Genomic DNA, 57,671 nt, shown 5'->3' on the forward strand with positions numbered 1-57,671 from the left:
TTGACAGCTATTTTGGAAGAGGGAGACAAGGTGCTCTTGCCAGCTCCTGCTTATCCGGGTTATGAACCGATTGTCAATCTAGTTGGGGCAGAGATTGTCGAGATTGACACAACTGAAAATGGGTTTGTCTTGACTCCTGAGATGTTAGAGAAGGCCATTTTGGAGCAGGGTGACAAGCTCAAGGCGGTTATTCTCAACTATCCAGCTAATCCGACAGGAATTACCTATAGTCGGGAGCAGTTGGAAGCCTTGGCAGACGTTTTACGCAAGTATGAAATTTTCGTTGTCTGTGATGAGGTTTACTCAGAATTGACCTACACAGGGGAAGCCCATGTGTCTCTAGGGACTATGTTGAGAGACCAGACTATCATTATCAATGGTTTGTCTAAATCGCATGCCATGACAGGTTGGCGTTTGGGTCTGATTTTCGCTCCTGCGGTCTTCACAGCCCAGTTAATCAAGAGCCACCAGTACTTGGTCACTGCCGCAAATACCATGGCGCAACACGCTGCGGTGGAGGCCTTGACGGCTGGTAAAAACGATGCGGAACCGATGAAGAAGGAATATATCCAGCGTCGGGACTATATTATCGAGAAAATGACTGCTCTTGGTTTTGAGATTATCAAACCAGACGGTGCCTTCTATATCTTTGCTAAGATTCCAGCGGGCTACAATCAAGATTCCTTTGCCTTTCTCAAGGATTTTGCTCAGAAGAAGGCTGTTGCCTTTATCCCTGGAGCTGCCTTTGGGCGTTACGGGGAAGGTTATGTTCGCCTATCTTATGCAGCCAGCATGGAGACTATCAAAGAAGCCATGAAACGACTTGAGGAGTACATGAGAGAAGCATGATTCAGTCTATCACGAGTCAAGGCTTGGTGCTCTACAATCGCAACTTTCGTGAAGATGACAAGCTAGTCAAGATTTTTACAGAGCAGGCTGGCAAGCGCATGTTTTTCGTCAAACACGCTGGCCAGTCCAAACTGGCCCCTGTTATTCAGCCCTTGGTGCTGGCACGATTTCTCTTGCGAATCAATGATGATGGGCTTAGCTACATCGAGGACTATCATGAGGTGATGACCTTTCCCAAGATTAATAGCGATCTCTTTGTCATGTCTTATGCGATCTACGTAGCAGCTCTTGCAGATGCTAGTTTGCAGGATAATCAGCAGGATGCTCCCTTGTTTGCTTTTTTGCAAAAGACCTTGGAGTTGATGGAAGAGGGCTTGGATTATCAGGTTTTGACCAATATCTTTGAAATCCAAATCTTGACTCGATTTGGTATTAGCCTCAATTTTAATGAGTGTGTCTTTTGCCATCGGGTTGGTCAGGCTTTTGACTTTTCTTTCAAATATGGAGCCTGCCTCTGCCCAGAGCATTATCATGAGGATGAGAGACGTTGTCATCTCAATCCCAATATCCCTTATCTGCTCAATCAATTTCAAGCTATTGATTTTGAGACCTTGGAGACCATTTCGCTCAAGCCTGAAATCAAGCAAGAGCTACGCCAGTTTATGGATCAGCTCTACGAAGAGTACGTTGGGATTCACCTAAAATCAAAGAAATTTATTGATTCCCTAGCAGACTGGGGACAATTACTAAAAGAGGAAAAGAAATGAAAAAAATCGCAGTAGATGCCATGGGGGGCGATTACGCACCTCAAGCCATCGTTGAGGGTGTCAATCAAGCCCTAGCTGACTTTTCAGATATTGAGGTTCAACTCTACGGAGATGAAGCTAAAATCAAGCAATATCTGACAGCGACAGAGCGCGTCAGCATTATCCATACGGATGAAAAGATTGATTCAGACGATGAACCTACGAGAGCTATTCGGAAGAAGAAAAATGCCAGTATGGTATTGGCGGCCAAGGCTGTCAAAGAAGGAGAAGCAGACGCTGTTCTCTCGGCTGGGAATACAGGTGCCCTGTTGGCGGCAGGATTCTTCATCGTGGGTCGTATCAAGAACATCGATCGTCCTGGACTTATGTCGACTTTGCCGACTGTAGATGGGAAGGGGTTTGACATGCTGGACCTCGGTGCCAATGCAGAAAATACAGCCCAGCACCTCCATCAATATGCGGTTCTAGGTTCTTTCTATGCTAAAAATGTCCGTGGCATTGCGCAACCACGTGTTGGCTTACTTAACAATGGAACAGAGAGTAGCAAGGGTGACCCGCTTCGTAAGGAAACTTACGAATTACTAGCAGCTGATGAAAGTTTGGACTTTATCGGAAACGTGGAAGCACGTGATTTGATGAATGGCGTTGCGGATGTTGTCGTGGCAGATGGTTTCACGGGAAACGCTGTGCTCAAATCCATCGAAGGGACAGCCATGGGAATCATGGGATTGCTCAAGACAGCTATTACAGGTGGTGGTCTTCGAGCGAAACTAGGCGCACTCCTTCTCAAGGATAGCCTCAGAGGTTTGAAAAAACAGCTCAACTACTCAGATGTTGGTGGAGCGGTCTTGTTTGGTGTCAAGGCACCTGTTGTCAAGACTCATGGCTCAAGTGATGCCAAGGCTGTTTATAGTACAATCCGCCAGATTCGTACCATGCTAGAGACAGACGTAGTTGCCCAGACTGCGCGTGAATTTTCAGGAGAATAAAAGAGATGACAGAAAAAGAAATTTTTGACCGTATTGTGACCATTATCCAAGAGCGACAGGGAGAGGACTTTGTAGTGACCGAAGCTTTGAGTCTGAAAGATGACTTGGATGCTGACTCAGTTGACTTGATGGAGTTTATCTTGACACTGGAAGATGAATTTAGTATCGAAATCAGCGATGAGGAAATTGACCAACTCCAAAGTGTAGGAGATGTGGTTAAGATTATTCAAGCAAAATAGCAATAGGAGTTCCAAGGCATTTGCTTTGGAATTTTTTATTTGCTTTAAATGACCGTTTAGGAACAGATTTAGTCTTTCTAGGGACAGTAGAAATCTGAGGAGAAATAAGGGATATAATAGAGTCAGAAAAAATCAATCTCCAAAAAGGAGAAAAAAGAAAGGATTTTTGTCATGAAAAAATATATTACTTATGCAGCTTTATTACTTACTTCAGGAGCTTTGTTATCAACTACTTATGTAGTTAATGCAGAAACTACAACGTCTACCACTAAAGTGACTACATCACAAACAATTTCACAGTATACAAGCGAGAAAGAAGCAATTGATCAACTTGTTAAAGAAGGTAAAATTAAGGTGGAAGATGCAGAACAAGTTAAGTTGGTAGGATTTTCTCCTAGAGAATTAACTCAAGAAGAAAGTAATCAAGAAAAAATAGCATTTAATCAAAATAGAGATCCGAAAGGAACTTGGATGCAAACAGATGGTCGCTGGTGGTTTAAATATACTTCAGGTGGGTATGCTAAACATTGGGAATTGTTAGATAAGAAATGGTATTATTTTGATGATCAAGGTTGGATGAAATCAAATGAGTGGATTAACCCAGATGGTAATTGGTACTATCTTTCAAATGATGGTTCCATACTAACTGATTACAATAGAGTTAATGGGAAACCTTATTTCTTCAGACCTAACGGTGTTTGCGTAGAAAATCAGGGGCAGGCAATCGCTGAGTGTGCAGAAACCTTTGTAGGTAAAATCCCATATGTTTGGGGTGGGGCAGACTTGGATAAGGGTGTAGATTGCTCAGGATTTACGATGGCTATTCATGCTAAGTTCGATATTTATATTGGTAGAACAACTGGAGAACAAGCTGAAGGAGGGAAATTTATATATAGTGGCTCACAACTTCCTGGAGATTTAATATTGTACAATGGCGACCAAGGTTCAAATCAACATGTGGGTATTTATGTTGGTGGTGGAAATGTAGTTCATGCTCCACGTCCAGGTCAATATGTTTCTTATATGAATCAATATGGAATGGATCAAAATACAATTCGTAGATATTGGTAATATTGTCTAATCTTTCACAATATTATTGACTTTGATTATGAAAAGTATTAGAATATAGCTAAATAAAGAGGGGAAACCCTCCTATAGCTATTCAATAAAGGAGGAAATGGCTATGAAAAAATCTAAACTACTCACTCTTGGTCTGCTTGTAGGTGCTGGTCTGCTTTTGTCTATCAACCAAGCACAGGCTGCAGATACTTGGGTTAAAAATGGTGCTGACTGGAATCTTTCACAAGATGGCAGTCTAGCTAAGGATAAATGGGTACAAAATGCTGGCTCATGGTATCACTTCGACAGCACTGGTAAAATGCAGACAGGCTGGCTCAAAGACGGCAATACTTGGTATTCTCTAGCAGATAGTGGTGCTATGCGTACTGGCTGGTACAAGGAAGGCAATACCTGGTATTCACTAGCAGATAGTGGCGCCATGCGTACAGGTTGGTACAAAGAAGGGTCTACATGGTATTACCTCAAAGATAGTGGCGCTATGGCAACAGGATGGGCAACTGCAAATGGTCAATGGTCTTACTTTGAAAAATCAGGTGCTATGGTCGCAGATAGAGCTGTCCCAGCCAGTGATGGGGAAAGTTATGTTATTGGTAAGGATGGTTATATGTTGACCAAACTCCCTAGTCAGGTTGAACAATCTCAAGCGGATGATACAATTATCACAAATATTGTTACTTTGTCTGATGGGTATGATTATCATCTTATTTATAGAAAAAATGGGGTCGTTGTTGAAAAGAATGCCTGGTATATAAAACCTGAGTTTAAGAAGTTTTCTAATAAATATGGGGATGTGGTTTCAAATACAACCTTAGCTCTAGTGGATAATAAAGAAGAAGGACAAGATATTGATCCTAAGGCAGTTGTACAGAACTTCCAAAACTTACCAAATCGCTACTACTTTGATGAAAATGGACATCGTGTGGTTAATATACCAGCAATGACAACCTATTCAGAGATTAAAAAAGTTGGCAATGATGTCTATTTAGAAAATCCAGGTGCACGACTTCGTCTTGGAGCTACCCACTTTACAATCAATAACAATAAACTATACTATTTAGAAAATGAGCAAGGTAAGCTCAAAACAGGTTACTTTGTATTGATTGATGATGGAGCAACCACTACTCACCATCACATTCTAGCCTATGCGAACCAATCAGGTGAAATTCTTAAGATGAAACGCTTGCCATCAGGAGTTTCAGATTATCTTGATAAAGAAATTGATGGTTTATATGGTGAAAAAATTAAAATTGAATCTCCACACTCAAACGAATATTATAAAGTGGTTGTGGTTAAATAAAAATAACATCTTCACAACTAATTGTTAACACTCTAACCAATATACCATTTTCAGGAGGCTTTAGATTTCTTGTATTTTAAAAGGAAACTAAAGCCTTTTGTAGATGGAGCAGGGGATAGAGTTATCTATAAAATAATGAAAAGGAGTCTGTCATGGAAATGAAAAATACATTTGTAGAATTGGAACAATTTGAAGAGTTAACTCCAGAGGTTTTGGAAGAAGTGAATGGTGGAGGGATTTTTGAAGATACCGTAAAATGGTGCGATAAATTATTTAGTACGGGTAGACACTTTGCTTAAATTCACAGTATTCGTTAGAGATTAGATTTATTTATGCTTATTTTAGAATTCTTAGTTTCTGTGATATATCTATTGTTGGTAGTCGTTTCAACCATAGTGCCTACTATTTATTTGGGCGCTCAAATTTCCCCAGAATTTTATAAAAAACGTTATTGGGTTCTTATATTTTTAATTAGTTTATCTGCTCGTCAAACATTTGGAGAATTATTTCATATAGGAGTTCTTATCTACTTTTACTGTATTTTTTTACTAGTATTGCACAAGGGAAAAGGGGAATCTCTTTTTCTTTCTCTGTATCTTTTTCTCTTCTTTCAAAGTATTCGTTATTTATTTTTGACAATTTGGATTCGTGTATTATCTGGTGAGCATTGTTGTTTCGTAGATTCGTTTTCTACTTTATATATATCTATATTTGATTTATTATCAATCTTTCTATGTTGTAAAATTATGAAGCGTTGGTCTTTGGATTTGGATTTATTTTTTTCAGATGCTTTCAAAACCGACTATCATAAGAGTTTTTTCATTATCCTACCTCTGACTGTATTTAGAATATTCTCTTCGTTTATGACCAATATAAATAGTTCTTTTTACGTTCGTTTTGACACAACCATTTCTCTCCTGATTTTCATTCTCTTTTTCTCCTGGCTCTTTTATATCAGACACTTAGAGCAGGTTTATCGTGATGAGCAGACCATTCAGAGACAGGAAGAAGAAAATCGTTCCTTGCAAGGGATGGTGGATAAGTTGGGTCATCTCTATGATGAGGTTCGAGGTTTCCGTCATGATTTTGCAGGGATTGTCGCTAGCATGGAGCCTGCCATAGCGAATCAAGATATGGCTGAGGTGTCTACCATTTATCAAGATGTCTTTCTGAAGACCAATGAAAAGCTGAAAAAGGCAGATTACACGGCCTTTAATCTTCATAATATCCATGATATAGCCATTCGTAATACTTTGGCAAAAGCTATGATTGTGGCAGATAATCAGGGAATTCATTTTAGTTTGGAGACGGTGGGGGTTGTCGAAGAGCTGGCATTGCCGATGTTGGAGGCTATCCGTATCCTCTCTATCCTCACGACAAATGCCTTGGAGGCAGCCAGTGAGGCGGAAAATCCGCAGATTGGGGTTGCTTTGTTGGCAGGTGATAGGAGTGTTCGTTTTATCATTGAAAACACTCGTAAGAAAGAAGAACTGAATCCCAGCATTCTCAGTCAAAAGGGTTATTCGACCAAGGGTAACCACAGTGGACTGGGCTTAGCGACCTTGGAGGATATGGTTTTTCATTATGATTTAAACTTAGATACCCAGCTAGGAGAGACGACTTTTAGACAAGATTTAGAATTGCCGTTTAAGGATGAGAAACGAGGGGGAGAGGAATGAGAATTTTAGTTTTGGAAGACGATAGAGTCCAGCAAGGACGGATAGAGCAGACTTTACTAGATATTGGTCGCACTCGCAATTTGAGATTGGAAATTGATATTGCTAAAAACTATGGAGATGTTGAAAAGTATTCTCAGTATTTTGACCATTACCAGCTCTATTTATTGGATTTAGAGATTGATGGAGAGCGTGAACGGGGCTTTCAGGTTGCTCAACAGGTTCGGGAGCGGGATCCTTTTACAAGCATTGTCTTTGTGTCCACACACTCGGAGGCCTTGCCTCTAGCTTTTCGCTACCACTTGTCTGCCTTGGATTTTATTTCCAAGGATCAGCCAGAGGCGGACTACTGTCATCAGATGGAGCGCTGTCTGGACTATGTACTGGCAGTAGATAAGAGGGAAAATATGCGTCTCTTTACCTATAGTTTTGAAGGAAGACGGGGCTTCACTCTGCCCTACCATGAAATTTTAGCCTTTGAAACCTCAGTGGAATCCCATCGTATCAAGGTCTACTATGCCAATCATTCTATCAAAACCATTTATGGTAGTCTCAAGGATATCGCTGCTAAGGCTGAAAAAGATTACTTTGTCTATGCCAATCGCAATACGTTAGTCAGTTTACAGGCCATTGAAGAGATGACTGCGACAGAAGTGACTCTGTTAGAAGGCTTGCACTTCCCCGTATCGCGAACAGCCAGAAGAACCCTTAAAAAACATCTCAATGTCTAATATCTGTTAGATTTGAATGAGTTTATCAATAAGAATATCGGAAAATTTTCTGATATTCTTATTTTTTTGACTTTTTTTTCGAATAGATAAGTAAGAGGAAAAAGGAAGGAGTTTGGTTTATGTTTATATCAATGTTCTACCCATGGTTCACTGAGCTATTTTTTAAATAAAATTTAATTTAGTTGTACATTTTCGAAATTTTTTTCGAATAGATAAGTAAGAGGAAAAAGAAAGGAATAAAATAATGAAAGAACATTATTACGGATTTGTTGAGCTAACGTCGGAAGAATTGACCGATATTCAAGGTGGAGAAAATTGGGCGAAGACCCTTGCAGATTGGTACATTGGATTTCGTAGAGGTTTAGGTTTTTAGGAGGATAAGCGATGAATGAAATGAATGATAAGTATACTATTGAAGTATTAAAGGAGAGCGACTTAGCTTTGCTGGTGGGTGGTAGTGAGGCAAGTTACCAACATGGTTTAATGGTGGGGTTCATTTTACGTCGTGCATTATTTGGATTCTAAGATAATATTTAGAGAGTGAAGCTTACCTACAACAATGAACAGAATATATGAAAAAGGAAATACAAATAACTACCTTTTTCAATTGTTAAGAATCAAAAAAGGAGAATAAGATGGAACAAATTAAAAATATGGAAAATAATTTTCATGTAATGAGTCATGAGGAATTGGCCGATGTAGAAGGAGGCTTGCTATTTGGTCTGGTAGTAGTTGGAGGAGTCGCAATTGCAGGAACATTTTTATTGGGTGCGGTAGATGGTGCTTCAGGAGCACATGCTAAGCGTCGTGGACGTTAACAGGGAAGGATGAGCGCTAATGGAACGCATAATAGAAAGTTGGATTACTAGGGTAGAGAATTTTTACAGTTTGCAGTCAATTCCTGTAAAAGTATTCATTTTCATAGTTGGAGTAGTTGGGATTTATGCTTTAGGGACATTACTTTTAGGACCGGTTTATTGGGCGGGGCAGAAGTTTGGCGAAACAATTTACAATTATTTGTTTTAATAAAAAATTATAGATAAAGAGGAACAGACATAATGAATATGATAAAAATTGAAGAAAAATTTACAAGTCTTACAGAAAAAGATTTGGCAACAGTAGAGGGTGGTCGAGTGTCATGGAGAGGTAATATTAACATCGATGTCCACAAAGTGATTGATAGTACGGGAAGATTTTTCGGTGGTATCTATAATGCTGGTAGATCATTTGGGCGAAATGTTTACAATGCATTTTATTAATATAGTTTATTAAAATGAATATCATATATTATATTTTTGAATTCGTTTTCGAATAGATAAATAAGAGGAATACAGGGAATGATTATTTCAGTAATTCAAGATTTAGATGAAACAATTTAATAAACACTGCTATACCAAACTTATCAAGTTTGTAACAAGACAAATATTAAAAATAAAAAAGAGGTATTCGTTATAAATACAAAAACGATGTCACAATTTGAACTTATGGATACTGAGATGCTTGCTTGCCTTGAAGGTGGCGGATGCAATTGGGGAGATTTTGCCAAAGCAGGTGTTGGAGGAGGAGCAGCACGAGGTCTTCAGCTAGGAATTAAAACAGGAACATGGCAAGGTGCAGCAACTGGTGCTGCGGGAGGAGCTATACTTGGAGGTGTGGCCTATGCAGCGACATGTTGGTGGTAATTATGGATTTTAAAAGTTTTATTATTGGTTTAGTAGTTGGTATATTTGGTCCTTATATGGATGATTTAATTAGAAAAAAATTTTTAAAGTCTTCGGAGAAGAAAACAGAAAAATTTGTCAAAAAATAATCAAAACGATAAATGATGAATCTGATTCAAAATTATCTTGCACATGTAAAGAGTACCATCTCTCCTCTTATCAGGTAAATAGGAATCTTGCAGTAGCGAATCAAAAAAAGGAGTAACTATGAATCGTAATTTAGAACGGTGTTATCTATTCTGACTAGGAGTAGATCATACCAGAGGTGGCTTAGAAATAGCAGGGACATTAGAAATTGAAGTAACTTTAAATAGGATGTCGTAAAGGTTACTATCAATGATTTATTTGTCCCAAGCTTGCCTAGGGTGTCAGAAAAAAATCATTTTCCTTTCAATAGCATATTTTTAGTAGGTAGGACGTTTGTTCTGCCTATTTTTTATCCAAAAAGTGCAGTTGAGGTGTTTATTTATATCGTTTGGAGTTTATTTGGAGTTTTACATGTATTTTTGAAAAAAAATAGGTATAGAAATTAGGAAAGTTGAAGAAAAGGAATGAAGAAGGTCTTAGTTTGTGATTTTTTACATACTTTTAAGTCTTGATGAAGTAGCTTGAACTAATATATAATTGCTAGAAATTGAATACACTACTCCTTGAGGGCATTTTGCCCTCTTTTATATTTTACAATAAGTGTAAAAAGGATAGTTTTTATGCGTTACGGTTATGTTCGAGTATCTACAAAAGAACAAAATATTGATAGGCAATTTTCAGCCTTAGTAGAAAACAAATTATCAAAAGAGAATATTTTTATTGATTACGTTTCAGGAAAAGATTTTGACAGAATGGAATATCAAAAATTATTAACTACCTTGAAAGAAAATGATGAATTGGTTATTAAATCAATTGATAGGTTGGGAAGAAACTATGATGAAATTTTAGAACAATGGCAAGCAATTACTAAGAAAAAGAAAGTAAATATAACTGTTTTAGATTTCCCTTTATTAAATACAAAGAATAGCAATGATAATATCACAGGAAAACTAATCTCCGATATCGTTTTACAAGTCCTATCTTATGTGGCACAGTTTGAAAGAGAACAAATCAAACAAAGACAAATGGAAGGAATACGGGAAGCACAGAAAAAAGGGAAGAAATTCGGTAGACCAAAATTGGTTGTCCCGAATAATTTCCCTGATGTGATAGCTCAATATAAGAAAAAAGAAATAACCTTACGAGAAGGTGCAGACATCTTAGGAGTATCAAAAAGCACCTTTCATAATTGGATAAAAAATTCATAGTTCTTGTCAAAAAACCTAGGATTTTTTGGACAGAAAATACAGTCTATTTTAGAAGCGTTTTCGTTAGAAAAAAGGTTCTAAAATCCAGCATTTTGACCAATTATTATTACACTTTCATTTTATCAAGTTTGTCCAAAAAAGTCTAGATTTTAGGACAAACTGATTATTTTACAATAAATAAAAATAGGGGGACACGAAATGGACACCAAAGCTAAAAAGTTCACACTTGCAACGATTTCAGCTCTATCACTTCTTGGGGTAGGAATTGTTACATCACAATCAGTAGCTGCTAATGATAGGCTGGTTTCCACTCAAGCAATCAATGGTCAATCCTACAATATCTTAAACTCTGAGGTCACTAGTACTTCTTCTGGTACTACTCTAGTTGGGATTGAAGGGACTTTCTTAACGCCAGATAAACAGGCTATCTTAGATCGTATCAATGCTATTCGAAAAGAGGCAGCAGATGAAGGTCTAGTTACTAGCTATGTTCCGATCAAATGGTCAACTGAACTAGAAAAAACAGCCTTCGTTCGGGCAGCAGAAGCTTCTGTAACCAGGCATCATAAACGTTTATCTAATAAAGATATTTGGAGTGCCTGGTCTTCAGGAAATTTCTCCCTAGCAGAAAACTTGGCTTGGAACTATGACGGATTTATGACAGCTATTAATCAATGGTATGAGGAAAAAGCCGATTATGTTAAATCTCGTAGTGGGGCAAGTGTCTCTGGTCAAACTGGACACTACGAATCCTTAATCAATCCAGAATTAACTTATATGGGACTTGCAGCCTTTGAGAATCCTAAAAATAGTTGGATTACCATTGCACAAAGTTTCGGAACAGCATCTGGTGGCTCTGAAGAATTAGCTGGCGGTTATGGAAAAGCCATTCAATACACAGAAGTCGATTCTTCTCAAATTCAAACATTTGCGACCAAGGCGAATCTTTTTGACAAAGATTTGAAGGCTATCGGAACTCATACCAGTAAGAAAACAAAACAAGGTAAGTCTAACGGGACTAATAAACCAGGTTTCTTTTTTCAAATGCAAGATATTGGTAGGGGTATGGGTTTTTGGCGACAATCGGGCTCTCGTTGGTGGTTTATGCAACTTGATGGGTCTTACCCTTACAATCAGTGGGCAAAATTAGATAATATCTGGTATCACTTCGATAGTTCAGGTTGGATGCAAACTGGCTGGATAAAAGACAACGGCACGTGGTACTATCTCGACGGTTCAGGTGCTATGAAGACTGGTTGGTTCAAAGATAATGGTAGCTGGTATTATCTTGATAGCTCAGGGGCTATGAAAACAGGCTGGATGAAGGTATCTGGTAAATGGTACTATGCCTATAGCTCTGGTGCACTCGCAATCAATACAACTACACCTGACGGTTATCGTGTCAATTACAACGGTGAGTGGGTATAAAAACAATTTCAAATTGTAAGATTAAACATATGAAAAAATTATTTCTATTCAGTATCAGTATTTTAGCTATCTCCATTTTAACAGCTTGCCAACCTCAGAGTAAAAACACTTCCTCAGAAAGTTCTGAAACAACTACTTCTAGTAGCAGTTCGCCTACTTCCACATCAGAAGAGAAGAAAAATGATTACACCCTATATAATCCTGTCCTTAAAGAATATGCCAAAGTATTAGATGATTCATCAGCTTCACCTAAAGAGCTCAATTCAAAAGCAAACTTAAAAAATACTTATCCTAAAGAATACTCTGGACTACAATACAGCTTGTATGATTTAGACCAAAATGGTACGGACGAACTTTTGGTTGCCCTTAAAACGGATTCTAACTATTACGATTTATTAGATATTCGAACTCTTAAAAATGACGAAGTTATTCGACTGACCAATGCAGAAAACAATCTGGACTTTATTGGAGAGCGAGTACATTTTAATCCTTTAGAAAATGGCTATTTCCAATTATCTACCCGAGTATCTATTAATCAAATCCAACTTAAACTATACAAGTTCAATCAGGATGGAACACGATTAGACTTAGTTATCGAATCAGATACAGAAGAGGGACTGGGCACAAAACCACCTTCCCTTGACATAAGATCTTTCTCTTGGAAATCTGTCACAAGTCTCATAAGTGAAGAATCTTCCTTTCCGTCAGAAAGTAAAGGGATGGATATTTCTGCAATTCAAAATGGAGATTTTTCTAGTGTCTCAGGAACTTGGAGGAATCGTTCAGGTATTGAATTTACTTTCGACAAAAATGGTTTAGTAAGTGATAAGTCCAAAATTTCAATTGAACATGCTAAAGAAATTGACCACTATCTTAAGGCAAATTCTGTTTCTAAAGATGGAGGTGCTGGTGCAGCTATTGCCTTTTTACCAGCAGGAATCCCTATAACCATGTCTGTCACCTCTTCTTCAGATAATGGCTATACTGACTCGTCTGATATTACACAAGACCGCTTATGGTTTGGACACCAACTTATCAATGGTAGTACCGAGGGATTTTTTTACAAGGTAGAATAGTTTTAATAGACTTACAAATTTATCAATAAGAATGTCGGAAAATTTTCTGATATTCTTATTTTTTTGACTTCCTTTTCGAATAGATAAGTAAGAGGAAAAGGAAAGGAGCCTAGTTCATGTTTATATCAATGTTCTACCCATGGTTGACTGAGTTATTTTTTAAATAAATTTAATTTAGTTGTACATTTTCGAAAATTTTTTCGAATAGATAAGTAAGAGGAAAAAGAAAGGAGTCTGGTTTATGTATCTACCAATTTTCTATTCATGGTACATTAAATTATTTTTCAAATAAATTTTGATTTAGTTGTTTATTTTCGAATTCCTTTTCGAATAGATAAGTAAGAGGAAAAAGAAAGGAGTTTGCTTTATGTATCTGCCAATTTTCTATTCATGGTTCATTAAATTATTTTTTAAATAAAATTTAATTTAGTTGTACATTTTTGAAATTTTTTTCGAATAGATAAGTGAGAAGAAAAAGAAAGGAATAAAATAATGAAAGAACATTATTACGGATTTGTTGAGCTAACTTCGGAAGAATTGACCGATATTCAAGGTGGAGAAAGTTGGGTGAAGACCCTTGTAGATTGGTACATTGGATTTCGTAGAGGTTTTGGTTTTTAGGAGGATAAGAGATGAATGAAATGAATGATAAGTATACTATTGAAGTATTAAAGGAGAGCGACTTAGCTTTGCTGGTGGGTGGTAGCAAGGAAAGCTATCAACGGGGTCTAATTACAGGTCTATTGTTACGCGGTGTATTTATTGGAACCCCATTTTTTAGAAGATAAGATTTAGAAAAAATAGAACAAGAGGAGAAAAAAGATGACAAATTTTGACAAAATGGAACAGAACTTTGTAGCTCTTACAGAAGAAGAGTTGATGGATGTGGATGGGGGAGCATTGCCTCTTGTAATCGCCGGAGTGTCTATCTGGAAGATAGGTGCAGCAGTAGCAGGTGGAGCAGCAGCGCTTTTTGCTGGAGGAGCAGCTTTGGGGTATTATGCGAATAGACCATAATCTGATTGTAGTCAGAGAGGCATTTCTATGTTTTTAAAAAAAGAAGTGATATTATTAGGGGTATTGTTATCGCTACGTATTATTTTTACTATCGTTCAAATTTTAATTGACTATAAAATATTATCTGGACAGTATAGTATAAATTTTATGGATATTTCAGAAGTATTTACTTATCCAATACTCATTTTAATCATTTACATAGCAATAAAATATAATACAAAGGAGTAATGACGAATATGAACTTAGAACAATTTTATCAATTATCTGACGATGAATTAGTGGGAACAAAAGGTGGTTTTGGTCTTGCGGAAGCAGTTGGGATTGCAGGAGTACTGAATGCTGCTGTACAAATTTTTAATGCTGGTTACAAATTTGGTTCAGATTTTGCTCGTCGTGGGCGTTAGATAATGAACAGTCGCAACCTTAATCTCAATACATTGTTACCTAAACTAGCCACTATATTTCCTTTGTTGGGAATAATTCTTAATGTCGCGCTTCATGTGATTCGTACAGGTTCGTTAGTATCCTTTAATTGGCAAGGGACTTTAGTTGGGTTGCTTTTCTCAGCATATTTTGGTATTTTTCGCAAAGATTTGTCAAAAAATAATCAAAACTATAAATGAAGAACATGAATCAAAAGGATTTTGTGCATATGAATGGTAGCGTTTTTCCGCCATTCTTGTCAGGTAATTAGGAGTTTCTTATGAAAACATTTTTATTAGGCTTTGCTGAGGGTTATTTTACCGTATCGCTCATAATCTACATCGTAACGTATTTGATTTTGAAAAATCCAATCAATACCCTATTTTATCCAGAAATTTACCCCGTTTTATTTGGGCTCTTTTATCTAGGATATAAGGCCAATAAAAAGCAAGTAGAGTGAGCAGTTAAGAATGATTTGTTAGTCTGTGCTAAAATGACTAGGCTAGAATCTCAGAATGCATCACATTGGAGTTTAATATGAAATTTGTTAAATCAATACTGAAAGTTTGGCCTGAAATCATGGTATTACTTAGTTCAATGTCTTATATCATCATCAGATTAGTAGCTGACATAAATAAAGTATCTTTACCTACTTGGCTTGATAGTTTCAATATACCAACGATTGCATTATTTATGATGGTCTTCATTCTTTTATATAGAAGTAAAGAAAAAAAGAATAGATAAATTTGAAGCAGTAGACGCTCTATAGGGAATAGGTGTCTTATAGTAACGAATCAACAAAAGGAGTAACTATGAATCGTAATTTAGAACGGTATAATCTATTCTGACTATGAATAGATCATACCATAGGTGGCTTAGAAATAGCAGGGACATTAAAAATTGAAGTAACTTTAAATAGGATGTCGTAAAGGTTACTATCAATGATTTATTTGTCCCAAGCTTGCCTAGGGTGTCAGAAAAAAATCATTTTCCTTTCAATAGCATATTTTTAGTAGGTAGGACGTTTGTTCTGCCTATTTTTTGCCAAAAAAAGTGTAGTTGAGGTGTTTATTTGGAGTTTTATACTCTTCGAAAATCAAATTCAAACCACGTCAGCGTCGCCTTACCGTACTCAAGTACAGCTTGCGGCTAGCTTCCTAATTTGCTTTTTGATTTTCCTTGAGTATTACATGTATTTTTGATAAAATAGTTATAGAAATTAGGAGAGTTGAAGAAAAAAATGAATAAGATTTTAAAATATTTTTTAGTATTTGTTTTTCTATTTTTGATGAATATTTTCATCTTTAAGATACTAGCAACTCTGGGATTTCATCTGACAATGAGTGAAAAGAGTTATATTGTACCACCGCTGTTTTCGATTATCGTGTTGTATATGATTGACAAAAGAATTAGGAAGAAAAAGAAATAAATATATATTTTAGGCGTGACGTTTGTTCTGCCTATTTTTTTATCCTAAAAGTGCATTTGGGAGGGAGATAGGCGCATTTGGGAAGGAAGTCCAGTTTTTGTTTGAGGATTGGGGTAAGATAGTTGTTATCAGATGAGTTTATACTCTTCGAAAATCAAATTCAAACCACGTCAACGTCGCCTTGCCGTAGGTATGGTTACTGACTTCGTCAGTTCTATCCACAACCTCAAAACAGTGTTTTGAGCTGACTTCGTCAGTCCTATCTACAACCTCAAAACAGTGTTTTGAGCAGCTTGCGGCTAGTTTCCTAGTTTGCTCTTTGATTTTCATTGAGTATTAGGAAAAGGAGATGAATATGAAATTTGGGAAACGTCACTATCGTCCGCAGGTGGATCAGATGGACTGCGGTGTAGCTTCATTAGCCATGGTTTTTGGCTACTACGGTAGCTATTATTCTTTGGCTCACTTGCGAGAATTGGCCAAGACGACCATGGATGGGACTACGGCTTTGGGCTTGGTCAAGGTGGCAGAGGAGATTGGTTTTGAGACGCGAGCAATTAAGGCGGATATGACGCTTTTTGACTTGCCAGATTTGACTTTTCCTTTTGTTGCCCATGTGCTTAAGGAAGGGAAATTGCTCCACTACTATGTGGTGACTGGGCAGGATAAGGATAGCATTCATATTGCCGATCCAGATCCTGGGGTGAAATTGACCAAACTGCCACGTGAGCGTTTTGCGGAAGAATGGACAGGAGTGACTCTTTTTATGGCACCTAGTCCAGACTATAAGCCTCATAAGGATCAAAAGAATGGCCTGCTCTCTTTTATCCCTATATTAGTGAAGCAGCGTGGCTTGATTGCCAATATCGTTTTGGCAACACTCTTGGTAACCTTGATTAACATTGTGGGTTCTTATTATCTGCAGTCTATCATTGATACCTATGTGCCAGATCAGATGCGTTCGACGCTGGGGATTATTTCTATTGGGCTGGTCATCGTCTATATTCTTCAGCAGATTTTGTCTTACGCTCAGGAGTATCTCTTACTTGTTTTGGGGCAACGCTTGTCGATTGATGTGATTTTGTCCTATATCAAGCATGTTTTTCACCTGCCTATGTCCTTCTTTGCGACACGCAGGACAGGGGAAATCGTGTCTCGTTTCACAGATGCTAACAGTATCATCGATGCGCTGGCTTCGACCATTCTTTCGATTTTCCTAGATGTGTCAACGGTTGTCATTATTTCTCTTGTTTTATTTTCACAAAATACCAATCTCTTTTTCATGACCTTATTGGCACTTCCTATCTACACAGTGATTATCTTTGCCTTTATGAAGCCGTTTGAAAAGATGAATCGGGATACCATGGAAGCCAATGCGGTTCTGTCTTCTTCTATCATTGAGGACATCAACGGTATTGAGACTATTAAGTCCTTGACCAGTGAAAGTCAGCGTTACCAAAAAATTGACAAGGAATTTGTGGATTATCTGAAAAAATCCTTTACCTATAGTCGGGCAGAGAGTCAGCAAAAGGCTCTGAAAAAAGTTGCCCATCTCTTGCTCAATGTCGGCATTCTCTGGATGGGGGCTGTTTTGGTCATGGATGGCAAGATGAGTTTGGGGCAGTTGATTACCTATAATACCTTGCTTGTTTACTTTACCAATCCTTTGGAAAATATCATCAATCTGCAAACCAAACTTCAGACTGCGCAGGTCGCCAATAACCGTCTGAATGAGGTTTATCTGGTAGCTTCTGAGTTTGAGGAGAAGAAAACGGTTGAGGATTTGAGCTTGATGAAGGGAGATATGGACTTCAAGCAGGTTTACTACAAGTATGGTTATGGTCGAGACGTCTTGTCAGATATCAATTTGACTATTCCCCAAGGTTCTAAAGTAGCTTTTGTGGGGATTTCAGGGTCAGGTAAGACGACCTTGGCCAAGATGATGGTTAATTTTTACGACCCAAGTCAGGGAGAGATTAGTCTGGGTGGTGTCAATCTCAATCAGATTGATAAAAAGGCTCTGCGTCAGTATATCAACTATCTGCCTCAACAGCCCTATGTCTTTAACGGAACGATTTTGGAGAATCTTCTCCTTGGGGCCAAGGAAGGGACGACTCAAGAGGATATCTTACGGGCGGTCGAATTGGCAGAGATTCGGGAGGACATTGAGCGCATGCCTCTGAATTACCAGACAGAGTTGACTTCGGATGGGGCAGGAATCTCAGGTGGTCAACGTCAGAGAATTGCTCTGGCGCGTGCTCTCTTGACAGATGCGCCTGTCTTGATTTTGGATGAGGCGACCAGCAGTTTGGATATCTTGACTGAGAAGCGAATTGTCGATAATCTCATGGCTTTAGACAAGACCTTGATTTTCATTGCCCACCGCTTGACCATTGCTGAGCGGACAGAGAAGGTTGTTGTCTTGGATCAGGGCAAGATTGTCGAAGAAGGAAAGCATGCTGATTTGCTTGCACGGGGTGGCTTTTACGCCCATTTGGTGAATAGCTAGAAAGAGGAGAGGATGAAACCAGAATTTTTAGAAAGTGCGGAGTTTTATAACCGTCGTTATCATAATTTTTCCAGTCGGGTGATTGTACCCATGTCCCTTCTGCTCGTGTTTTTACTTGGCTTTGCAACATTTGCAGAGAAGGAGATGAGTTTGTCTACTAGAGCTACTGTTGAGCCTAGTCGAATCCTTGCAAATATCCAGTCAACTAGCAATAATCGTATTCTTGTCAATCATTTGGAAGAAAATAAGCTGGTTAAGAAGGGGGAACTGTTGGTTCAATACCAGGAAGGGGCAGAGGGTGTCCAAGCGGAGTCCTATGCCAGTCAGTTGGATATGCTCAAGGATCAAAAAAAGCAATTGGAGTATTTGCAAAAGAGTCTGCAAGAAGGGACGGATTACTTTCCAGAGGAGGATAAATTTGGCTACCAAGCCACCTTTCGCGACTACATCAGCCAAGCAGGTAGTCTTAGGGCTAGTACATCGCAACAAAATGAGACCATCGCGTCCCAGAATGCAGCAGCTAGCCAAACCCAATCCGAAATCGGCAACCTCATCAGCCAAACAGAGGCTAAAATTCGCGATTACCAAACAGCTAAGTCAGCTATTGAAACAGGTGCTTCCTTGGCCAGTCAGAATCTAGCCTACTCTCTCTACCAGTCCTACAAGTCTCAGAGTGAGGAAAATCCCCAAGCTAAATCCCAGGCAGTTGCGCAGGTTGAAGCACAGCTTTCTCAGTTAGAATCTAGTCTTGCTACTTACCGTGTCCAGTATGCAGGTTCAGGTACCCAGCAAGCCTATGCGTCAGGCTTAAGCAGTCAATTGGAGTCTCTCAAATCCCAACACTTGGCAAAGATTGGTCAGGAATTGACTATTTTAGACCAGAAAATCTTGGAGGCAGAGTCAGGTAAGAAGGTACAGGGAAATCTTTTAGACAAGGGGAAAATTATGGCGAGTGAGGATGGGGTGCTTCATCTTAATTCTGAGACCAGTGATTCTACCATGGTAGCAGAAGGCGCCCTACTAGCCCAACTCTATCCGTCCTTGGAAAAAGAAGGGAAAGCCAAACTCACAGCTTATCTAAGTTCAAAAGATGTAGCAAGGATCAAGGTCGGTGATTCTGTTCGTTATACGACGACTCATGATGCCAAGAATCAACTTTTCCTAGATTCTACTATTACAAGTATTGATGCGACAGCTACCAAGACTGAGAAAGGGAATTTCTTTAAAATCGAGGCGGAGACTAATCTAACTTCGGAGCAGGCTGAAAAACTTCGGTACGGGGTGGAAGGTCGCCTACAGATGATTACGGGCAAGAAAAGTTATCTACGTTATTATTTGGATCAATTTTTGAACAAAGAGTAATGTTCGTGTTTTTAGAGTTAAATGATTTTTAAACTGTGAGAAATCTTTTTCTTGCAGTTTTTTCTTTATGATTTTTGAGGTTACTACGTCATTTATTCGGTTAAATTCTTGTAATTTTGGGTTTTTTATGGTAGAATGTGCTCAAGTAATACGAAAGGCGAACTTTAAAATGTCAAAACAATTGATCTATTCGGGAAAAGCTAAAGATATCTATACAACTGAGGATGAAAATCTTATTATTTCAACTTACAAGGATCAGGCGACTGCTTTCAATGGTGTCAAGAAGGAGCAGATTGCGGGCAAAGGAGTGTTGAATAATCAGATTTCATCTTTTATTTTTGAGAAATTAAATGCGGCTGGTGTGGCGACTCACTTTGTGGAGAAACTTTCAGACACAGAACAACTCAATAAAAAGGTGGAAATCATTCCTTTGGAAGTCGTACTTCGCAACTACACGGCTGGTTCCTTTTCAAAACGTTTTGGTGTGGATGAGGGAATCGCATTTGAGACTCCGATTGTCGAATTTTACTACAAAAATGATGATTTGGATGATCCATTTATCAATGATGAGCATGTGAAATTTCTACAGATTGCGGATGACCAGCAGATTGTCTATTTGAAGGAAGAAACGCGTCGTATCAATGAACTCTTGAAGGCTTGGTTTGCTGAGATTGGGCTTAAGTTGATTGACTTTAAGCTAGAGTTCGGTTTTGACAAGGATGGTAAGATTATCTTAGCAGATGAATTTTCACCAGATAACTGCCGCTTGTGGGATGCGGATGGCAACCATATGGATAAGGATGTTTTCCGTAGAGAATTGGGAGAACTAACCGACGTTTACGAAATTGTTTGGGAAAAGTTGCAGGAATTGAAATAACAGTCTCAAGGCTGTTTAGGAACATTGCAAGAGCTGAAATAAAGGAATAAGGATTGATGGATAAACGTATTTTTGTTGAAAAAAAGGCTGATTTTCAGGTCAAGTCAGAGAGTTTGGTAAGAGAGCTCCAGCACAACTTGGGACTTTCAACTTTGAAAAGTATTCGTATTATGCAAGTGTATGATGTCTTTAACTTGGCTGAGGACTTGTTTGTGCCTGCAGAGAAACACATCTTCTCTGAGCAGGTGACAGACCATGTTTTGGACGAAGCAGCTGTGCAGGCGGATCTTGCCAACTATGCTTTCTTTGCGATTGAAAGCCTGCCTGGCCAATTTGACCAGCGTGCAGCATCTTCACAGGAAGCCTTGCTTTTACTAGGAAGTTCGAGTGATGTAACGGTTAATACTGCTCAACTTTACTTAGTCAATAAAGATATTGATGCGACTGAGTTAGAGGCGGTCAAGAACTACTTGCTTAATCCAGTTGATTCTCGTTTCAAGAACATCACAACAGGGATTGTCAAGCAGGAATTTTCAGAGTCAGACAAGACTATTCCTAAATTGGCTTTCTTTGAAAACTATACAGCAGAAGACTTTGCTCGCTACAAGGCCGAGCAAGGGATGGCTATGGAAGTGGATGATTTGCTCTTTATCCAGGACTACTTTAAGTCAATCGGGCGTGTGCCAACTGAGACTGAACTCAAGGTTTTGGACACTTACTGGTCTGACCACTGCCGTCACACGACGTTTGAGACTGAGTTGAAGCAGATTGATTTTTCAGCTTCTAAATTCCCAAAACAATTGCAGTCAACCTATGACAAGTATATTGCCATGCGTGATGAGTTGGGGCGTTCTGAAAAACCGCAAACCTTGATGGATATGGCCACTATTTTCGGTCGTTATGAGCGTGCTAATGGGCGTTTGGACGATATGGAAGTGTCAGACGAAATCAATGCTTGCTCTGTTGAAATTGAAGTGGATGTCAATGGTGTGAAAGAACCTTGGCTCCTCATGTTCAAAAATGAAACCCACAACCACCCAACGGAAATTGAGCCATTTGGTGGGGCTGCTACCTGTATCGGTGGTGCTATTCGTGACCCATTGTCAGGTCGCTCGTATGTTTACCAAGCTATGCGTATCTCAGGTGCTGGAGATATTACCGCACCGATTTCGGAAACTCGCGCTGGGAAATTGCCACAACAGGTCATTTCTAAGACAGCGGCTCATGGTTATTCTTCATACGGTAACCAAATTGGGCTTGCGACGACCTACGTTCGTGAGTATTTCCACCCAGGCTTTGTAGCTAAACGCATGGAGCTTGGTGCTGTTGTCGGAGCGGCTCCTAAGGGCAATGTTGTCCGTGAAAAACCGGAAGCGGGTGATGTCATTATCCTCCTTGGAGGTAAGACTGGACGTGATGGTGTCGGTGGTGCGACGGGCTCTTCTAAGGTTCAAACGGTTGAGTCTGTGGAAACTGCTGGAGCTGAGGTTCAAAAAGGGAATGCCATCGAAGAACGTAAGATTCAGCGCCTCTTCCGTAATGGTGCTGTCACTCGTCTCATCAAGAAATCCAATGACTTTGGTGCTGGTGGTGTCTGTGTGGCTATCGGTGAATTAGCAGACGGTCTTGAAATTGATCTTAACAAGGTGCCTCTTAAATACCAAGGCTTGAACGGTACAGAAATTGCCATCTCTGAATCTCAAGAACGGATGGCGGTCGTGGTTCGTCCTAAGGATGTAGATGCCTTCGTTGCAGAATGTAACAAAGAAAATATTGACGCTGTTGTGGTTGCGACAGTGACTGAAAAACCAAATCTAGTCATGCACTGGAATGGTGAAACCATTGTCGACTTGGAACGTCGTTTCCTAGATACCAACGGTGTGCGTGTCGTTGTTGATGCCAAGGTTGTGGACAAAGATGTCAAGCTTCCAGAAGAACGTCAAACATCTGCTGACACACTTGAAGCAGATACCCTTACGGTTCTATCTGACCTCAACCATGCGAGTCAAAAAGGATTACAGACTATCTTTGACTGCTCTGTTGGACGCTCAACGGTTAATCACCCACTTGGCGGACGCTACCAACTCACACCAACTGAAGCTTCTGTGCAGAAATTGCCAGTTCAACACGGTGTGACTCATACTGCGTCAGTCATGGCTCAAGGTTTCAACCCTTATATTGCAGAATGGTCTCCATACCACGGTGCTGCCTATGCGGTGATCGAAGCAACTGCTCGTTTGGTTGCTGCTGGTGCCAAATGGTCTCAGGCTCGTTTTTCTTACCAAGAGTACTTCGAGCGCATGGACAAACAAGCTGAGCGTTTTGGTCAGCCAGTAGCTGCTCTTCTAGGCTCTATCGAAGCACAAATCCAACTTGGTTTGCCATCTATCGGTGGTAAGGACTCTATGTCTGGTACTTTTGAAGAATTGACAGTACCGCCAACCTTGGTAGCCTTTGGGGTAACGACAGCGGATAGCCGTAAGGTGCTCTCTCCAGAATTTAAAGCTGTTGGGGAAAACATCTACTACATCCCAGGTCAAGCTCTTGCTGCAGAGATTGATTTTGACTTGATTAAGTCAAATTTTGCTCAGTTTGAAGCCCGTCAAAAGGCTCATAAAGTGACATCTGCATCAGCTGTCAAATACGGTGGTGTGGTTGAAAGTTTGGCTCTTGCTACTTTTGGAAATCATATTGGTGCAGAGGTAACCTTGCCTGAACTTGAAAGTTCTTTGACAGCACAATTGGGCGGATTTGTCTTTACCTCTCCTGAAGAAATCACTGGAGTAGAGAAAATCGGTCAAACAAGTGCAGACTTTACACTCCTTGTCAACGGTGTGAAGCTAGATGGACACAAGCTTGACAGTGCCTTCCAAGGAAAACTGGAAAAAGTTTACCCAACAGAGTTTGCCCAAGCCAAAGAGCTGGCTGAAGTACCAGCTGTCGCTACTAACACAGTCATCCAAGCTAAAGAAAAAGTTGAAAAACCGGTGGTCTATATCCCAGTATTCCCGGGAACCAACTCAGAATATGACTCAGCCAAGGCATTTGAAAAAGAAGGCGCAGAGGTTAACTTGGTGCCATTCGTGACACTCAATGAAGAAGCCATTGTCAAGTCAGTTGAAACCATGGTTGACAACATCGGCAAGGCTAACATTCTCTTCTTTGCCGGTGGATTCTCAGCTGCGGACGAGCCAGATGGTTCAGCTAAGTTTATTGTCAACATCCTGCTCAATGAAAAAGTGCGTGCAGCTATTGATAGCTTTATCACTCGTGGCGGTTTAATCATAGGTATCTGTAATGGATTCCAGGCCTTGGTCAAATCAGGTCTTCTTCCATACGGAAACTTCGAGGATGCCAGCAGTACGAGCCCAACCCTCTTCTACAATGATGCCAACCAGCACGTGGCCAAGATGGTGGAAACTCGGATTGCCAATACCAACTCGCCGTGGTTGACTGGGGTGCAAGTGGGCGATATCCACGCTATTCCTGTTTCGCACGGTGAAGGGAAGTTTGTCGTGACGGCTGAGGAATTTGCGGAGCTCCGTGACAATGGTCAAATCTTTAGCCAATACGTTGACTTTGATGGAAAACCAAGTATGGATTCTAAGTACAATCCGAATGGTTCCGTCCATGCCATTGAAGGAATTACCAGCAAGAACGGCCAAATCATCGGTAAGATGGGACACTCAGAACGTTATGAAGACGGTCTTTTCCAAAATATCCCAGGAAATAAAGACCAGCACCTCTTCGCGTCGGCGGTTAAATACTTTACTGGAAAATAAGACTTGCAGATTTTCTAATAGATAGTATCAGTAATGTAAAAGTCATGTAGATTTAGCTCTTGGTGCTACACAAATAAAAATTAGGTATATAAAATGACATACGAAGTAAAATCTCTTAATGAAGAATGTGGTGTTTTCGGTATCTGGGGACATCCAGATGCTGCTAAATTGACCTATTTTGGTCTCCATAGTCTTCAGCACCGTGGTCAGGAGGGGGCAGGAATCCTCTCCAATGACCAAGGGAAACTAAAGCGGCATCGCGATATGGGTCTTCTATCAGAAGTCTTCAGAAATCCTGCTAACTTAGATAAATTGACAGGAACTGGTGCGATTGGGCATGTGCGTTATGCGACTGCTGGCGAAGCTTCTGTAGATAACATCCAGCCCTTCCTCTTCCGTTTTCACGATATGCAGTTTGGCTTGGCTCATAATGGAAATCTGACCAATGCAGCCTCTCTCAAGAAAGAATTGGAAGATAGAGGAGCGATTTTCAGTGCGACTTCTGATTCAGAAATCTTAGCCCACTTGATTCGTCGGAGTCACAATCCTAATCTAATGGGCAAAATCAAGGAGGCGCTCAGTCTTGTCAAAGGTGGCTTTGCTTATATTCTGCTGTTTGAGGATAAGTTGATTGCTGCGCTTGATCCTAATGGTTTCCGTCCACTTTCTATCGGGAAAATGGGCAACGGAGCGGTGGTGGTTTCCTCTGAAACCTGTGCTTTTGAGGTTATTGGTGCTGAGTGGATTCGTGATTTGAAGCCAGGTGAGATTGTGATCATTGATGACCAGGGCATCCAGTATGACAGCTATACAGATGATACCCAGTTAGCGATTTGCTCTATGGAGTATATCTACTTTGCTCGCCCTGATTCTAATATCCACGGTGTTAATGTCCATACGGCACGTAAACGTATGGGTGCCCAATTGGCGCGTGAATTTAAGCATGAGGCGGATATTGTGGTCGGTGTACCCAATTCCTCACTCAGCGCAGCTATGGGCTTTGCGGAAGGATCTGGTTTACCAAATGAAATGGGTCTTATCAAGAACCAATACACCCAGCGAACTTTTATCCAACCGACTCAAGAATTGCGGGAGCAAGGGGTGCGGATGAAACTGTCTGCTGTTTCAGGCGTTGTAAAAGGCAAGCGTGTGGTTATGATTGATGACTCTATTGTACGTGGGACGACCTCTCGTCGTATCGTCCAGCTTTTGAAAGAAGCGGGTGCGACTGAGGTTCACGTTGCCATTGGTAGTCCAGCGCTAGCTTATCCATGCTTCTATGGAATTGATATCCAGACTCGTCAGGAACTGATTGCGGCCAATCATACGGTTGAAGAAACGCGCCAAATCATTGGTGCGGACAGTCTGACCTATCTTTCTGTTGAAGGATTGATTGAGTCGATTGGTATTGAAACGGATGCGCCAAATGGTGGTCTCTGTGTCGCTTACTTTGACGGTGACTACCCAACGCCTCTCTACGACTATGAAGAAGACTATCGTAGAAGTTTGGAAGAAAAGACCAGTTTTTACAAATAGACAATAGATCCTCCATTAAAGAAAAGGAATATAAAAATGGCAAATAAAAATGCGTACGCTCAATCTGGTGTGGATGTTGAAGCGGGTTATGAAGTTGTTGAACGAATTAAAAAGCATGTGGCTCGTACGGAGCGTGCAGGTGTCATGGGAGCTCTTGGTGGTTTCGGTGGCATGTTTGACCTTTCAAAGACTGGGGTCAAAGAGCCCGTCTTGATTTCAGGGACTGACGGTGTCGGAACCAAGCTCATGCTTGCCATCAAGTACGACAAGCACGATACCATCGGTCAGGACTGTGTTGCCATGTGTGTCAATGACATTATCGCTGCAGGTGCGGAGCCCCTCTATTTCCTTGACTACGTAGCGACAGGGAAGAATGAACCAGCTAAGCTAGAGCAAGTCGTTGCTGGTGTGGCAGAAGGTTGTGTGCAGGCATGCGCTGCCCTCATCGGTGGGGAAACGGCTGAAATGCCTGGCATGTACGGCACAGATGACTATGACTTAGCTGGTTTTGCGGTCGGTGTGGCTGAAAAATCTCAAATCATTGACGGTTCAAAGGTGGCAGAAGGAGATGTTCTTCTCGGACTTGCTTCAAGTGGGATTCATTCCAATGGTTACTCTCTCGTCCGTCGTGTCTTTGCGGATTACACAGGTGAGGAAGTTCTGCCAGAATTGGAAGGCAAGAAACTCAAGGAAGTTCTTCTTGAGCCGACTCGTATCTATGTCAAGGCTGTTTTGCCACTCATCAAGGAAGAGTTGGTCAACGGTATTGCCCACATCACAGGTGGGGGCTTTATCGAAAATGTTCCTCGTATGTTTGCAGATGACTTGGCTGCTGAGATTGATGAAAGCAAAGTTCCAGTGCTTCCTATTTTCAAAGCTCTTGAAAAATATGGTAAAATCAAACATGAAGAAATGTTTGAAATCTTCAATATGGGTGTGGGACTTATGCTAGCAGTCAGCCCTGAAAATGTAGGTCGTGTCAAGGAATTGCTGGATGAACCAGTCTATGAAATTGGTCGTATCGTCAAGAAAGAAAACGAAAGTGTCATCATCAAATGAAAAAAATAGCGGTTTTTGCCTCTGGTAATGGCTCAAATTTTCAGGTGATAGCGGAACAATTTCCAGTAGAGTTTGTCTTTTCAGACCATCGTGACGCCTATGTGCTCGAACGTGCAGACAAGCTCGGCGTTCTGTCCTATGCTTTTGAACTCAAGGAGTTTGAGAGCAAGGCAGACTACGAAGTAGCCATTGTCGAACTCTTGGAAGAGCACCAGATTGACTTGGTTTGTCTAGCAGGCTACATGAAAATTGTTGGGTCAACCTTATTGGCAGCTTATGAAGGCAGGATTGTCAACATTCATCCAGCCTACCTGCCAGAATTTCCAGGAGCTCATGGGATTGAGGATGCTTGGAATGCTGGCGTTGCTGAGAGCGGCGTGACCATTCATTGGGTGGATTCAGGTGTGGATACAGGAAAGGTTATCAAACAAGTGCGTGTGCCACGGCTTGAAGGGGATACCCTAGATACTTTCGAGACTCGCATACACGAAACAGAGTACAAACTGTATCCAGAATTGTTGGATAGTTTGGGAGTGGAGAGGAAGAAATGATTATGGACCAATACTATATGGAGTTAAAGAATAAGTTATCTAACAGACCAATCCTACTGGATAATACTAATGATTTTCTTTTTGTTTTAGTAAATACAGTGAAAGCTATGATAGAAAATACTGATAAAAGTCAGCTTTCAGAGTTAGATAAAATTTTAGACGGTGTCACAAGTCAAGAATTGAAACTTGCCTATGATTTTTGTCAAGGGAAATTCGGTCAAGCAGGTTTTTCTTATCGTAGGCACCCGAATTATTTTTATTTGTCCAGTTTAATTGCGACTTTTCCAGAATTTGAGTTGTCTAAAGCAGACAGAGATTACCTCAAAGGAATCATAAATTTTGATAACTACCTTTTATATGAGTTAGATTAGTCTTTAATCACCTCAAAACCCTATTTATTCAAAAGGAGAAAAAATGATTGAGCTGAAATTAGTAGATGAGAGCAGTTTTCAGGCAGTGCTGGATTTGAAAATATCTGAAGCTGATGAACGAGCACGTTTTGTGGCTCCAAATGTACGCTCTTTAGCTGACGCATGGCTCTACCGGGAAAATGAAGATGTGTTTCCGAGGGCAATCTATTGGAATAAGCTTGTAGTTGGTTTTCTCCTGTTGGAAATAGATAAGGATGAAGCGGAATACTTTATCTGGAGGATAATGATTGGCCAGCAGTACTAAGGAAGAGGTTATGGTCGAAAAGCCTTGGAAGTTCTAATCAAAGAGGCTCAGATGGATAGATCTTGCAGTCATATTGTTGCAGATTATGTGGTTGGAAATGAAAAAATGAAGCACCTGTTGACTAGTTTGGGTTTTCAGGAAACAGGATTTATAGAAGAAAATAACGAATTCGCTATGCGCTTGGACCTAAAGAAAGAGGAATAGAATGACGAAAAAAGCTTTAATCAGCGTCTCAGACAAAGCGGGCATTGTTGAATTCGCCCAAACTAAAAAAACTTGGTTGGGACATCATCTCAACAGGTGGAACCAAGGTTGCCCTTGATAATGCTGGGGTGAGCACCATTGCCATTGATGATTCATATGATATCTTTGATTTTAAATTGGAGTCAGTGCTTGTTGAAGACGGCTTCAAACGGAGGTATTTGTGATGTTAGAATCTAAAAAAACAACTCGATATGTATTTTATGTCTATCTGATGTTATTAACTTGGGGAATCTTATTTAAGTTTGAAACAAATCCTGAATTTATAGCATTTTTCTTAGCTCCAAGGTACATCAATTGGATTCCATTTTCAGAACCACTAATAGTAGATGGAAAAATTGTTTTTGCTGAAATGTTATTTAATCTGATTTCCTTTATTCCATTAGGTGTTTGTTTCCCTCTGATAAAAACTAATTTATCTAGTTTAAAAATAGTCGGGACAGGTTTCTTGATTAGTTTATTGTTTGAGTGCTTACAGTATATTTTAGCAATAGGCATAACAGATATAACGGATTTGACTTTAAATACGCTAGGCGTCTGTGTAGGCTTGCTGATTTACCAAATTTTTATAAGATTATTCAAATCACAGACTAGAAAATGGGTCAATATCTTAGGTGTGCTTAGCCTTGGTTTTGTTTATTTTGTTTTACTGTTACTGCATTTAATTGGTGTTTAACTAATGATTAAAAAGGAGAATATAATGACTAAACGCGCCTTAATCAGCGTCTCAGATAAAGCGGGCATTGTTGAATTTGCCCAAGAACTTAAAAAACTCGGTTGGGACATCATCTCAACAGGTGGAACCAAGGTTGCCCTTGATAATGCTGGGGTGAACACCATTGCCATCGATGATGTGACTGGGTTCCCAGAGATGATGGACGGTCGTGTCAAGACCCTTCATCCAAATATCCACGGTGGGCTCCTTGCTCGTCGTGACTTGGATAGCCACTTGGAAGCGGCTAAGGACAACAAGATTGAGCTCATTGACCTTGTGGTGGTCAATCTCTATCCATTCAAGGAAACGATTCTCAAACCAGACGTGACGTACGCTGATGCAGTTGAAAACATCGATATCGGCGGGCCATCTATGCTTCGTTCAGCAGCGAAGAACCATGCCAGCGTAACAGTTGTTGTAGATCCATCTGACTACGCTGTGGTTCTTGACGAATTGTCAGCAAACGGTGAAACAACTTACGAAACTCGACAACGTTTGGCAGCCAAGGTTTTCCGTCACACAGCGGCTTATGATGCCTTGATTGCAGAGTATTTCACAGCTCAAGTGGGTGAAGAAAAACCTGAAAAACTGACCTTGACCTATGACCTCAAACAAGCCATGCGTTACGGTGAAAATTCTCAGCAGGATGCGGACTTTTACCAAAAAGCCTTGCCGACAGATTACTCCATTGCTTCAGCCAAACAGCTCAACGGTAAAGAATTGTCCTTCAACAATATCCGTGATGCGGATGCTGCCATTCGTATTATTCGTGATTTCAAAGACCGTCCAACCGTTGTGGCTCTCAAACATATGAATCCATGCGGTATCGGTCAGGCTGATGACATTGAGACTGCTTGGGACTACGCTTATGAGTCTGACCCAGTGTCTATCTTTGGTGGTATCGTTGTTCTTAACCGTGAGGTGGATGTTGCGACAGCTGAGAAGATGCACGGTATTTTCCTTGAAATCATCATCGCACCAAGCTATACGGATGAAGCGCTAGCTATTTTGACTAATAAAAAGAAAAACTTGCGTATCCTTGCCTTGCCATTTGATGCTCAAGAAGCTAGCGAAGTGGAAGCAGAATACACAGGTGTTGTCGGTGGACTTCTGGTGCAAAACCAAGACGTGGTCAAAGAAAGCCCAGCTGACTGGCAAGTGGTGACCAAACGCCAACCAACTGAGACAGAATCGACAGCTCTTGAGTTCGCTTGGAAGGCTATTAAATACGTCAAATCAAACGGAATCATCGTAACCAACGACCACATGACACTTGGTGTTGGTCCAGGTCAAACTAACCGTGTTGCCTCTGTTCGTATCGCTATTGACCAAGCTAAAGACCGCCTTGATGGTGCTGTTCTCGCATCGGATGCCTTCTTCCCATTTGCGGATAACGTGGAAGAAATTGCCAAAGCAGGTATCAAAGCTATCATTCAGCCGGGAGGATCCGTCCGTGACCAAGAATCTATCGAAGCAGCTGACAAATATGGCTTGACCATGGTCTTCACAGGAGTGAGACATTTTAGACATTAAGAACACTAAAGGGAAGAAAACAGTTTCTTTCCTTTTTTGCGTAAAAATGCGGAGTGAAACAAGATTAAAACGAACGTTTGTGATATAATATTGGTAAATAATTCGCAAAAGAGGTTGTGAGATGAAACTACTTGTTGTCGGTTCGGGTGGTCGTGAACATGCGATTGCTAAGAATTTGCTTGAGTCAAAAGAGGTAGAAAAGGTTTTTGTTGCTCCTGGGAATGATGGGATGACTCTGGATGGTTTGGAATTGGTAAATATCTCTATTTCCGAACATTATGAATTGATTGAGTTTGTAAAAGCCAACGATATTGCTTGGTCATTTATCGGGCCAGATGACGCCCTTGCGGCTGGTATCGTGGATGATTTCAATGCGGCAGGACTCAAAGCTTTTGGTCCGACTAAGGCTGCGGCTGAACTTGAGTGGTCTAAGGATTTTGCCAAGGAAATCATGGTCAAATATGGCGTTCCGACAGCAGCCTATGGCACATTTTCCGACTTTGAGGAAGCCAAGGCCTATATCGAAAAGCAGGGTGCGCCTATCGTAGTCAAGGCGGATGGATTGGCTCTTGGGAAGGGTGTTGTCGTTGCTGAGACAGTCGAGCAAGCAGTCGAAGCAGCTCACGAGATGCTTTTGGACAATAAATTTGGTGACTCAGGTGCGCGTGTGGTTATTGAGGAATTCCTTGAAGGAGAGGAATTTTCACTCTTTGCCATTGTCAATGGTGATAAGTTCTACATCATGCCAACAGCTCAGGACCACAAACGTGCCTATAATGGCGATAAGGGGCCTAACACAGGCGGTATGGGTGCCTATGCGCCAGTTCCTCACTTGCCACAGAGCGTGGTTGACACAGCGGTCGAGACTATTGTCAAGCCAGTTCTTGAAGGGATGATCAAAGAAGGTCGTCCGTATCTTGGTGTCCTTTACGCAGGGCTTATTCTGACAGCTGATGGACCTAAGGTCATCGAGTTCAACGCTCGTTTTGGAGATCCTGAAACGCAAATCATCTTGCCTCGTTTAACATCTGACTTTGCACAAAATATTACGGATATCATCGATGGCAAGGAGCCGAAGATCACGTGGCTGGACAAGGGTGTGACTCTGGGTGTGGTTGTCGCATCCAAGGGTTACCCGCTAGACTATGAAAAAGGTGTCAAGTTGCCTGCCAAGACAGAAGGCGACATTATCACCTATTATGCAGGGGCTAAGTTTGCGGAAAATAGCAGAGCACTGCTATCAAACGGTGGACGTGTCTATATGCTCGTTACCACAGCAGACACCGTCAAAGAAACCCAAGATACCATTTACCAAGAGCTTGCCCAACAACAAACAGAAGGTTTCTTTTACCGAACAGATATCGGAAGCAAGGCAATTAGATAAAGATATAAGAAAAAGCGACGCAGTCGCCAAATACGATAATGGTCGCCGTGGTGAAAAGATCAGAACAATTTCTGTTCTGGTCGGAGGAAACTTTGAGACCTTAGGCTCGAAGTTTAGGAATGAAACCGAAGATTTGCTTCCGTCCCTCACAACCTAAGGTGATTGTTGAAAAACAGTAAAAAGGAGAAGAAATGAAACCCGTAATTTCCATTATCATGGGCTCAAAATCCGACTGGGCAACCATGCAAAAAACCGCCGAAGTCCTCGATCGCTTCGGTGTAGCCTACGAAAAGAAAGTTGTTTCTGCCCACCGTACACCTGATTTCATGTTCAAATATGCAGAAGAAGCATATAGCCGTGGTATTAAGGTCATCATCGCAGGTGCTGGTGGCGCAGCCCATTTGCCAGGTATGGTCGCAGCGAAAACAACCCTTCCTGTCATCGGGGTGCCTGTCAAATCGCGTGCCCTTAGTGGCGTGGATTCACTCTACTCTATCGTGCAAATGCCGGGTGGCGTACCTGTTGCGACTATGGCTATCGGTGAAGCAGGAGCGACCAATGCGGCCCTCTTTGCCCTCCGTCTCCTCTCAGTAGAAGATCAGGCTATCGCGACAGCTTTGGCAGATTTCGCAGAAGAGCAAGGAAAAATTGCAGAGGAGTCTACAAATGAGCTCATCTAAAACAATTGGAATTATCGGTGGCGGTCAGCTGGGTCAGATGATGGCCATTTCTGCTATCTACATGGGGCACAAGGTCATCGCGCTGGATCCTGCGGCGGATTGCCCAGCCTCTCGCGTAGCGGAAATCATTGTGGCGCCTTATAATGACGTGGATGCTCTGCGTCAGTTGGCTGAGCGTTGCGATGTCCTCACCTATGAGTTTGAAAATGTCGATGCCGACGGTTTGGATGCTGTCATCAAGGATGGACAACTCCCTCAAGGGACAGACCTGCTCCGTATTTCTCAAAATCGCATTTTTGAAAAGGATTTTCTCTCAAACAAGGCTCAAGTCACTGTAGCACCTTACAAGGTTGTGACCTCAAGCCAAGATTTGGCGGAGATTGACCTGTCCAAAAACTATGTCCTCAAGACTGCGACAGGTGGTTACGATGGCCATGGGCAAAAGGTCATTCGTTCAGCAGAGGACTTGGAAGAGGCCTATACACTAGCGGATTCAGCAGACTGTGTTTTGGAAGAATTTGTCGATTTTGACCTTGAGATTTCTGTCATCGTATCAGGAAATGGCAAGGATGTGACAGTCTTCCCAGTTCAGGAAAATATCCACCGCAACAATATCCTGTCTAAAACCATTGTACCAGCTCGCATTTCAACAAGTCTAGCTGACAAGGCTAAAGCAATGGCAGTGCGAATCGCAGAACAGCTCAAGTTGTCTGGAACCCTCTGTGTGGAAATGTTTGCGACGGCTGATGACATTATCGTCAACGAAATTGCCCCACGGCCACATAATTCAGGTCACTACTCCATTGAAGCCTGCGACTTTTCACAATTTGACACGCATATTTTGGGTGTTCTGGGAGCACCATTACCAGAAATTAAATTACATGCACCAGCAGTCATGCTCAACGTTCTCGGACAGCATGTCGAGCTTGCTGAAAAATATGTCACAGAAAATCCAAGCGCCCACCTCCACATGTATGGTAAAATAGAAGCGAAGCACAACCGCAAGATGGGACATGTGACTTTGTTTAGAGATGTGCCGGATGAGGTGGAGGAGTTTTAGGAGAGAATCGTATGGAATACTATGAGTTTAAAGAAGATATAATAGGTCAAAATTTCAACTTTTATTTCGATACTAGCGCGTTGCTCTCGTTGTATCGAAAACAACAAGATTTGGTTGATTATTTTAATATTAATATTCGAAATATTGAAAATAATATCCGAATTCCTTCGACGGTACAAAAAGAATATAATAGAAATGTATCAAGTGCTAAAATTCATTTAAAAAATGAATTAATTAAAAATACAAAAAATTTTCAGAAAAATATTTTTGATAGTGTAAATCAGAGTCTGATCCAAATTTTCGAGCTTCTTTCAAATAGTGATTCACCTGATTTAGATACATTTGTAGAGTTGCAGAATGATTCGATAGAAAAGTTATCACTTCTTAATGATTTTGTTAGAAAATTAGAAATATCTGAAAACGAGAAAAAAACAGATAAAGTTTCAGAACTTATGGAAAATTTTCTAATGTCATCAGACAACTTGCTTCCGACAATATCTAGAGTGGAGCAAATAAAATTTATGAATGAGGGATACACTAGAGCTAAGCATCATTTTCCTCCTGGTTATATGGATATGAAGGACAAATATCATGGTTTAAAAAGAGAAGCTTTAAAAAAGAGTCAAGGGCAGAAGAAACCAGAAGAGCTTATAAGATATCTAGGCGATTACTTTATTTGGGCAGAGATAATAAAAGATGTTTTGAGTAAAGAAAAAAATGCACTTTTTATCACTTCTGATTTAAAAGAGGATTGGTGGGAAATGCCAAAAAAAATGTATGATTTGAGATCTTATGAGCCTAGAAAGGAATTGATTGAAGAATTTGTTGAATTAACTGGTAAGCGGATAGAATTTATTCCTTTTGATCTATTTATAAGTTTTTTAGAGAGTTATAACAATCAAGAATCTTTGCGCAATTATTTATTCCAGAATATAGCTGAAATAGAGTCAATCGTTTCAGATCAGGTTTTGGAATATGTTGGGGAAAATGAGAGATTAATTATTTCAGACAATGATATCATTTGGGATTCAGATATAACAAAGGGATACGTTCCGTATGAGTATAATGTAGAAGTCCTAGACACGGAAATAATTTCAGTAGAAATTGATTCCTCCGATGAAGGGGAGGACGGTGAACTTTCTGTAGAACTTATTGTTAGCGTTAATATATGGGGAATTTTCGATGTTTTTGCTGGACTAGAGGATGTTGTTTATCGAAGCGTAAATGGTGATTTCACTGTAGAAGATATTCGTATTCAAGTTGAAATTGATTTTTCTCCTAGTCAGGTAAATAATGTGAAAGACATTATGATAAAGGATTGCTCTGATGATTTTAATTTGATAATTCAAGAAGCAGAAGTTGTAAATATAGAGTTAATCGATAGTGGTTCGATTGGCTTAGATTATGACGATCCTGATGAAAGTGCCCTATTAGATTATTATCAGTGGGAATGGGATAGAGATGAAGATAGGTTTGTAAAATGGTAAATTTATAAAAAGTAAAGAGATTGCAGAGTTAGCAATTATCAAAAGTAAAGATTGGATAATACATTGAACAATTATTACGAAGCAAATAACCGTCAATGTATCTTTAGAAAAAGAGAAGACTGAGGCAGTTGTTGAAGTCTTGTATGATAGTAGCAATTACGAGAAGGCAACAGCTAGGTTTGGTGAGCTAGCTACTCAATATCCTGAAAACTATCTAGCAATTTATGATTTGCTACTGGATAATGATTTGAATATATTTTCTCACTCCCCGTCAGTGTTTATTGGTAAAGAAGAGTTTGAATAAATGGTGAAATTAAAAAAATTACAAAAAGAATTTTTAAAACTTGGCTATACTCTTAGTGATGAATATCCAAAAGAAGGTGGAGAAGGTACTGTATACAAAGCGGAGAAAGAACAAAGTCTTTATGCTATTAAAGTTATTAAAGATTTAAGAACGGATAGGATTAAAAGATATAAACAGGAAATTGAAAGTGTTCAAGAATTAGATCATCCTAATGTTATAAAACCTCTTTATGGAGAATTATTGATTGATGGTGAAGAAGTTCAGTACAGTATCATGCCATTCTATGAAAATGATTTAAAAAAGATCATTCCCCAACTATTAGATTATGAGCAGATTTTTAACATTATCATTGAACTGGGAGAAGCTTTAAAGTACATTCATAGCAAAGATATTATACACAGGGATTTAAAGCCAGAAAACGTATTGATTGCGGCAGATGACGGACATTTAGTTTTAACGGATTTTGGTATTGCACATTTTAAAGATTCTAATCTAACTAAGAAAAATGATTTGTTAAATAACAGAGTATATCTGGCTCCTGAACAATATATTAAAGGAAATGCTCAAAATGTGACTCAAGCAGCAGACATTTATTCATTTGGACTAATTATTAATGAGTGCTTTACTAAGAGAGCCGCTCACGGTGACAATCCTCGGTTAATAAGTGATGGGTATCCGTTTTTATTTGAACTTGACAATATAGTCAAAAAGATGTTAAGGCAAGATGCTGAAAAAAGAATAGGTATCAATTGTGCTTTAAGTTTGTTGAAAGAGGCTAGAGAGACTCTGTTTGAAGACTTAGATTACCTTAGTTGTGATTTGACGGACGGATCTCCAGAAGATTTATCTCCAGAAGAACTAGGAAGTATTTTAAGTCAAGCTAGTAAAGATGTTTATTTTGCGACTAAATTTAAGCTAGATGATGATATCACTAAACAGTATGAGTTAAATTATCATAAAAATATTAGTTTTAGTGTTTCTCCTTATTTAAAAAATTTAGTTGCTGGTTATAAAATTTTGGATGTTTGTCGAAAAAAATTTATTTATGAAACTGCATATCCAGAGGGGCCAAGACTTTCATTTCTGAACGAAAGTGAGTATAAAGGTCTTTATGATAGATTAGAGGCAGTTCTCAATATATATATGATTTCAGGTAGGATTTATGGACAAATAAAAAAATATTTTTCAGCATGTCTAGATTATCATGCTGAAGATATTCTAACACAAATTGAAGATGAAAAATGGATGTATGATAATCTGTTTTATCACATAGAAGATGCACCAATACTTTGGTTAAGGTCGTTTTTATTAGAACTGGGTATTGAGCAGAGTGAATTAGAAGATAATATTTTGATAAATTGGGATAGAGCAGTAGCTGGCAATGAGACAGAGTTGTCTTTGTTTAAAAAAGATACTGAATTTGAAAGAATTCAATATGAGAAGATTGAAGCGATTTGTCAAAAGGTTATAAACCAATGGGCTATGTCATATGATTATCTTGATGATAAGACTATTAGATTTGTATTTGCAGATGAACATCAATTTGAAAAATTTAAAGATTTTGCAATAAACAAAATAGAATCCGATCGTAGTTTGTGGTTAGATTTCAAGGATGACATTATTCAAAAGTCTAAAGTCATTGATGGTGAAATTATTGTGGATTTAAGTATCTCTTGGGATATTGATTCAATTTTGGCAAAGGTATTTGCTTTTAAGAAAATGAATTAAAATTTTCAGTAGTTGTTTAAATTCTCAAATAAACTAAAAATATAGAAAGGAACAAGGGTACCGTATTTCCTAAACTGAATACGGGCTATGGACTTGGCCAAAAAGATAGTTTTCCTAGAAGCTGACGCTTCTTCGTCTAAACTCCTATTTTGACTTTGTCCGCTTAACGCCCTTAATATCTTAATTATGATCGACCGTTACTCTCGCCCTGAGATGGCGAATATTTGGAGTGAAGAAAATAAATACCGTGCTTGGCTTGAGGTGGAAATCTTGGCTGACGAGGCATGGGCTGAGTTGGGGGAAATCCCTAAGGAAGATGTGGCTTTGATCCGCGAGAAAGCGGACTTTGACATCGACCGTATTTTGGAAATTGAGCAGGAGACTCGTCATGACGTGGTGGCTTTCACGCGTGCGGTTTCTGAGACGCTTGGTGAAGAGCGCAAGTGGGTCCACTATGGCTTGACTTCTACTGACGTGGTGGACACGGCCTACGGTTACCTTTACAAGCAGGCCAACGACATCATCCGTCGTGACCTTGAAAATTTCACCAACATCATCGCTGATAAGGCTAAGGAGCACAAGTTTACCATCATGATGGGTCGTACCCACGGTGTGCACGCTGAGCCGACAACCTTTGGTCTTAAATTGGCGACTTGGTATAGTGAAATGAAGCGCAATATCGAGCGTTTTGAGCATGCGGCTGCTGGTGTGGAAGCTGGTAAGATTTCTGGTGCGGTTGGAAACTTCGCCAACATCCCACCATTCGTTGAGCAATACGTCTGCGACAAATTGGGTATCCGTGCCCAAGAAATTTCTACACAAGTCCTTCCTCGTGACCTTCACGCTGAGTACTTTGCAGTTCTTGCTAGCATCGCGACTTCAATCGAGCGTATGGCGACTGAGATTCGTGGTTTGCAAAAATCAGAACAACGAGAAGTAGAAGAATTTTTTGCTAAAGGGCAAAAAGGATCTTCAGCAATGCCTCACAAACGCAACCCAATCGGTTCTGAAAATATGACTGGTCTGGCGCGTGTTATCCGTGGTCACATGATTACAGCCTATGAAAACGTTGCTCTCTGGCACGAACGCGATATTTCCCACTCATCAGCTGAGCGCATCATCACACCAGATACAACTATCTTGATTGACTACATGCTCAACCGCTTTGGAAATATTGTCAAGAACTTGACGGTCTTCCCAGAAAACATGATTCGCAACATGAACTCTACATTTGGTTTGATCTTTAGCCAACGGGCTATGTTGACTTTGATTGAAAAAGGGATGACCCGTGAGCAAGCCTATGACTTGGTACAACCAAAAACAGCCTACTCTTGGGATAATCAAGTAGACTTTAAACCACTGTTGGAAGCAGATCCAGAAGTAACATCACGCCTCACACAAGAGGAAATCGACGAGATTTTCAACCCTCTTTACTACACTAAACGAGTGGATGATATCTTTGAACGTCTTGGTTTAGGATAATTAAAATAAAATCGAAGTTCTATTACTCTATTTACTGGAGTAGCAGAACTTCGATGTTTCTTTTTTATTAAAGTGCTTTTGAAAAAAATAACCAATATTTTATAATATGTTGAATATAGAATAGTATACTGTGACTTCTAAAATATTACTAGAAATTGATTTGAATTTCCTAATCGATTTGTCCATATTCTATTTCAATCTACTATGTCATATAATAAACATAGAAAAAAGCCCAAGCGATTAGGCTCAGGCTTTCTTCTTAGTGATCACGGTCACATGAGATGAATTTAATCTTGTAGTAATCCGCTCGTTTATAAGTTTCGCTGTATGCGAGAACTTGGCCAGTGGATTCTAACTTAGTAGTCTTGGTTTGTAAAACGGTTGGGAATTGCTCATCGACTCCGAGGACCGAAGCCGCATGTTCTGGAGTTGGAAATGTTATTTCATTGATTTCTTCAAAATGTTCATCATTCATATGAATGTGGTAATCCAATTTGAAACGGTTATAGATAGAGCTATAATATTCAAGATTTGGATAATTTGCGTTGATGTATTGTTCTGGAATGTAAGATGTGTGGTAGATATAAACGACACCGTTTGATTCGCGGACACGTTCAATCTTGTAGTAGAATTGATCGCCGCGTAGACCCAATTTTTCCAAGTAAGCGAGTTTGTTTCCGCGTTCAATTGAAAGAACAGTTACCTTATCATCTTTAGCATTAAAGAGTTCAATATCTGAAAACTCTACAAGCTTGTGTTTGCGTGCACGTGAAACGAAGGTTCCTTTTCCTTGTTGGCGGACAATATAGCCATCTTTAGCAAGGTCGTTTAAGGCGCGGACAACTGTGATAGAACTGACATCGTACATTGAAATGAGCTCTGCTTCAGTGTAAAATTTATCTCCACTGCTAAACTGCCCAGAGATGATTTTATTTTTTAATTCGTCTTTTATGTATTGATATTTGGGAATTGCCATATTTTTACCTCTATTTTCCTTCTCCACAGAAAATTTTACCATAAAAGCGAAAAAAATAGTAGTCTTTTGAATAAAAAATTAGAAAAATAGTTTGAAAAATTAAGCTACATAAGCATTACTCATATTTTATAAATGTATTTTATACAAAATTATTTTAGGTTCCATATTCTGAATGTAAAGAGCGTTTGAAATGGGTCTGAAAATGTTTGAAACTAATTGAACGTGTGTATAATGGTAAAATTACAGTAAATATTCCGACAATTTCTATTGACAATTCAAACAGATTGGTTTATAATTACTATAACAACGAGTGAAAGCGCAAACTTTGCAATCAAAAGGTAGTTTTATGACACGATTTGAGATACGAGACGATTTCTATTTAGATGGGAAACCGTTCAAGATTTTGTCCGGCGCCATTCATTATTTTAGGATTCCTCCAGAGGATTGGTATCATTCGCTCTATAACTTGAAGGCTCTTGGTTTTAATACGGTAGAGACTTATGTGGCTTGGAATTTACACGAGCCTCGTGAGGGTGAGTTTCACTTTGAAGGAGCTTTGGATTTGGAGCGGTTTCTTCAGACAGCACAAGATTTGGGTCTCTACGCTATCGTTCGTCCGTCTCCCTTTATCTGTGCGGAGTGGGAATTCGGTGGTTTACCAGCCTGGCTCTTAACCAAGGATATGAGGATTCGTTCATCAGATCCAGCCTATATTGAGGCTGTCGGTCGCTATTATGACCAGCTCTTGCCACGACTGGTTCCACATCTGTTGGATAATGGTGGCAATATCCTTATGATGCAGGTTGAAAATGAGTATGGTTCTTATGGAGAAGATAAGGCTTATCTGAGAGCAATTCGACAGCTAATGGAAGATCGTGGCGTAACCTGTCCCCTCTTTACATCAGATGGTCCATGGCGAGCTACTCTGAAAGCTGGAACCTTAATCGAAGATGACCTCTTTGTAACAGGGAATTTTGGTTCTAAGGTACCTTACAACTTTTCACAGATGCAGGAATTCTTTGATGAGCATGGTAAGAAATGGCCCCTCATGTGTATGGAGTTCTGGGATGGATGGTTCAACCGTTGGAAGGAACCGATTATCACACGGGATCCCAAAGAATTGGCAGATGCAGTTCGAGAGGTTTTGGAACAAGGCTCTATCAATCTTTACATGTTCCACGGTGGTACAAACTTTGGTTTCATGAATGGTTGTTCGGCTCGAGGGACTTTGGACTTACCACAAGTTACATCTTACGATTACGATGCTCTTCTAGATGAAGAAGGAAATCCAACTGCCAAATATCTGGCAGTCAAGAAGATGATGGCGACCCATTTCCCAGAGTATCCGCAGTTGGAACCACTCTACAAAGAGAGTATGGAGTTGGATGCTATTCCACTAGTTGAAAAAGTTTCCTTGTTTGAAACCTTAGATAGCTTGTCAAGTCCGATAGAAAGTCTCTATCCTAAAAAGATGGAGGAGTTGGGACAAAGCTATGGCTACCTACTCTATCGAACAGAAACAAACTGGGATGCAGAAGAAGAAAGACTTCGTATCATTGATGGTCGAGATAGGGCTCAGCTTTATGTCGATGGTCAGTGGATTAAAACCCAATATCAGACAGAGATTGGGGAAGATATTTTTTATCAAGGCGAAAAGAAAGCGTTATCTAGGATTGACATATTGATAGAAAATATGGGGCGTGTCAACTATGGACATAAGTTCTTAGCAGATACGCAACGTAAGGGAATTCGGACAGGGGTTTGTAAGGATTTGCACTTCTTACTAAACTGGAAACACTATCCACTCCCACTAGATAATCCTGAGAAAATTGATTTTTCAAAAGGATGGACTCAAGGACAACCAGCCTTTTACGCTTATGACTTTACAGTTCAAGAGCCAAAAGATACTTACCTAGACTTATCTGAGTTTGGTAAGGGAGTTGCCTTTGTAAACGGGCAGAATCTAGGACGTTTTTGGAACGTCGGCCCGACCCTCTCACTTTATATCCCTCATAGCTATCTCAAGGAAGGTGCCAATCGTATCATCATCTTTGAAACAGAGGGCCAATATAAAGAAGAGATTCATTTAACTCGTAAACCTACACTAAAACACATAAAGGGGGAAAACTTATGACAATTGTAGGATGCCGTATCGATGGACGTTTGATCCACGGACAAGTAGCCAATCTTTGGGCTGGAAAACTAAATGTTTCACGCATTATGGTTGTAGACGACGAAGTTGTCAACAACGATATTGAAAAGAGTGGTTTGAAACTTGCGACACCACCAGGTGTGAAGCTCAGTATCTTGCCAGTTGAGAAAGCCGCAGCCAATATTCTTGCTGGTAAGTACGATAGCCAACGTCTCTTTATCGTGGCTCGTAAACCAGACCGCTTCCTTGGCTTGGTCGAAGCAGGTGTACCACTTGAAACCCTCAATGTTGGGAATATGTCTCAAACACCAGAAACTCGTTCTATTACACGTTCTATCAACGTAGTAGACAAGGATGTGGAAGACTTCCACAAACTGGCAGAAAAAGGTGTTAAACTTACTGCTCAGATGGTTCCAAATGATCCAATTTCAGACTTTTTGAGCTTATTAAAATAGGAAAAAATTTTTTAGGAGGTCATTGTTATGATACAATGGTGGCAAATTTTACTTCTCACTTTGTACTCAGCTTATCAAATCTGTGATGAGTTGACGATCGTTTCATCTGCAGGTTCCCCTGTATTTGCTGGTTTCATTACTGGTTTAATCATGGGAGATGTGACTACTGGTTTGCTTATCGGTGGTAACTTGCAACTGTTCGTTCTTGGGGTTGGTACCTTCGGTGGTGCTTCTCGTATTGACGCAACTTCTGGTGCGGTTCTTGCGACAGCATTCTCTGTTTCACAAGGAATTGATGCACCGCTTGCAATTACTACAATCGCTGTACCAGTAGCAGCTCTCTTGACTTACTTCGACGTTCTTGGACGTATGACTACTACCTTCTTCGCTCACCGTGTGGATGCTGCAATCGAACGCTTTGACTATAAAGGTATTGAACGCAACTACCTACTTGGTGCGATTCCTTGGGCTCTATCTCGTGCCCTTCCAGTCTTCTTTGCGCTTGCTTTTGGTGGTGCCTTTGTACAACATGTAGTAGACTTAGTGACAGAATACCAATGGATTGCAGATGGTTTGACACTCGCAGGACGTATGCTTCCAGGTCTTGGATTTGCAATCTTGCTTCGTTACCTTCCAGTTAAACGTAACCTTCACTACCTTGCTATGGGATTTGGTTTGACAGCTATGTTGACTGTTCTTTACTCATATGTAACAGGTCTTGGTGGCGCTGTTGCTGGTATCGTAGGTACTCTTCCTGCTGAAGTTGCTGAAAAGATTGGTTTCGTGAACAACTTCAAAGGTTTGTCTATGATTGGTATTTCTATCGTAGGTATTTTCCTTGCAGTGCTTCACTTCAAAAATAGCCAAAAAGTAGCTGTAGCAGCACCTTCTACACCATCAGAAAGTGGGGAAATCGAAGATGACGAATTCTAATTACAAACTTACAAAAGAAGATTTTAATCAAATCAACAAACGTAGCTTGTTTACTTTCCAATTGGGTTGGAACTACGAACGTATGCAAGCTTCTGGTTACCTGTACATGATCTTGCCTCAGTTGCGTAAAATGTATGGGGATGGAACTCCTGAATTGAAAGAAATGATGAAAGTTCATACTCAATTCTTCAATACTTCACCATTCTTCCATACCATTATCGCTGGTTTTGACCTTGCCATGGAAGAAAAAGATGGTGTGGGTTCAAAAGACGCCGTTAACGGTATCAAGACAGGTTTGATGGGACCATTCGCTCCTCTTGGAGATACAATCTTTGGTTCACTTGTACCTGCTATCATGGGTTCAGTCGCAGCAACTATGGCTATCGCTGGCCAACCTTGGGGTATCTTCCTTTGGATTGCAGTTGCAGTTGCTTATGACATCTTCCGTTGGAAACAGTTGGAATTTGCCTACAAAGAAGGGGTTAACCTTATCAACAACATGCAAAGTACCTTGACGGCTTTGATTGATGCTGCATCTGTACTTGGTGTCTTCATGATGGGTGCTCTTGTAGCAACAATGATCAACTTTGAAATTTCTTACAAGTTGCCAATCGGTGAAAAGATGATTGATTTCCAAGACATCTTGAACCAAATCTTCCCACGTTTGCTTCCAGCAATCTTTACTGCCTTTATCTTCTGGTTGCTTGGTAAGAAAGGTATGAACTCTACTAAAGCTATCGGTATTATTATCGTACTTGCTTTGGCTCTTTCTGCCCTTGGTCACTTTGCATTTGGAATGTAATTCCTTATGACCAAATCATTAATTTTGGTGAGCCATGGTCGCTTCTGTGAGGAGCTTAAAGGTAGCACAGAAATGATTATGGGCCCACAAGACAACATTTACACAGTAGCTCTTCTTCCAGAAGATGGACCAGAAGAATTTACTGCAAAATTTGAAGCTGCTATTGAAGGATTGGATGATTTCCTAGTCTTTGCGGATCTTCTCGGTGGAACACCATGTAACGTGGTCAGTCGTTTGATCATGGAAGGTCGTGACATCGAACTTTATGCAGGGATGAATCTTCCAATGGTGATTGAATTTATCAATGCGAGCCTTACAGGCGCAGATGCGGACTATAAGAGCCGTGCTGCAGAAAGCATTGTGAAAGTCAATGACCTGTTAGCTGGCTTCGATGATGACGAAGATGAATAAGATGTGACAACGTGAAAATCATAGGGAAAATAGGCGATAGGAGGATGGAGCGATGCTCCGACGATAATCGGTCTTTTTCCCAAAGATTTTAGTTGGAACTCGATTCAATTCATGTGACAACGTGAAAATCGTCAGAGCATTTTATATAGAATATACATGGGAATGGGGCTTACTCCCATTCCCATCTTTAATAGAAAAAGAGGAACTCAATGTTACATTATACAAAAGAAGACTTGATTGAATTGGGTGCAGAAATCACTATACGTGAAATCTACCAACAACCTGATGTATGGAAAGAAGCTTTTGAATCTTATCAAGCAAAACGTGAAGAAATTGTAGCCTTCCTACAAGGGATTGCTGATAAACATGACTATATCAAGGTTATCTTGACAGGTGCTGGGACTTCTGCTTATGTGGGAGATACCTTGCTACCTTACTTTAAGGAAGTCTATGACGAACGCAAATGGAATTTCAATGCCATTGCGACAACAGATATTGTTGCCAATCCAGAAACTTATTTGAAAAAAGATGTGGCAACCGTCCTTGTATCTTTTGCTCGTAGTGGGAACTCGCCTGAAAGTGTGGCGACTGTTGATTTGGCCAAGGCCTTGGTGGATGAGCTTTATCAAGTGACGATTACTTGTGCAGCAGATGGTAAATTGGCTCTTCAAGCTCATGGCGATGACCGCAATCTCTTACTTTTGCAACCAGCTGCTTCTAATGATGCTGGATTTGCCATGACTTCTAGCTTTACGTCTATGATGTTGACAGCTCTCTTGGTCTTTGATCCTACAGAATTTGCTGTGAAAGCTGAACGTTTTGAAGTTGTATCTAGTCTTGCCCGTAAAATCCTAGACAATGCAGAAGATGTCAAAGAACTTGTTGACCTAGACTTTAACCGTGTCATCTATCTAGGTGCTGGTCCTTTCTTTGGACTTGCTCATGAAGCTCAGCTCAAGATTTTGGAATTGACAGCTGGCCAAGTGGCGACTATGTATGAAAGCCCAGTCGGCTTCCGTCACGGTCCAAAATCTCTTATCAACGAAGATACAGTTGTTTTGGTCTTTGGTACAACGACAGACTACACTCGTCAGTACGACTTGGACTTGGTTCGTGAAGTTGCAGGTGACCAGATTGCTCGTCGTGTTGTGCTTTTGAGTGATCAAGCCTTTGGTCTTGAAAATGTCAAAGAAGTGGCCCTTGGTTGTGGCGGTGTCTTGAATGATATTTACCGTGTCTTCCCTTACATCGTTTATGCTCAACTCTTTGCCCTATTGACTTCACTTAAAGTAGAAAATAAACCTGATACACCGTCTCCTACAGGTACCGTAAATCGTGTGGTACAAGGTGTTATCATCCACGAATATCAAAAGTAAGACAGTGTTTATGAATTCTTGACAAGAGGATTTGTATATCATCAGATAAACCATAGATTGTCAATTCGCTTTCTATGGTTTGTTTGCTTGAGAGAAATAGTCAAAGGAGAAGAGAATGAAAGCATATACAGAGCGTGTATTTGGAAATCTTGAGGGCAAGGATGTCTTGGCCTATCGCTTTGAGACGGACGGTGGCTACCAACTTGAGGTCATGACTTATGGTGCGACCATTTTGCGTTATGTCACACCTGACAAAGATGGAAATTTTGCCAATGTTATCTTGGGATTTGATGACTTTGATAGTTATGTAGGCAATAGTCCCAAGCATGGGGCTAGCGTAGGGCCTGTGGCCGGCCGTATTGCAGGTGCGACCTTTGAGCTGAATAACAAGACCTATGACCTTGAGGTTAATAATGCTAGCAACTGTAACCATAGTGGTTCAACTGGTTGGGATTCGAGCTTGTTTGAAGTTGAAGAAGTAAGCGAACATGGCTTGACCCTCTACACAGAGCGTACAGATGGGACAGGGGGATTTCCTGGAAATCTCAAGATTTGGATTAGTTATCACTTGGAAGAAACTGGTGCCTACGAAATCAGCTACAAGGTAACGACCGATCAGGATACGCTGGTCAATCCGACCAACCACAGCTACTTCAACTTGTCTGGTGATTTCACGCAGACGATTGACCGCCATGTCTTCCAACTAAACACAGAGGGCATTTACCCAATTGCTCCCGACGGTGTTCCTGCAAAAACTCCAGATGCTACTCGTGATGTGGTCAAACACATCTACAATGGTGCCTTGTTGAAAGACATCTTTGCAGAAGAAGATGAGCAAATCCAACTGGTATCTGGTTTGGATCATCCATTTGCCCTTCCTGCAGGCCATGACAATGCTGGTTTTCTTTATGACCAAAACTCAGGTCGCTTCCTGCTCTTCAAGACAGAGGCTCCTTGCTTTGTAGTCTACACAGCAAACTTTGTGGATGAGAGTGTCATCATAGGAGGTCAGCCAATGGTACAGCACAATGGAATTGCCCTTGAAGCGCAAGCTTTACCAGATGCCATTCATAGTGACCTCAAAGACCAAGTCGTTCTCAAAGCCGGTCAAACCTTTACAAGTAAGACACGTTATGAACTTGTTGTGAAATAAAGAATCATTGCGCCTACTTTTGGAATTTAGGAATAGGTAAGCAAAGACAAAGAATAGGAAAATATGATATAATTAAACGTTGAAAGGTATCTGTTAAGATAATATTCAAACTACAATAAGGAGTAAGAAAGAAATGAAGAAAATTGTATTTGCTAGCGCCTTGGCCTTGACCTTGGCAGGAGCAGTTTTGACAAATGATGTTTTTGCGAACGACAGACTGGTTGCAACACAATCTGCTGATGGCAATGTATTGACCTCAGAGGTGCTAAAACCTTCTAGTGGCAATGTTTTGGTTGGAATCAAGGGAGAATTTTTGCCTCCTCATCAACAATCTATTTTAGATGCTATCAATAAAATTCGTAAAGAAGCAGCGGATGAAGGTTTGGTAGATAAGTATGTTCCTGTCAAATGGTCAGTTGACCATGAGAAAACGGCTTTTGTACGCGCTGCTGAGGTATCTGTTGCGCTGAAGGCTGAACGTCTTTCAAGTAAAAACAACTGGACTGCCTTTCCATCTGGTAATAGCCTAAGTGGAGAAGCTTTAGATTTGAATCCTGAGGGATTTCTAAAAGCCATTGAAAATTGGCATGCTGAAAAGGCGAACTATGTGGCGAAAAAGAAAGATAAAACATCAAAAGAATTTTCATCTTATTATGAGAACTTGATTAACCCTAAATTTACCCATGTGGGTCTTGCTGCTTTTAAAAATGCAGCTAATCCTCAGAAAGCAGCAACCGTTGCTTTGGCTCTAGGAACTACGACTTCTTCAGAGGAATTGGCTGGTGGATATGGTTCTGCTGTTCAGTACACAGAAGTGACTGCTTCAAACCTTTCAACAGTTAAAAGTAAAGCTATAGTTGTAGAAACACCGCTGAAAGATTTCAGAAAATCCACGTCTGATCAGTCTGGCTGGGTGCAGTCTAATGGCAAGTGGTATTTTTATGAGTCTGGTGATGTGAAGACAGGCTGGTTGAAAACAGGTGGTCAATGGTACTACTTGAATGACCTAGGTGTCATGCAGACTGGATTTGTAGAAGTTGACGGATCGGTGTATTATCTAAGTAACTCAGGCGCTATGTTTACAGGCTGGGGAACAGATGGTAGCAGATGGTTCTACTTTGATGGCTCAGGAGCTATGAAAACAGGCTGGTACAAGGAAAATGGTACCTGGTATTACCTTGATGAAGAAGGGATCATGAAGACGGGTTGGTTTAAAGTAGGTCAACACTGGTACTATGCCTACGGTTCTGGAGCTTTGGCAGTGAGCACAACAACACCAGATGGTTACCGTGTAAATGCTAATGGTGAATGGGTAAGCTAGGATGAACATGCTGACTGAGAGGTAAGTTATCCGTCTCACTAGCAACAAGAATGAACGATAAGAAAGAGGTTGATGGCGAACATTGACCTCTTTTTTTGATTGTCTAAAGTCTCAGTTGCTACTCGCTGAAAACAAGGGCGAGTCATCATCTATCGCAAATATGCTACAGTTATCACTAGACTATTCCTAATTCAAAAATCAACCTTTTGATATATGGAAATGTGAGTTTTATCTGCAATCGAAAAGCAAATACACACCTTGTTTTGAAGTCAAGTGAGTATAAAAGAGAAACTCTAAGGGAGAGAATGTAAAGAAATACAAAAGTTTTCAAAACGATTTTCATAAAAACTTTGACAAAACAAATAAAATCCTGAACAAAAATGTAACACAAATGTAATATAAAACACTTGACAAGTATTTACGGGGGGGGTATACTTAACATAGTATAGTCTGAAAATGATTATCAGAAAAGAGGTAAATTTAGATGAATAAGAAAAAAATGATTTTAACAAGTCTAGCCAGTGTCGCTATCTTAGGGGCTGGTTTTGTTGCGTCTCCGCCAGTAACTGTGAAAGCGGAGGTGGCATCTACAGCATCTGCTTCATCTACCGTAGAACAGGCAAAGAGCAAGGTTGCTGAGGCAGAAAAAAAGGTGGCCGAAGCTCAGAAAAATTACGATGAAGCTCAGAAAAAAGCCGAAGAAAAGGCAAGTGCTGTTAAAATATTAGATGAAGAACTGCAAAAAGCTAATGAAGCGGTGCAAAGAGCTTATGTAGGCGAAAGAAAAGCACAAGAAGAAAAAAATAAACATCCAAATAGTCCTGAATATATTAAAAAATTAGATGAAGCAACGAAAAAGGTGAAGGAAGAAGTAGAAAAACAGACAGCTAAGCAAACAGAATATACACAAAAAATGTATGAGTCTATTCCTGATGTCGACTCTCTGTTGGCAAAATTAAACACCGAAAAAGCCACCCTCGAAACTGCTAAGCGACAACTTGAGGTGACTGAAAAGGCTGAGAAAGAAGCCGAAGCAGCTGCTCAAAAAGAATTCTTATCTAATTTTGATAAAGCTGCAGAAGCTACAGTTAAAGAATTAAAAGAATATTTAGACAATGCAAAAGAAGATCCAGAATTACAAAACCAAATTCAAGGGTTTATTGATGAATTTAAAAAACGAACTAAAGCTCAGAAAGCTGACTATGAAGAACGCTTTAAAAAAGGTCTAACTGCAGAAGACGCTGAAAAAGAAGTAGAAGAAAAAGCTAAAGAAGAGGAAGTAGCAGAGGAACAAGAAGCTAAGGAAGAAGAAGCTGCTCAACAAGAATTTTTAGCTAATTTTGACAAGGCATTAAAGGATACGGTTGCAAAATTAGAAGAAGATGCAAAAAATAATCCTGAAATAGAAGAACAAATTCAAGATACGATTGCAAAATTAAAAGCAGAAGCAGATAAAACAAAAGCTAAAATCGTAGAAGGTTTCAAACAAGGCTTAACTGCAGAAGACGCTGAAAAAGCAATCGATGATGCAAATAAAAAGTCAGCAGAAGAAGAGAAAGCAGCTCAGGAAGAATTTTTAGCAAACTATGATGCAGCATTGAAAGCAGCAATCGCAGAATTAGAAAAAGCTGAAACTAATAGTCCAGAAGAAGCAAAAGCAAAAGCTGATACAATTGCAGCATTAAAAGCAGTATCAGATGAAACAAGAAAACAAATTGTAGAAGGCTTCAAAAAAGGCTTAACTGCAAAACAAGCTGAAAAATTTATCGATGAATTAAATAAGAAAGCTGCAGAAGAAGATAAAGCTAAAGAAAAACCAGCGGAAAAACCGGCGGAAAAACCAGCTGAAACTCCAGTACAACCTTCTGTTCCTGCAAGACCATCTAATCCGACATATGTCCCTTCATACTCATCATATGTTCCATCATACAGCTCATATTCTGTAGTAGAACCAGCTAAACCAGCCGCTCCAAAAACAGGTTGGAAACAAGAAAATGGTATGTGGTACTTCTACAATACTGATGGTTCAATGGCGACAGGATGGCTACAAGACAACGGTTCATGGTACTACCTAAACGCTAATGGTGCTATGGTAACAGGTTGGCTCCAAAACAATGGCTCATGGTACTACCTCAACGCTAATGGTGCTATGGCGACAGGATGGCTCCAATACAATGGTTCATGGTACTACCTCAACGCTAACGGCGCTATGGCAACAGGTTGGGCTAAAGTCAACGGTTCATGGTACTACCTAAATGCTAACGGTTCAATGGCAACAGGTTGGGTGAAAGATGGAGATACCTGGTACTATCTTGAAGCATCAGGTGCTATGAAAGCAAGCCAATGGTTCAAAGTATCAGACAAATGGTACTATGTCAATGGCTCAGGTGCCCTTGCAGTCAACACAACTGTAGAGGGCTATAGAGTCAATGCTAATGGTGAATGGGTAAACTAAACCTAATATAACTAGTTAATATTGACTTCCTGTAAGAACTCTTTAAAGTATTCCCTACAAATACCATATCCTTCCAGTAGACAATATACTCTTGTAGGAAGTTTAGATTAAAAAATAACTCTGTAATCTCTAGCCGGATTTATGGCGCTAGAGACTACGGAGTTTTTTGATTGGTAAAGAATGGTGGTACTCAAGAGATTCTTAGTTTGCTATTTGATTTGAAAATTACAAATTCTTTCTCTTCTTGGCATTCTTGGTCAGGGAAACCTGGTAAGTATCTTGTTCTTTAGTGAGGTAATGGATGACTTGAAAATCATCGGTTTGAGCCTTGAAATCCACTTCGTAGACAGTGGTGACTTGTTCTCCATCATTGCTGGTATCAATGGAGATGAGGTCTAACTCGGTACAGAATTGTGCCAGTCCAGATTGGATAGTTTGAAGTTGATTTTCTTGGTTGGCGATTGTGATAGTTAATAGTCTGCGACGTTGGTGGTTGCTCTTGCTTTGTTGTTTCTCTAAAAGAAGCCATACCGCTAAGATAAAGACAGTGAAGAGAATCGCTAGAGCTAGATAGCCTGTCCCTGCTGCCAGCCCGATAATCATGGCAAGAAAGATAGCAATTAGTTCCCGTGAGCCACTGGTGGCTGAACGGAAACGAATGAGGCTAAAGGTTCCTGCAACAGCGATAGAGGTTCCTAAGCTGCCATTTACCAGAAAGATGACCAAAGTTATCAAGCAGGGGAGTAGGGTCAAACTAACAGCAAATTCCCGTGTATAGAGAGTACGGTGTTTGTAAGCCCAGGTCAGCGCCAAACCTAAGATCAGGCTGACTAAGAGAGCCAGAAAGAGCTGGATAGGATTGGCAGTAGCAGTTGTGTCGTTGAAAATGGAGTTGAAAAGATTAGACATAAGTAGTACCTACACTTTCTGTGCTTGATCGTGGGCTATAGTCTAGCCCTTGAGACTTGTGGTAGGCGCAGCTGTATTTTGAAAATTTCTGCTCTACCAGTCCATATTGGTCGAGAATATCTTGTAGCCATTGGGGTTTTCTACCTGGAGCTTTAATTTCCATGATGACAATGTCCTCGTTTAGTAGAGGGAAACCGTCCTTTCCTGAGAATAAACTGACATTCTCATCACGATAGGTTAGATTTTGGTCAATGGTGATACGAATTTTATTGTAGGGAAATCCGCTAATTTCTTTCTTTTCCTTGAGAGAAAAACGGTCGTAGTAGATATACATACGAGGGATGATGGCTTTCTGATATTCCTCTTGGAGTTGTTGAATTTTTTCAATCATCATTCGATCCTTGATACTGCTATCCAGCTGTCCCTTGGTCATAAACTGGGTGATAGACTGGGGAGTCGATAAGAGACGATATTTACGCCCGACACCAGTCCTGTCCTTGGATTTGATTTCTAAAAATACCTGACTATCGGGCTGGACTTGACTGAGATAGGTTCGCATCCGAATCTTTTCTTTGCGCTTAGTACCTTGGCTATCATCTTGAATCATATCAAATTGTTCTGTATCAAAGTAGATATTAGAAATGGTCGAAGTTGGATAGTCGTCTTCTACGAGGTATGTTTTTAAGTCTTCTATTAAATCAGCCAAGTCAGTCTTGGCAACGACATATTTGGTTTCAATTCGTTTAAAGCTTGTTTCAATTGGTTTCATAAATCCTGTCTCCTTTATCAAACTGTTTCAGCACTCTATCTTATTAGAAGATATATGTGTCTGGGCAAGTTGAACTTGCTTGTAATTAGTCTATGGAATTTTCCTAAAACTTTTGTTAAAGATAACTTAACTGAAACTGAACTTAAGAAAACTTTCAGAAAAAGTTTAGATTTTTTTCAGACTTACCCTGTAAACTAAGGTCAAGCTAAATGAAGGCGAGGAAAAAAGTATGAAATCAAAAAAATGGACTCTAATCTTAACCAGTTTAACAGCTTTGACTTTGATGACAGCTTGTGGGCAGTCAACGACCAAGTCAAGTACAACTGCAGCGGCAGATACTACTGCAATCACAACTTCAACTAAAAACAGTCAATCTTCTTACTTTACAGAAAAGGACTACGACACTTCATATGATGAAAATACAGCCTCTAAGATTGAATTGTCGGGCTCATCTGCAAGTGTCTCTGGAGACGGTGTGACAGTTTCTGGCTCAACGGTGACCATCTCAAAAGCAGGTACCTATGTCATTTCTGGTCAGTCTGACGGAGTGCAAATTAAAATTGCAGCTGATAAGTCTGATGATGTGAAACTTGTTCTCAAAGGTGTGACCATGACCAATACAGATGCGGCTATTTCGGCTACAAGCGCAGGTCATGTCTACCTCACTTTAGCAGACGGGACGACAAACAGTCTCTCTGACTCAAGCTCTAACAGTGATGAAAAGGCAAATGCCGCTCTCTTTTCTAAGATTGATTTGACCATCAATGGTTCAGGAACTCTCAATGTAGATGGCAAGAAAAGCAATGCTATCAAGGCTAACGACACCCTCCACATCACAGGTGGAACCTTTAACATCACATCAGTTGGCGATGCCTTTAATGTCAATGATGAACTTAATGTCACTGGTGCGACCATGACGATCGATGCTAAGGAAGATGGTGTCAAAGTTGACAATGATGACGATATGACTGTCGGAAATATGTATTTGGCGAACAATACCATAACAGTCACAGCAGGCGATGACGGCATTCACGCTTCTGGCAACCTAGTGATTGATAGTGGTACTTACACAGTCAAGAATGTGACTGAAGGAATTGAAGGGAAAGCCATTACGATCAATGGTGGAGATATCAATGTCTACTCGACAGATGATGGGGTCAATGCAGCCAATAAAAATGCCCAGCAAAGTGACATTTACTTTACTATGACAGGTGGAAATCTAACTGTAGAAGTCGGTCAAGGGGACACAGATCCGATTGACTCAAACGGGAATATCACGGTCACAGGCGGAACCATTAAATTGATAGGACAATCAGGCTTTGACTTTGATGGAACAGCAACCTATACAGGTGGGGATATTTACATCAACGGCGAAAAACAAACTGATATTGTTAATTCTATGCCTGGAGGCGGAGGTCCGAATAGAGGTCCTGGCGGACGAGGATAAACAAGAACGAGGCTGGACAAGAAGTCTTTGAAATCAGAAAACGCATAGTATCAGGTCGGTACAGAGAAACCTTGGTACTATGCGTTTTATTGTGGGGAGATTTACTTCATTTTCTCCTGAAGTCGACTTTTTACCCAACATCGTTTTGTCCTGCTATTTGAGTTGTTCTACTTGACTCTAAGTAAAAAAGGAGTATAATGTTGCAATAAATAAAGTTACAATAAAAAGAGCAAAGGAGAAATAGATGACCTACGCATACAATAGTAAGATTTATTTGGCAGAGGCAGTTTTAAATGTAAAGGATGTGGCGAGTCAGACTGCCTTCTATCATCAGATTCTAGGCTTGGAAATCCTTTCTCAGACAGAATCTGAAAGTATTTTAGGAGCTGGTGGAAAGGCTTTGGTTCATTTACTGAAAACAGACAGGCTAGAGGAGGTGCAAGATCACTATGGTCTCTATCACATAGCTATCCTTTTACCAAGTCGTGAGGATTTGGCAAATCTGTTTAAGCATATAGCAGAGCTGCAAATTCAGCTAGTCGGCGGGGCGGATCATGGCTACAGTGAAGCAATCTACCTGGAAGATTTAGAAGGGAATGGGATTGAAATTTATCGTGATAAGCCTGTAGAGGACTGGGATATTCGTGAGGATGGGCGCATTGTCGGAGTGACTGAAGCCTTATCTGCTCAAGAAATATATGAGATGGGACGTAAAGTAGAACCTTTTGAGATAGCCTCTGCTACGCGCATGGGGCATATCCATCTTTCTGTCAGGGATAGTCGAAAATCCAGCCAGTTTTATCAAAAGGTTTTAGGACTAGAGGATAAATTTAGTCTACTTAGTGCTAGTTGGATTGCGTCTGGGGATTATCATCATCATTTAGCAGTCAACGAGTGGGGAGGAAAAAGGCTAGCCAGAAGTGAACAAGGATTACCTGGCTTGGCCTACTATGTCATTGAAGTCGCAAGCAAAGAAGAACTTCTAGCAATTGCGCACCGAGGACAAGAAGTTGAAGCGCCTATCAAGTGGCTGACATCAACTCAGTTAGAAGTGACCGACCCAGATGGAATTGTGACGCGTATCCGCTTAGCAAGCTAGACAGTATGTGATGGAAATTAGAGTATAAATTGTAGAAAGTGCTCCTTATCCTAGTCAGATATGTAGAAAATTTGATATGATAGTAGGAAATAAGGAGAAGAATACAATGACCAGTGAATACCAGAAAATGATAGCAGGAGAGGTTTACCGTCCATCGGATCCAGAACTGCGGGCCTTGGCTCAGGCTTCTCGCCAAAAACAGGCTGCCTTTAACCGAGAAGAAGATCCCTTAAAGGGAGCTGGAATCATTAAGGCTTGGTTTGGTTCGACTGGGCAAAATCTATATGTCAATCCATGTCTGGTGGTCGATTATGGAGTCAATATCCATCTAGGGGAAAATTTTTATTCTAACTGGAACTTGACCATGCTGGATGTTTGTCCGATTCGCATTGGAGACAATGCCATGATTGGTCCCAACTGTCAGTTCTTGACTCCACTTCATCCGCTGGATCCACATGAGCGAAATTCAGGTATTGAGTACGGTAAGCATATCACAATCGGAGACAATTTCTGGGCTGGTGGTGGCGTCATTGTACTGCCTGGAGTTACACTTGGGAATAATGTTGTCGCAGGAGCAGGGGCCGTGATTACCAGGTCCTTTGGAGATAATGTTGTGTTAGGTGGCAATCCTGCGCGCGTGATTAAGGAGATACCTGTGAAATAGAAGTAGAAAGGAACAGCGGGTGTTGTTTCTTTTCTGTCATTCCCTTGTTCTTCTATAATGGAGAAAAAGGGAGTGGAGATAAAAACTTCTTCTATATTTTTTACCCAACCCACATTTACTTACTCTATATCTTAGCAAGTCTGCTTCATTGATCAATTTTAAATCATCTTGTAACTGGGATGCTTTTTGATGCAAGAAGTACTAGTGTAGGAGAGAGTTTTTGTGGATGACTCGATGATGTCAATGATTTTTTCTATTTATTTTCAGTCAAAGATGATACAATAGTAAGGTCGCAAACACTAGACTGCGCAGGCAGGAGGTAATCTTATGTGCTTATTTCATCGAACTTGTCTTGCTACCTATTCTTGCTGGTACACTAGCGAATGTCTTATCGGAGTGGCTTATCCGATTTGTAGCAAGCAAATGCGACAAGAAAAAGAAATAGCCTGAGCGCCTTGAGCAAGCGCAAAAAAACACCACTGGCGGCAACCGGTGGTGTTTTCTTATGTGCTTATTTCATCGAACTTTTAAGCAAGTCCATTGTACCATTAAAAAGAGTCTCTGTCAAAAATATTGTTATTGTATTGTTTCTCTCCTCAGTTCATCAGCCCCTCCTTGACACTCCGTCAATTTTTGATACAATAGTACAAAATTAGAGGAGGTAGGTTATGATTCAGAAACACGCGATTCCCATTTTAGAGTTTGATGATAATCCTCAGGCGGTTATCATGCCCAATCACGAGGGGTTGGATTTACAGTTGCCAAAGAAGTGTGTCTATGCTTTTTTAGATGAGGAGATTGACCGCTATGCGAGGGAAGTAGGGGCCAACTGTGTCGGTGAATTTGTTTCTGCCACCAAGACCTATCTAGTCTATGTCATCAACTATGAGGGTGAGGAGGTCTGTCTGGCTCAGGCTCCTGTTGGTTCAGCTCCAGCAGCCCAGTTTATGGATTGGTTGATTGGCTATGGTGTGGAGCAGATTATTTCCACAGGTACCTGTGGTGTCTTAGCCGATATAGAGGAAAATGCCTTTCTAGTCCCTGTTTGCGCTCTGCGAGATGAAGGAACCAGTTACCACTATGTGGTACCTTCTCGTTATATAGAAATGCAGCCAGAGGCTATTGCTGCTATTGAGCAAGTTTTGGAAGCCAGAGAGATTCCCTATGAAGAAGTCATGACCTGGACGACAGATGGTTTTTACCGAGAAACGGCTGAAAAGGTGGCTTATCGTAAGGAAGAAGGCTGTGCTGTTGTGGAGATGGAGTGTGCTGCACTTGCGGCAGTAGCCCAACTGCGTGGGATTCTCTGGGGAGAGTTGTTGTTTACAGCTGATTCCTTAGCAGACTTGGACCGGTACGATAGTCGTGACTGGGGTTCGGAAGCTTTCGAAAAGGCCTTGGAACTCTGCCTTGAGATAGCCTTTCAGATATAGCTACTCTCCTACTTTTTATGGTACAATGGATGTATGTTATTTAAATTATCTAAGGAAAAAATAGAGCTAGGCTTATCTCGTTTATCGCCTGCCCGTCGTATTTTTTTGAGTTTCGCCTTGGTCATTTTACTAGGCTCTCTTCTTTTGAGCTTGCCTTTTGTCCAAGTGCCTAGCTCTCAAGCGACTTATTTTGATCATCTTTTTACAACTGTATCTATGGTCTGTGTGACAGGTCTTTTTACCCAGCCTGTCGCTGACACCTACAATATTTGGGGTCAGCTCATTTGTATGTTCTTGATTCAGATTGGTGGTCT

General features: G+C 40.3%; 60 protein-coding genes and 3 pseudogenes (2 of these 63 cut by a window edge). 59 read left to right on the top strand and 4 right to left on the bottom strand.

All coding sequences use genetic code 11. The features are described 5' to 3' along the window. The 26 genes from OC529_RS09505 to OC529_RS09635 form a co-directional block, all read left to right on the top strand. A protein-coding gene (locus OC529_RS09505) for a pyridoxal phosphate-dependent aminotransferase (RefSeq protein WP_262082014.1) crosses the window boundary here: on the top strand, positions 1–849 show its 3' portion. Its footprint begins 321 nt before the window's first position; the window shows 849 of its 1,170 coding nt (coding positions 322–1,170); its start codon lies off the left edge, out of view; it ends in the stop codon at positions 847–849. Continuing rightward, complete coding sequence (gene recO / locus OC529_RS09510) at positions 846–1,616, top strand: DNA repair protein RecO (RefSeq protein WP_164226455.1); 771 nt, start codon at positions 846–848, stop codon at positions 1,614–1,616. Before OC529_RS09505 ends, recO begins: the two co-directional genes overlap by 4 nt. After that, positions 1,613–2,605 carry a phosphate acyltransferase PlsX gene (gene plsX, locus OC529_RS09515; RefSeq protein WP_164226454.1) on the top strand — a complete coding sequence of 331 codons (993 nt, stop codon included), beginning with the start codon at positions 1,613–1,615 and terminating at the stop codon, positions 2,603–2,605. The genes recO and plsX overlap by 4 nt, the downstream gene beginning before the upstream one ends. Positions 2,606–2,610: 5 nt before the next feature. Continuing rightward, positions 2,611–2,844 carry an acyl carrier protein gene (locus OC529_RS09520; protein ID WP_262082015.1) on the top strand — a complete coding sequence of 78 codons (234 nt, stop codon included), beginning with the start codon at positions 2,611–2,613 and terminating at the stop codon, positions 2,842–2,844. A 171-nt stretch (positions 2,845–3,015) separates the two neighbouring features. Beyond that, positions 3,016–3,915, top strand: coding sequence for a C40 family peptidase (locus tag OC529_RS09525; protein WP_164226458.1), 900 nt, complete (start codon positions 3,016–3,018; stop codon positions 3,913–3,915). Positions 3,916–4,027: 112 nt separating this feature from the next. Continuing rightward, complete coding sequence (locus OC529_RS09530; protein WP_262082016.1) at positions 4,028–5,221, top strand: N-acetylmuramoyl-L-alanine amidase family protein; 1,194 nt, start codon at positions 4,028–4,030, stop codon at positions 5,219–5,221. A 152-nt stretch (positions 5,222–5,373) separates the two neighbouring features. Next, positions 5,374–5,520, top strand: coding sequence for a smi_0057.1 family bacteriocin-like peptide (locus OC529_RS09535; RefSeq protein WP_000425303.1), 147 nt, complete (start codon positions 5,374–5,376; stop codon positions 5,518–5,520). A 564-nt stretch (positions 5,521–6,084) separates the two neighbouring features. Next, a complete protein-coding gene (locus OC529_RS09540) occupies positions 6,085–6,900 on the top strand; it encodes a GHKL domain-containing protein (protein WP_262082017.1) in 816 nt (271 codons plus the stop codon). Then, a complete protein-coding gene (locus OC529_RS09545; RefSeq protein ID WP_262082018.1) occupies positions 6,897–7,628 on the top strand; it encodes a response regulator transcription factor in 732 nt (243 codons plus the stop codon). Before OC529_RS09540 ends, OC529_RS09545 begins: the two co-directional genes overlap by 4 nt. 244 nt (positions 7,629–7,872) lie before the next feature. Continuing rightward, entirely contained in the window at positions 7,873–8,001 is a 129-nt protein-coding gene (locus tag OC529_RS09550) for a smi_0059.1 family bacteriocin-like peptide (RefSeq protein ID WP_000658219.1), read from the top strand. An 11-nt stretch (positions 8,002–8,012) separates the two neighbouring features. After that, positions 8,013–8,153: a hypothetical protein gene (locus OC529_RS09555; RefSeq protein ID WP_001004581.1), complete on the top strand. Its 141-nt coding sequence runs from the start codon at positions 8,013–8,015 to the stop codon at positions 8,151–8,153. 110 nt (positions 8,154–8,263) lie between these two features. Beyond that, on the top strand, positions 8,264–8,446 hold the full coding sequence (locus OC529_RS09560; protein WP_000435077.1) for a class IIb bacteriocin, lactobin A/cerein 7B family: 183 nt from the start codon (positions 8,264–8,266) through the stop codon (positions 8,444–8,446). A gap of 240 nt (positions 8,447–8,686) precedes the next feature. Beyond that, a complete protein-coding gene (locus OC529_RS09565; RefSeq protein ID WP_001055966.1) occupies positions 8,687–8,887 on the top strand; it encodes an SPPN_00645 family bacteriocin-like peptide in 201 nt (66 codons plus the stop codon). Between the two features lie 192 nt (positions 8,888–9,079). Further along, positions 9,080–9,310 carry a bacteriocin-like peptide BlpU gene (gene blpU, locus OC529_RS09570; protein WP_173219511.1) on the top strand — a complete coding sequence of 77 codons (231 nt, stop codon included), beginning with the start codon at positions 9,080–9,082 and terminating at the stop codon, positions 9,308–9,310. Between the two features lie 2 nt (positions 9,311–9,312). Then, a complete protein-coding gene (locus OC529_RS09575; RefSeq protein WP_007284823.1) occupies positions 9,313–9,438 on the top strand; it encodes a PncF family bacteriocin immunity protein in 126 nt (41 codons plus the stop codon). Between the two features lie 618 nt (positions 9,439–10,056). Next, on the top strand, positions 10,057–10,644 hold the full coding sequence (locus tag OC529_RS09580) for a recombinase family protein (protein WP_262082019.1): 588 nt from the start codon (positions 10,057–10,059) through the stop codon (positions 10,642–10,644). A 198-nt stretch (positions 10,645–10,842) separates the two neighbouring features. After that, a complete protein-coding gene (locus OC529_RS11800) occupies positions 10,843–12,072 on the top strand; it encodes a CAP domain-containing protein (protein WP_173219500.1) in 1,230 nt (409 codons plus the stop codon). A gap of 29 nt (positions 12,073–12,101) precedes the next feature. Further along, positions 12,102–13,148, top strand: a complete 1,047-nt coding sequence (locus tag OC529_RS09595) for a DUF6287 domain-containing protein (protein WP_050261356.1) — start codon at positions 12,102–12,104, stop codon at positions 13,146–13,148. 492 nt (positions 13,149–13,640) lie between these two features. After that, on the top strand, positions 13,641–13,769 hold the full coding sequence (locus OC529_RS09600) for a smi_0059.1 family bacteriocin-like peptide (RefSeq protein WP_262082020.1): 129 nt from the start codon (positions 13,641–13,643) through the stop codon (positions 13,767–13,769). 11 nt (positions 13,770–13,780) lie between these two features. Then, positions 13,781–13,936: a hypothetical protein gene (locus tag OC529_RS09605; protein WP_171039272.1), complete on the top strand. Its 156-nt coding sequence runs from the start codon at positions 13,781–13,783 to the stop codon at positions 13,934–13,936. Between the two features lie 34 nt (positions 13,937–13,970). Next, complete coding sequence (locus OC529_RS09610; protein ID WP_000180815.1) at positions 13,971–14,165, top strand: class IIb bacteriocin, lactobin A/cerein 7B family; 195 nt, start codon at positions 13,971–13,973, stop codon at positions 14,163–14,165. A gap of 236 nt (positions 14,166–14,401) precedes the next feature. Next, a complete protein-coding gene (locus OC529_RS09615; protein ID WP_001047582.1) occupies positions 14,402–14,569 on the top strand; it encodes a class IIb bacteriocin, lactobin A/cerein 7B family in 168 nt (55 codons plus the stop codon). Positions 14,570–14,572: 3 nt separating this feature from the next. Further along, positions 14,573–14,788, top strand: coding sequence for a bacteriocin immunity protein (locus tag OC529_RS09620; RefSeq protein ID WP_240147170.1), 216 nt, complete (start codon positions 14,573–14,575; stop codon positions 14,786–14,788). Between the two features lie 80 nt (positions 14,789–14,868). Beyond that, positions 14,869–15,048 (top strand): hypothetical protein, encoded by a 180-nt coding sequence (locus tag OC529_RS09625; protein WP_173283047.1) that lies wholly within the window; start codon positions 14,869–14,871, stop codon positions 15,046–15,048. 77 nt (positions 15,049–15,125) lie between these two features. Further along, positions 15,126–15,332, top strand: a complete 207-nt coding sequence (locus OC529_RS09630; protein ID WP_173283045.1) for a bacteriocin immunity protein — start codon at positions 15,126–15,128, stop codon at positions 15,330–15,332. 496 nt (positions 15,333–15,828) lie between these two features. Continuing rightward, positions 15,829–16,017, top strand: a complete 189-nt coding sequence (locus tag OC529_RS09635; protein ID WP_119942193.1) for a hypothetical protein — start codon at positions 15,829–15,831, stop codon at positions 16,015–16,017. 138 nt (positions 16,018–16,155) lie between these two features. Here OC529_RS09635 and OC529_RS09640 read toward each other — a convergent pair whose 3' ends face one another. Then, the gene (locus OC529_RS09640; protein WP_262082021.1) at positions 16,156–16,347 is read right to left on the bottom strand and encodes a hypothetical protein; all 192 of its coding nucleotides are present in this window, start codon (positions 16,345–16,347) and stop codon (positions 16,156–16,158) included. Positions 16,348–16,372: 25 nt separating this feature from the next. On the opposite strand from OC529_RS09640, the gene comA reads away from it, so the two are divergent. From comA to purB, 19 genes and pseudogenes are all read left to right on the top strand, one after another. Beyond that, positions 16,373–18,526: a peptide cleavage/export ABC transporter ComA gene (gene comA, locus OC529_RS09645; protein ID WP_262082022.1), complete on the top strand. Its 2,154-nt coding sequence runs from the start codon at positions 16,373–16,375 to the stop codon at positions 18,524–18,526. Positions 18,527–18,538: 12 nt separating this feature from the next. Further along, complete coding sequence (gene comB / locus OC529_RS09650; protein ID WP_262082023.1) at positions 18,539–19,888, top strand: competence pheromone export protein ComB; 1,350 nt, start codon at positions 18,539–18,541, stop codon at positions 19,886–19,888. Between the two features lie 169 nt (positions 19,889–20,057). After that, positions 20,058–20,765: a phosphoribosylaminoimidazolesuccinocarboxamide synthase gene (purC, locus tag OC529_RS09655; RefSeq protein ID WP_262082024.1), complete on the top strand. Its 708-nt coding sequence runs from the start codon at positions 20,058–20,060 to the stop codon at positions 20,763–20,765. Between the two features lie 56 nt (positions 20,766–20,821). Continuing rightward, complete coding sequence (locus OC529_RS09660) at positions 20,822–24,547, top strand: phosphoribosylformylglycinamidine synthase (RefSeq protein ID WP_262082025.1); 3,726 nt, start codon at positions 20,822–20,824, stop codon at positions 24,545–24,547. Positions 24,548–24,640: 93 nt separating this feature from the next. Beyond that, positions 24,641–26,083, top strand: a complete 1,443-nt coding sequence (gene purF / locus OC529_RS09665) for an amidophosphoribosyltransferase (protein WP_164226445.1) — start codon at positions 24,641–24,643, stop codon at positions 26,081–26,083. A 36-nt stretch (positions 26,084–26,119) separates the two neighbouring features. Continuing rightward, on the top strand, positions 26,120–27,142 hold the full coding sequence (gene purM, locus OC529_RS09670) for a phosphoribosylformylglycinamidine cyclo-ligase (RefSeq protein ID WP_164226444.1): 1,023 nt from the start codon (positions 26,120–26,122) through the stop codon (positions 27,140–27,142). Further along, positions 27,139–27,693: a phosphoribosylglycinamide formyltransferase gene (gene purN, locus OC529_RS09675; RefSeq protein ID WP_164226443.1), complete on the top strand. Its 555-nt coding sequence runs from the start codon at positions 27,139–27,141 to the stop codon at positions 27,691–27,693. The genes purM and purN overlap by 4 nt, the downstream gene beginning before the upstream one ends. Before the next feature lie 2 nt (positions 27,694–27,695). After that, positions 27,696–28,064 (top strand): hypothetical protein, encoded by a 369-nt coding sequence (locus OC529_RS09680; RefSeq protein WP_002224354.1) that lies wholly within the window; start codon positions 27,696–27,698, stop codon positions 28,062–28,064. A 43-nt stretch (positions 28,065–28,107) separates the two neighbouring features. Next, positions 28,108–28,572 (top strand): annotated as a pseudogene (locus OC529_RS09685) (GNAT family N-acetyltransferase). Position 28,573: 1 nt separating this feature from the next. Next, a pseudogene (locus OC529_RS09690) lies at positions 28,574–28,724 on the top strand (bifunctional phosphoribosylaminoimidazolecarboxamide formyltransferase/IMP cyclohydrolase); the annotation flags it as partial. A gap of 71 nt (positions 28,725–28,795) precedes the next feature. Then, positions 28,796–29,305: a VanZ family protein gene (locus OC529_RS09695; RefSeq protein WP_164226440.1), complete on the top strand. Its 510-nt coding sequence runs from the start codon at positions 28,796–28,798 to the stop codon at positions 29,303–29,305. 24 nt (positions 29,306–29,329) lie between these two features. After that, positions 29,330–30,877: a bifunctional phosphoribosylaminoimidazolecarboxamide formyltransferase/IMP cyclohydrolase gene (gene purH / locus OC529_RS09700; RefSeq protein ID WP_164226439.1), complete on the top strand. Its 1,548-nt coding sequence runs from the start codon at positions 29,330–29,332 to the stop codon at positions 30,875–30,877. A 121-nt stretch (positions 30,878–30,998) separates the two neighbouring features. After that, complete coding sequence (gene purD / locus OC529_RS09705; RefSeq protein WP_262082026.1) at positions 30,999–32,261, top strand: phosphoribosylamine--glycine ligase; 1,263 nt, start codon at positions 30,999–31,001, stop codon at positions 32,259–32,261. A gap of 191 nt (positions 32,262–32,452) precedes the next feature. After that, complete coding sequence (gene purE, locus OC529_RS09710; protein ID WP_050257006.1) at positions 32,453–32,941, top strand: 5-(carboxyamino)imidazole ribonucleotide mutase; 489 nt, start codon at positions 32,453–32,455, stop codon at positions 32,939–32,941. Then, positions 32,928–34,001 (top strand): 5-(carboxyamino)imidazole ribonucleotide synthase, encoded by a 1,074-nt coding sequence (gene purK / locus OC529_RS09715; protein WP_262082027.1) that lies wholly within the window; start codon positions 32,928–32,930, stop codon positions 33,999–34,001. Before purE ends, purK begins: the two co-directional genes overlap by 14 nt. An 11-nt stretch (positions 34,002–34,012) precedes the next feature. Then, complete coding sequence (locus OC529_RS09720) at positions 34,013–35,488, top strand: PIN-like domain-containing protein (protein WP_262082028.1); 1,476 nt, start codon at positions 34,013–34,015, stop codon at positions 35,486–35,488. Between the two features lie 73 nt (positions 35,489–35,561). Continuing rightward, on the top strand, positions 35,562–35,792 hold the full coding sequence (locus tag OC529_RS09725) for a phosphoribosylaminoimidazole carboxylase (RefSeq protein ID WP_262082054.1): 231 nt from the start codon (positions 35,562–35,564) through the stop codon (positions 35,790–35,792). Then, positions 35,793–37,520, top strand: a complete 1,728-nt coding sequence (locus tag OC529_RS09730) for a serine/threonine-protein kinase (protein ID WP_262082029.1) — start codon at positions 35,793–35,795, stop codon at positions 37,518–37,520. Positions 37,521–37,706: 186 nt separating this feature from the next. Further along, complete coding sequence (gene purB / locus OC529_RS09735) at positions 37,707–39,002, top strand: adenylosuccinate lyase (protein ID WP_033688008.1); 1,296 nt, start codon at positions 37,707–37,709, stop codon at positions 39,000–39,002. Positions 39,003–39,261: 259 nt separating this feature from the next. Here the strand turns inward: purB and OC529_RS09740 are convergent, their stop codons facing one another. Then, positions 39,262–39,978, bottom strand: coding sequence for a GntR family transcriptional regulator (locus tag OC529_RS09740; protein ID WP_262082030.1), 717 nt, complete (start codon positions 39,976–39,978; stop codon positions 39,262–39,264). Positions 39,979–40,324: 346 nt separating this feature from the next. Between OC529_RS09740 and OC529_RS09745 the strand changes: the two genes are divergently transcribed. The 9 genes and pseudogenes from OC529_RS09745 to OC529_RS11845 form a co-directional block, all read left to right on the top strand. Further along, on the top strand, positions 40,325–42,112 hold the full coding sequence (locus OC529_RS09745) for a glycoside hydrolase family 35 protein (protein ID WP_262082031.1): 1,788 nt from the start codon (positions 40,325–40,327) through the stop codon (positions 42,110–42,112). After that, positions 42,109–42,585, top strand: coding sequence for a PTS sugar transporter subunit IIB (locus OC529_RS09750; RefSeq protein WP_000156967.1), 477 nt, complete (start codon positions 42,109–42,111; stop codon positions 42,583–42,585). Before OC529_RS09745 ends, OC529_RS09750 begins: the two co-directional genes overlap by 4 nt. Before the next feature lie 27 nt (positions 42,586–42,612). Next, the gene (locus tag OC529_RS09755; RefSeq protein WP_050235418.1) at positions 42,613–43,518 is read left to right on the top strand and encodes a PTS mannose/fructose/sorbose/N-acetylgalactosamine transporter subunit IIC; all 906 of its coding nucleotides are present in this window, start codon (positions 42,613–42,615) and stop codon (positions 43,516–43,518) included. Next, complete coding sequence (locus OC529_RS09760) at positions 43,505–44,320, top strand: PTS system mannose/fructose/sorbose family transporter subunit IID (protein ID WP_000185296.1); 816 nt, start codon at positions 43,505–43,507, stop codon at positions 44,318–44,320. Before OC529_RS09755 ends, OC529_RS09760 begins: the two co-directional genes overlap by 14 nt. Before the next feature lie 6 nt (positions 44,321–44,326). Continuing rightward, a complete protein-coding gene (locus OC529_RS09765) occupies positions 44,327–44,731 on the top strand; it encodes a PTS sugar transporter subunit IIA (protein ID WP_080710144.1) in 405 nt (134 codons plus the stop codon). A gap of 209 nt (positions 44,732–44,940) precedes the next feature. Then, positions 44,941–46,107, top strand: a complete 1,167-nt coding sequence (locus OC529_RS09770) for an SIS domain-containing protein (RefSeq protein ID WP_262082032.1) — start codon at positions 44,941–44,943, stop codon at positions 46,105–46,107. A gap of 115 nt (positions 46,108–46,222) precedes the next feature. Beyond that, positions 46,223–47,260, top strand: coding sequence for an aldose epimerase family protein (locus OC529_RS09775; protein ID WP_262082033.1), 1,038 nt, complete (start codon positions 46,223–46,225; stop codon positions 47,258–47,260). A 133-nt stretch (positions 47,261–47,393) separates the two neighbouring features. Further along, the gene (locus tag OC529_RS09780) at positions 47,394–48,581 is read left to right on the top strand and encodes a CAP domain-containing protein (RefSeq protein WP_262082034.1); all 1,188 of its coding nucleotides are present in this window, start codon (positions 47,394–47,396) and stop codon (positions 48,579–48,581) included. A 1,951-nt stretch (positions 48,582–50,532) separates the two neighbouring features. Beyond that, positions 50,533–51,036, top strand: a pseudogene (locus OC529_RS11845) (choline-binding protein A); the annotation flags it as partial. 225 nt (positions 51,037–51,261) lie between these two features. On the opposite strand, the gene OC529_RS09790 reads toward OC529_RS11845, so the two are convergent. Together OC529_RS09790 and OC529_RS09795 are read right to left on the bottom strand one after the other, a co-directional pair. After that, positions 51,262–51,945, bottom strand: a complete 684-nt coding sequence (locus OC529_RS09790) for a DUF4956 domain-containing protein (protein WP_262082036.1) — start codon at positions 51,943–51,945, stop codon at positions 51,262–51,264. Further along, positions 51,938–52,714 (bottom strand): polyphosphate polymerase domain-containing protein, encoded by a 777-nt coding sequence (locus OC529_RS09795; protein WP_262082037.1) that lies wholly within the window; start codon positions 52,712–52,714, stop codon positions 51,938–51,940. Before OC529_RS09795 ends, OC529_RS09790 begins: the two co-directional genes overlap by 8 nt. 229 nt (positions 52,715–52,943) lie before the next feature. Here OC529_RS09795 and OC529_RS09800 point away from each other — a divergent pair, with 229 nt between their 5' ends. From OC529_RS09800 to OC529_RS09820, 5 genes are all read left to right on the top strand, one after another. Continuing rightward, positions 52,944–54,161: a carbohydrate-binding domain-containing protein gene (locus OC529_RS09800; protein ID WP_262082038.1), complete on the top strand. Its 1,218-nt coding sequence runs from the start codon at positions 52,944–52,946 to the stop codon at positions 54,159–54,161. 244 nt (positions 54,162–54,405) lie between these two features. Then, positions 54,406–55,260, top strand: a complete 855-nt coding sequence (locus tag OC529_RS09805; protein ID WP_262082039.1) for a VOC family protein — start codon at positions 54,406–54,408, stop codon at positions 55,258–55,260. Positions 55,261–55,366: 106 nt separating this feature from the next. Continuing rightward, the gene (locus OC529_RS09810) at positions 55,367–55,924 is read left to right on the top strand and encodes a sugar O-acetyltransferase (protein ID WP_262082040.1); all 558 of its coding nucleotides are present in this window, start codon (positions 55,367–55,369) and stop codon (positions 55,922–55,924) included. Positions 55,925–56,592: 668 nt separating this feature from the next. Further along, positions 56,593–57,357 (top strand): nucleoside phosphorylase, encoded by a 765-nt coding sequence (locus tag OC529_RS09815; protein ID WP_262082041.1) that lies wholly within the window; start codon positions 56,593–56,595, stop codon positions 57,355–57,357. 33 nt (positions 57,358–57,390) lie between these two features. Beyond that, positions 57,391–57,671, top strand: partial view of a potassium transporter TrkG gene (locus OC529_RS09820; RefSeq protein WP_262082042.1) — the 5' portion only. The gene runs 1,099 nt beyond the window's last position; 281 of the gene's 1,380 nt are visible here — the first part of the coding sequence; the start codon lies at positions 57,391–57,393; its stop codon lies off the right edge, out of view.

The sequence above is a fragment of the Streptococcus sp. Marseille-Q5855 genome (assembly GCF_946901985.1).
In the GTDB taxonomy this organism is placed as follows: Bacteria; Bacillota; Bacilli; order Lactobacillales; family Streptococcaceae; genus Streptococcus.

Bases quoted from the DNA above. Each gene is read 5' to 3' on its own strand.
- OC529_RS09600 (WP_262082020.1), top strand. From the start codon at position 13,641: ATGAAAGAACATTATTACGGATTTGTTGAGCTAACTTCGGAAGAATTG.
- OC529_RS09695 (WP_164226440.1), top strand. From the start codon at position 28,796: ATGTTAGAATCTAAAAAAACAACTCGATATGTATTTTATGTCTATCTG.
- OC529_RS09565 (WP_001055966.1), top strand. From the start codon at position 8,687: ATGAATATGATAAAAATTGAAGAAAAATTTACAAGTCTTACAGAAAAA.
- OC529_RS09750 (WP_000156967.1), top strand. From the start codon at position 42,109: ATGACAATTGTAGGATGCCGTATCGATGGACGTTTGATCCACGGACAA.
- comB (WP_262082023.1), top strand. From the start codon at position 18,539: ATGAAACCAGAATTTTTAGAAAGTGCGGAGTTTTATAACCGTCGTTAT.
- OC529_RS09815 (WP_262082041.1), top strand. From the start codon at position 56,593: ATGATTCAGAAACACGCGATTCCCATTTTAGAGTTTGATGATAATCCT.
- OC529_RS09765 (WP_080710144.1), top strand. From the start codon at position 44,327: ATGACCAAATCATTAATTTTGGTGAGCCATGGTCGCTTCTGTGAGGAG.
- OC529_RS09625 (WP_173283047.1), top strand. From the start codon at position 14,869: ATGAAAACATTTTTATTAGGCTTTGCTGAGGGTTATTTTACCGTATCG.
- OC529_RS09775 (WP_262082033.1), top strand. From the start codon at position 46,223: ATGAAAGCATATACAGAGCGTGTATTTGGAAATCTTGAGGGCAAGGAT.
- OC529_RS09800 (WP_262082038.1), top strand. From the start codon at position 52,944: ATGAAATCAAAAAAATGGACTCTAATCTTAACCAGTTTAACAGCTTTG.
- OC529_RS09755 (WP_050235418.1), top strand. From the start codon at position 42,613: ATGATACAATGGTGGCAAATTTTACTTCTCACTTTGTACTCAGCTTAT.
- OC529_RS09720 (WP_262082028.1), top strand. From the start codon at position 34,013: ATGGAATACTATGAGTTTAAAGAAGATATAATAGGTCAAAATTTCAAC.
- purE (WP_050257006.1), top strand. From the start codon at position 32,453: ATGAAACCCGTAATTTCCATTATCATGGGCTCAAAATCCGACTGGGCA.
- OC529_RS09660 (WP_262082025.1), top strand. From the start codon at position 20,822: ATGGATAAACGTATTTTTGTTGAAAAAAAGGCTGATTTTCAGGTCAAG.
- purM (WP_164226444.1), top strand. From the start codon at position 26,120: ATGGCAAATAAAAATGCGTACGCTCAATCTGGTGTGGATGTTGAAGCG.
- OC529_RS09760 (WP_000185296.1), top strand. From the start codon at position 43,505: ATGACGAATTCTAATTACAAACTTACAAAAGAAGATTTTAATCAAATC.
- OC529_RS09615 (WP_001047582.1), top strand. From the start codon at position 14,402: ATGAACTTAGAACAATTTTATCAATTATCTGACGATGAATTAGTGGGA.
- OC529_RS09780 (WP_262082034.1), top strand. From the start codon at position 47,394: ATGAAGAAAATTGTATTTGCTAGCGCCTTGGCCTTGACCTTGGCAGGA.
- OC529_RS09620 (WP_240147170.1), top strand. From the start codon at position 14,573: ATGAACAGTCGCAACCTTAATCTCAATACATTGTTACCTAAACTAGCC.
- OC529_RS09610 (WP_000180815.1), top strand. From the start codon at position 13,971: ATGACAAATTTTGACAAAATGGAACAGAACTTTGTAGCTCTTACAGAA.
- purB (WP_033688008.1), top strand. From the start codon at position 37,707: ATGATCGACCGTTACTCTCGCCCTGAGATGGCGAATATTTGGAGTGAA.
- OC529_RS09555 (WP_001004581.1), top strand. From the start codon at position 8,013: ATGAATGAAATGAATGATAAGTATACTATTGAAGTATTAAAGGAGAGC.
- purK (WP_262082027.1), top strand. From the start codon at position 32,928: ATGAGCTCATCTAAAACAATTGGAATTATCGGTGGCGGTCAGCTGGGT.
- OC529_RS09545 (WP_262082018.1), top strand. From the start codon at position 6,897: ATGAGAATTTTAGTTTTGGAAGACGATAGAGTCCAGCAAGGACGGATA.
- OC529_RS09530 (WP_262082016.1), top strand. From the start codon at position 4,028: ATGAAAAAATCTAAACTACTCACTCTTGGTCTGCTTGTAGGTGCTGGT.
- OC529_RS09595 (WP_050261356.1), top strand. From the start codon at position 12,102: ATGAAAAAATTATTTCTATTCAGTATCAGTATTTTAGCTATCTCCATT.
- OC529_RS09635 (WP_119942193.1), top strand. From the start codon at position 15,829: ATGAATAAGATTTTAAAATATTTTTTAGTATTTGTTTTTCTATTTTTG.
- purF (WP_164226445.1), top strand. From the start codon at position 24,641: ATGACATACGAAGTAAAATCTCTTAATGAAGAATGTGGTGTTTTCGGT.
- OC529_RS11800 (WP_173219500.1), top strand. From the start codon at position 10,843: ATGGACACCAAAGCTAAAAAGTTCACACTTGCAACGATTTCAGCTCTA.
- purD (WP_262082026.1), top strand. From the start codon at position 30,999: ATGAAACTACTTGTTGTCGGTTCGGGTGGTCGTGAACATGCGATTGCT.
- OC529_RS09540 (WP_262082017.1), top strand. From the start codon at position 6,085: ATGACCAATATAAATAGTTCTTTTTACGTTCGTTTTGACACAACCATT.
- OC529_RS09745 (WP_262082031.1), top strand. From the start codon at position 40,325: ATGACACGATTTGAGATACGAGACGATTTCTATTTAGATGGGAAACCG.
- OC529_RS09525 (WP_164226458.1), top strand. From the start codon at position 3,016: ATGAAAAAATATATTACTTATGCAGCTTTATTACTTACTTCAGGAGCT.
- OC529_RS09520 (WP_262082015.1), top strand. From the start codon at position 2,611: ATGACAGAAAAAGAAATTTTTGACCGTATTGTGACCATTATCCAAGAG.
- purH (WP_164226439.1), top strand. From the start codon at position 29,330: ATGACTAAACGCGCCTTAATCAGCGTCTCAGATAAAGCGGGCATTGTT.
- OC529_RS09575 (WP_007284823.1), top strand. From the start codon at position 9,313: ATGGATTTTAAAAGTTTTATTATTGGTTTAGTAGTTGGTATATTTGGT.
- OC529_RS09560 (WP_000435077.1), top strand. From the start codon at position 8,264: ATGGAACAAATTAAAAATATGGAAAATAATTTTCATGTAATGAGTCAT.
- OC529_RS09790 (WP_262082036.1), bottom strand. From the start codon at position 51,945: ATGTCTAATCTTTTCAACTCCATTTTCAACGACACAACTGCTACTGCC.
- OC529_RS09810 (WP_262082040.1), top strand. From the start codon at position 55,367: ATGACCAGTGAATACCAGAAAATGATAGCAGGAGAGGTTTACCGTCCA.
- purC (WP_262082024.1), top strand. From the start codon at position 20,058: ATGTCAAAACAATTGATCTATTCGGGAAAAGCTAAAGATATCTATACA.
- OC529_RS09740 (WP_262082030.1), bottom strand. From the start codon at position 39,978: ATGGCAATTCCCAAATATCAATACATAAAAGACGAATTAAAAAATAAA.
- purN (WP_164226443.1), top strand. From the start codon at position 27,139: ATGAAAAAAATAGCGGTTTTTGCCTCTGGTAATGGCTCAAATTTTCAG.
- OC529_RS09640 (WP_262082021.1), bottom strand. From the start codon at position 16,347: ATGAAAATCAAAGAGCAAACTAGGAAACTAGCCGCAAGCTGCTCAAAA.
- OC529_RS09550 (WP_000658219.1), top strand. From the start codon at position 7,873: ATGAAAGAACATTATTACGGATTTGTTGAGCTAACGTCGGAAGAATTG.
- OC529_RS09730 (WP_262082029.1), top strand. From the start codon at position 35,793: ATGGTGAAATTAAAAAAATTACAAAAAGAATTTTTAAAACTTGGCTAT.
- comA (WP_262082022.1), top strand. From the start codon at position 16,373: ATGAAATTTGGGAAACGTCACTATCGTCCGCAGGTGGATCAGATGGAC.
- OC529_RS09630 (WP_173283045.1), top strand. From the start codon at position 15,126: ATGAAATTTGTTAAATCAATACTGAAAGTTTGGCCTGAAATCATGGTA.
- OC529_RS09535 (WP_000425303.1), top strand. From the start codon at position 5,374: ATGGAAATGAAAAATACATTTGTAGAATTGGAACAATTTGAAGAGTTA.
- OC529_RS09770 (WP_262082032.1), top strand. From the start codon at position 44,941: ATGTTACATTATACAAAAGAAGACTTGATTGAATTGGGTGCAGAAATC.
- plsX (WP_164226454.1), top strand. From the start codon at position 1,613: ATGAAAAAAATCGCAGTAGATGCCATGGGGGGCGATTACGCACCTCAA.
- recO (WP_164226455.1), top strand. From the start codon at position 846: ATGATTCAGTCTATCACGAGTCAAGGCTTGGTGCTCTACAATCGCAAC.
- OC529_RS09605 (WP_171039272.1), top strand. From the start codon at position 13,781: ATGAATGAAATGAATGATAAGTATACTATTGAAGTATTAAAGGAGAGC.
- OC529_RS09805 (WP_262082039.1), top strand. From the start codon at position 54,406: ATGACCTACGCATACAATAGTAAGATTTATTTGGCAGAGGCAGTTTTA.
- OC529_RS09680 (WP_002224354.1), top strand. From the start codon at position 27,696: ATGGACCAATACTATATGGAGTTAAAGAATAAGTTATCTAACAGACCA.
- OC529_RS09795 (WP_262082037.1), bottom strand. From the start codon at position 52,714: ATGAAACCAATTGAAACAAGCTTTAAACGAATTGAAACCAAATATGTC.
- OC529_RS09580 (WP_262082019.1), top strand. From the start codon at position 10,057: ATGCGTTACGGTTATGTTCGAGTATCTACAAAAGAACAAAATATTGAT.